A 57,671-nucleotide genomic window follows, 5' to 3' on the forward strand; every position below is an offset into this window, starting at 1 on the left:
GAATCCCCTAGGGGACGCCATTTTCTTTGTTATCTTTCAGCTATTCTTGCTAATTTTATCCCCTTTGCTAACTTTAAATTTATTATTGCAGTGCGCAATTGACTCTCGTGCTTAATGACTTTGATTGGTATTGTGTATTTCCTTTCTTTTCATGTTCAATTAAGATTTGGTTGATGAATAAATTTAAATTTTCAATTATCTCCATAAGCTTGATTTAGAACAATTTTTGGTCATTTTTGTCATGCTCGCATTAGCGTAATCACTTACTATTGCTTTTTAATTTAGAGTGAGTTGCTATGACTAAAGGAAGATCAACGGTAACCAACCGCGAATACGACTATCCCAGTTCTTATAATTTGCTATCAACAACCAACACCAAAGGGCAGATTAAATATGCTAATCGTCAGTTTTGTGAAGTAGCTGGCTTTGAACTACATGAACTAGAAGGTAAGCCGCACAATATTGTGCGCCACCCAAGCATGCCAAAACCCGCATTTCAAAACATGTGGAACTACATTGAGTCTGGCAAGCCTTGGATGGGGATGGTAAAAAACCGCTGTAAAAATGGTGATCACTACTGGGTTAATGCCTATGTGACACCGATTTCGAATAATAGCGGCCAAACTGTCGAATACCAATCGGTCAGAACAAAACCAGATCGTGCAGTGGTTAATCGGGCAGAAAAAATATATCAAAAACTTAATGATGGGGCAGCAGTAGAGAGCTTTACGAGAGCTTCTATGTCGTTGTCTGCGCAGATGATGTTGATTATTGGTGTATTTTACATACTAAGCATGGTTTTTGCGTCGCTGCCATCACCGTGGTCCTATATCTTAGAAACCATTCTGGTTGTTGTTGCTTTAGTTTTGACCTACCAGCGTTTGTCCCCAGTAAGGGAGTTAAGTCAAAAAGCACGAAAGGTCTATGACAACCCTCTGATGCAAAAGATTTATATTAACAAGGTCAATGATATTGCAGCGATCGAGCTGGCGTTACTAGCGAGAGAATCAGAGTTACGTGCGGTACTTGGTAGAGTAAAAGATGCCAGTGATACGGTACGAGGCCATGCCAAAGAAACCGTTGATGAGTGTGATAAAAGTGCGCAACTGCTTAATAATCAACAGGCCCAGACAGGGTCACTTGCAACTGCGATCAATCAAATGACGGCGACGATCCAAGAAATTGCGTCGAATACCAACAATGCCGCATCGCAGTCAGAAGCTGCGCTCAAGTCTGTAAAAGAGGGAAGTTTGGCGGTCAATGAAAATATGGAAAATAACTACACCTTGTCAGAAGAGTTGACTCAAACCCAATCCGATATTGAAGATCTCAATGCACAAACCGTTAATATTGGCGGTGTTGTGGATGTGATCCGTGGGATCTCCGAACAAACGAATTTGCTGGCGTTAAATGCGGCCATTGAAGCAGCGCGCGCAGGAGAGCAAGGCAGAGGCTTTGCTGTTGTGGCTGATGAAGTCAGGGCGCTGGCACAGCGTACTCAAGATTCGACCAAGGAAATCGATGATATTGTCGCGAACCTAAGACAACGTGCAGAGCGAGCAGTGCAAGCAATACAAAATGGGGTTGATAAGTCAGGCCAATGCGTGGAAAAAGCAGAGGGCACGAAAGCTTCTTTAGACAGTATCAACTCAATAGTAAACGATATCTCCAGCTTGAATTATCAAATCGCAACTTCAACGGAAGAAATGTCGGGAGTCAGTAACGAGCTCAATAATAATGCAGTGACGATTTCGCAGTTAGCGACTGATTCATTGCAAAGCTCTGATAGATCTCTTGAAACCATGGCAAACACCCAAAAAGCCCTAGCTGATCAAAAATCGTTAGTGGATCAGTTTATCGCTAAATTTCAAAGTTAATTATGACGAATGTGGCGTGTCACTACATGCCACACTTGTTGGCAGGTTATCTAAATAAAAATAGCCAGTTTATTCAATTAATTTATCTCTATTTCTCATAAGATTTTCAGTAGTCGCAATTAAGCGGATAGTTTTGTTGAGTTTACAGAGGTATATTATGAATAAAGTTCTAAAACTGGCCTATGAAAGGGAAATGTTTACTGCACAGACTTTGTATCTGCAAGGCGATTTTATTACTTGTTTTAAGTCTCTTGAAAGAGCGCATATTCTTGGTCAGCAGTCTGTACTCAGACACACCAAAAGCCATTGGTGGATGCTAAAGGTAGGAATTAAACTGGCGGATAAAAAAGAAGTATTGGCACAAATATTAAGAGTGTTTGCAGCGATTATTTTCTCACGCCTTTGGGTGCCTAAAGGCAATACGGGGGGTGCCAATGTCAGTGCATTTAAGTCTATGCCTATACCATATGATCTTAAAGTATTTTTTAATGAATAAAGAGAAAATTTAATTAGAGTTAATCCTAAAAGCACATCTACCAACGGCAAAGAGAGTGAAAAAGTTTTGCAGCAAAACGTCTGGATAAAGACTGGGTATATATTACTCTATGGCGCTAGTATAGATGCGATTGCACACCAGCATGTCGCTATGCAAGTTGTTTGTCCAGATAGGGACAGTACTTGCATTCTAGCTGGTAAGACACTTCATAATGCGGTGATCATTGACTCAAATACGCCACATTGCTTGAAGATGGAAAGCGGGTGGGTGTTATTAGTTGAGCCACACAGCGTATTAGGGGCGTGCTTAAAGGCGCAATTAAGTGGTCAGCCTCTGAAAGTGCTCAGCATCTCGGCGACCCTGCAGCCCCTTCTATCTCAAAGTGACGCGATCACTGTTTTTTTCAAAGCATTTTCTGAGTTAATACAGGGAGCGCAGATGTTCGATAACCAGCTAAATACAATTACAGATCCTCGGATTAGTCGTTTGTTGTCTGAGCTGAATTCGTGTTTTGATGGGCAGTGTATTAAGCCTTTGCAATGGCGTGCAAAAGAGGTTGCACACAAATATCATTTGTCAGAAAGTCGGTTTTTACACCTTTTCTCTGAGCAAGTAGGCATTGCTTGGCGGCCTTATTTATTATGGAGAAGAATGTTATGTGCATTGCTGACAATGCAAAAAGGCGCGAGTGCAACCGAAGCCGCTTTTAGTGCAGGCTTTTCTGATAGTGCCCATTTGAGTCGTACTTTTAAAAATACATTTGGTATGACAATTAGACAGGCTATCAGTTTATTTAAGTAACAGGTGTAATAAGTTAAAGCACGTAATACATATCTTAGCCTTTCAAGTACACCGCTTAGGTGCAAATTTCCTTTTAATACCACAGTAAAATTTTTTGAGAACTCAAATCGTTATTAACAGATTAAAAAGTATAGATATAATCAAAATTAGTAACAAGTGGTTATTTTTTGTAACATTTCAAGGGTATCTATAACGTTGCGCTTATGCCAATTTATCCAACACTGTGAAGTATGAAATTTAACCGTTCTGTTTGTGTATGATTATCTGTTTGAACGGTTATGAAAGCATGCACATGAATACAAAAGGAGGCGTAATGCTTACGGTGCATATTATAGCTGGTTCATTTTTACTGTTGTTTGGTATTGGCGCTTTGAGCTTTGCAAAAGGAAAGCTTCGGCATAGATGGTCAGGTAACCTATTTTTCCTTGCGATGTTAATAATGACAGGGACCGCTGCTTTTTTTAATGGCGGTGCAACCATGTCCTTGATGACATTTTATTATGGTGCGACTGCTTGGGCGATTGTGCTCAGAAAAGAGCAAACAACCGGTATTTTTGAAATATTGGCTATGTGCTTAATACTCTATGTCAGCATATCATTATTTTATTTTGTATATACCACAGTGGATTTGGATCCGACCTTCAAAGCTATTTTCACGATTCATGCCTCTGTGGCCTTATTGGCAGCAGGTATGGATCTTAGGATGATCCTAAAGGGTGGCCTTTCGGGTAAGCATCGTATCGCTAGGCACACGTGGCGGTCGTGTTTTGCTATGCTGGGGGCTGTGATGTCGTTTTCAGCAAATACATCAGATAGGTGGCCTGATTTTATTAACAGTAATGCGTTAATTTATCTGATGATAGGCGTACTATTTTACTGGGTAATTAGAGTGCTATTCACTGGTTGGTCAAAACAGTTAAACCGTATTATCGGTGACAGCTTACTCCTCAAGAGGTTGCCAGTATTTAAGCGAGATATTAAAGAGTAACAGCGCGCTATTTTATATCAATTGTGATGGGCGAGAGCGCGCCCATCACTGAGCCCCTAAAAATGACAATGGAAGAGCCTGTATATTATGACTATTTAAACCGCCCCAGATTACATAGGTTTATGAGGTCAATTGTTGTTTACGGTACTGCCCAGGAGTGCAGCCTGTAAACTCTTTAAACGCACGACTAAATGGGGCCGCAGACGCAAAGCCACTTTCAATACCAACGACAAGCACCGGCCAATCGCGTTTCTCAGGTGCACTTAATATTGATTTTGCGTACTCTATACGCATCTGGTTCACATAGTGATTAAAGTTCTTCGCATCGAAGTAATCGAGCATAATAGCGCGGATACGATACTCGGGAAGGTCTAGCTCACGAGCAATATCGGCAACACGTAAATTTGCGTCCAAAAAGCGTTTTTCTTCAACCAACAGATGTTGAATTTTCTGAGCGAGTGGGCGCTCACTTTGGCGAGCATCCTCTTTTTTGTCATCCTGTTTCACGAATTGTTGCTGACGAAATCGTATCAACCAATGTGAACTGAAAAAGATTAAAATATATGCGAACACGACCAACCATTTTCGTCCTTCGCCCATCGCTAATTCTTTGGGCAGAGCGACAGCAATCAGCATAACGCTGATGATGCTCACCAAAAATGAAGACAGGTAGATCATCGCGATTTTACGTTGAATCATAGCTGCGCTTTGTAATACCCGATAGCCCTCCCAAAACGCAAGAATGAGCATACCTGATGATAATATTGCAATTGCTTCGGATAACACCGTTATTGAAGTTGATAGCCAATCGCTTTGGAGCTGCCACATCTTTTCTATAAATCGGAATAGGTGCCTTAATATCAGGCATATTCCTAGTACACCTGCAAACTGGAGGTGGTGGTGATTAATGGGATTGGTTTTTCGAAAAAATGCACGTGAAAAAAGCCAGTACCCACTACAGGTCGCAAACCCGAATATCCCTATCAGGTGATGATAAGGGGTAAAGTAAGTGCTTGTTAGTTGATAGGCAAGATACATCGACGAGGAAGCACAAAAACCTGCAAAAGCTAAATGTAAAATGTGCTTTTGTCGAAGGCGATAATGATTGAAAGCTAATACCAAACTTAGCAAGACGGTAAGTGACTGCGCAATTTTTAGTGGATCCAATTTTGATTCCCTCCCACTTTTATACCGATTCTACATTAATCTCGTTTCTTTTCGATAATCTTCTGATTTATCCGCTTTTATTAGTATCGATTTTGAAATTCGATGCGCTTTAGAGCTTTCATATTGGCAGTATTGACGTGAAATTTAGAAGACAAGGTACAGTTATGAAAAATAAATCTGTCATTGATAACGAAAGTGTCTGTGAGAAAAATAAGCCAGCTAACGAGTACGACTCAATACAACATTGTGCACCAGCAGTCGCATTGTGGAAAACATGGGGGCTTAGACTTATATTTGCTGCAATGGTAATTGTTCTGGGCTCTAAGCAGTTAAATTATATCTTAGAAGGCGCCTCTGAATGGGATCGCTGGAGAGGCCTTGGGCATTCAATGTTGTTTGCGCTGGCTTTATTTGCAATAGGCGGTGTTTTTCGTCCTTTAACTTTTTTACCTATTATGCTCTATGAAATCGTTTGGAAACTGGTTTGGCTGACTGTCGTTGCATTGCCTCCATTTCTGTCAGGTCAAGATGTGCCAAACATTGTAAACGCAAAAGCATCGATAATTGGCATTGCTGTATTAATGGTTCTGATCCCGTGGCGTTATGTTTGGTGGAAGTATTTTACTCAGACGATTGAACCATGGAGACGAAAGAAAGCCGATGGGAATAAATAAGCTGTAATTTTGATGAAGGCTGCTAGGCAATAATTGCTAGCAGCTTTACATTAGCAAAACGCTTGCCTTCAATATAAAGGTATTTAAAGCAGCAGTTTATCTTTTATTGAATAACCAATTTAGCGCAAAGAACAGCTTGTCCATGACAGGATTGAACTTTAAATTGCCAATTTAGACATCTGTTTTTTCTTTAAATTCGCACAAGTCTTCAATAATACAGCTGCCGCATTTTGGTTTACGTGCAGTACATACATAGCGACCATGCAAAATAAGCCAATGGTGCACATCCACTTTAAACTCTTTTGGCACGACTTTTTCAAGCTTCTCTTCTACCGCGACGACATCTTTGCCCATAGCAAATTTAGTGCGGTTAGAGACTCTAAAAATATGGGTATCGACTGCAATGGTCGGCCAACCAAATGCACAATTTAATACAACGTTTGCGGTTTTACGACCAACTCCAGGTAAGGCTTCTAACGCTTTACGGTCTTGGGGGACTTCTGAGCCATGTTTTTCGATTAAAATTTGGCACAGTTTAAACACATTGTTAGCTTTTGAATTATATAAGCCAATGGTTTTTATGTACTCCTTTAAGCCTTCAACACCTAAATCTACAATTGCTTCTGGCGTATTGGCGACGGGAAACAATTTGCGAGTTGCCTTGTTAACGCCCACATCTGTCGCCTGTGCTGACAAGGTGACTGCAACCAATAATTCAAACGGGGTGGTGTACTCCAAGTCGGACTCTGGGTTTGGATTGTCTTCTCGCAGTCGAGTTAAAATCTCTAAACGTTTTGCTTTATTCATGACGGTTTTTAAGTAGTTAGCTAAGAGGGGCTAAGTGTGATTGCATCTTATTTGCCCCTGCAATCACACTTAGGGTTTACGCAGACTAAGTGACGGCTTAGGCTGCGTTTAATTGTATTAAGTTAGGCTAGTAACCCTTGCTCTTTCTGCTTTTTCAGCTGGTGCTGCTGGCTGAGCTTGTGCTTTTTGGCGCTCATCAAAGTAGTTTTTAGCAGCAATGATAAGGCCCAACCCCAAGAAAGCGCCAGGAGGTAAAATAGCCACTAGGAATTGGCTATCAAAGCTCAGTACTTCAATTCGCAATGCCGTGGCCCAGTCTCCAAGTAATAGCTCTGCGCCATCAAATAAGGTACCTTGCCCGATAAGTTCACGCATTGCGCCTAAGATGACCAACACGGCAGCAAAGCCCAGACCCATCATCACACCATCCCACGCTGATAATATGGGGGTGTTTTTTGATGCATAAGCTTCTGCCCGGCCAATAATGGCGCAGTTGGTCACAATTAAGGGAATGAAGATCCCCAGAGATTGATAGAGCCCAAATGTATATGCATTCATCAACAATTGAATGATGGTGACAAACGCGGCAATGATCATCACAAATACAGGGATACGAATATCTTTGGGTACCCAATTTCTGACGATAGACACGGTGACGTTAGAACCAACTAATACAAGCAAGGTTGCGATCCCAAGGCCTAAGGCATTGGTAACTGTGCTGGTGACAGCAAGCAGGGGACATAAGCCAAGCAGCTGTACCAAGGCGGCATTGTTTTTCCAAAGTCCCTCATGGGCTAGTGTTTTGTACTCGCTCATAACTGCTCCTCTTGGCAAACATTGCTTTGTGCAAATAGGCTATCAAAGTTTTGATGGGCAAACCAAGTAGCCGTATTCACAGAGTGGACAACCGCTCTAGGTGTGATGGTTGCCCCTGTAAATTGATCGAACATACCGCCTTCTTTTTTAACATTAAAGGCTTGGTCTTCTGCTGATTGTACTGTCATACCTGCAAAAGAGTGTACCCAGTCTGACTTTTTAACTTCGACTTTATCGCCCAAGCCAGGTGTTTCTTTATGCTGGGTAATACGCACGCCTGCGATTTCTGCATTGGCATATACTGCGGTTAAGATGTCGATATTACCGCTATAACCTTCAGGGGTAATATGCTGCACTAATAAAGCGACAGGCTGACCATTTTGCTTAGCACGATAGATTCGATGCGGTCCATTAGGACCAAGCTCTGGTGCATCGCTTTCGATGCAATCTAAATACAGTTCATTGTTGTATTTGTCAGCGGGCAGTACCTGTGTCAAGGTGCGCATCAGGTGTTTCTTTTCTTGCGCTTCGATACGAGGTGCTGTGAGCTGCTGCACGAGCGCAACGCTGCCTGTTGTGGCAAGGGCAAAGGCGGTGAGGATCGCGCCATTTTTTTTCATTGATGCGAGGATCATTTCTTTGCTCCATGTCCATAAGTACGTGGCTGGGTGTAATGGTCTATCAAAGGTACTGCCATATTGAGTAGCAGTACAGAAAATGCCACGGCATCTGGGTATCCGCCAAATTGCCTGATCAGATAGACAAGCAGGCCAATAAGGGCACCATAGATAAGTCTGCCTTTATTGGTGGTCGATGCTGAGACAGGATCCGTTGCGATGAAAAATGCCCCGATCATGGTTGCACCGCTCAGTAAATGGAATGCAACGCCAGCTTGACCATCTAAAAGGTAGCCAAATAAGCTGCAAACAGCCAAAGAGGCGATCATGGCGACTGGGATATGCCAATTTATGACTTTTGCTTTAAGCAAATACAGTCCACCAAGGAGATAAGCTAAATTCACCCATTGCCAGCCCTCACCAGCAAATCGATTAAATGCGCTATTATCCATAGCTTCTTGCACTGTAAGGCTTTGTCCCATGGCTGTTTTGACGTGATCCAAAGGCGTCGCACCAGTCGCGCCATCAATGACTTGTCTTGCTTGCTCTAGTGATAAGCCTGAATAAGTTGCTTCTGTAAAAATTAATGCGATTTGATCAAATAGGGTGATAGGCGCATTCAGCAGAGATTGAACTGGTAACCATGCAGTCATTTGCACAGGAAATGAAATGAGTAGCAGGACGTATGCTGCCATAGCAGGATTGAATAGGTTAAAACCAAGCCCACCATAAAGTTGTTTTACAATCACAATCGCAAAACATGCACCAATCACGACCACCCACCAAGGTGCCAAGGGTGGCACACTGACGGCGATTAAAACGCCTGTGAGCCATGCGCTTCCGTCACTGAGCGTTGGCCAAATTGGACGGCCTCGAAGTTTTAGCATTGCAGCTTCCGCAAGACTCACCGTCGTGAGTGCCAATGCCAGTTGAATAAATACGCCGATACCAAAAAAATAGCTTTGTACCAAGATCCCAGGTATACAAGCTAACATCACGCAAATCATGAGTTTGTTAACCGATTTAAGGCTGTGGTTATGGGGCGATGAAGCCATGGTTAATTTCATGACAGATCATTTCCTTCTTGTTCTTGGGCTTTCTTTTTAGCTTTGGCACGCTCAACGGCGGCACGTATGGCAGCTTTGCGCTTATCTTCTGGACTGAGTGCTTCAGTTTGTGTGTCATCATCTAATGACACATCCTCTTCTGTTTTGTCATCAACGACAGGCTCTTCCTCTTGCTCAGCTTCTTTGGCGGCTTTTTTCGCTTTAGCACGGGCAATTGCAGCAGCAACAGCGGCTTTGCGCGGATCTTCAGGCTCGTCATCAACGACCGGCTCTTCCTCTTGCTCAGCTTCTTTGGCGGCTTTTTTCGCTTTAGCATGGGCGATGGCGGCAGCAACAGCAGCTTTACGGGGATCTTCCGGCTCGTCATCAACGACAGGCTCTTCCACTTGCTCAGCTTCTTTGGCGGCTTTTTTCGCTTTAGCACGGGCGATGGCGGCAGCGACAGCAGCTTGGCGCGGATCTTCCGGCTCGTCATCAACGACAGGCTCTTCCACTTGCTCAGCTTCTTTGGCTGCTTTTTTCGCTTTCGCACGGGCGATGGCGGCAGCAACAGCAGCTTTACGCGGATCTTCAGGCTCGTCATCAACGACAGGCTCTTCCACTTGCTCAGCTTCTTTGGCTGCTTTTTTCGCTTTAGCACGGGCGATGGCGGCAGCGACAGCAGCTTTGCGCGGATCTTCCGGCTCGTCATCAACGACAGGCTCTTCCACTTGCTCAGCTTCTTTGGCGGCTTTTTTCGCTTTAGCACGGGCGATGGCGGCAGCGACAGCAGCTTTGCGCGGATCTTCCGGCTCGTCATCAACGACAGGCTCTTCCACTTGCTCAGCTTCTTTGGCCGCTTTTTTCGCTTTCGCACGCGCAATGGCTGCTGCCACAGCTGCTTTTCTCGGGTCATCCGTTTTCACGTCATCTGAAGCACTTGCGCTGTTATGCTCAGGATCTTGCTCTGCTTTTTTTGCTTTAGCTCGGGCAATCGCAGCAGCGACAGCAGCTTTTCGAGGATCATCTTCTGATCCTTGTTTTGGCTCGTCACCTGACTTTTTCGCTTTGGCGCGCGCAATGGCAGCGGCGACGGCTGCTTTGCGTGGATCTTGCTCTTGCGATTCTACTGTGTCAGCTGCTTGGACTGCTTTTTTCGCTTTGGCACGTGCAATGGCCGCAGCAACCGCATCTTTTGGTGCACTGCCTGTATCTGAGCCAGCTTTTTCTTCTTTGTACTTCCTAGCTTGTTCTTTTCTTTTTGCTCGCTCTAACGCTACTGCGCTGTTATCAGGCTCAAGCGCCGAGGTATCGCCCTCCGCTTTTTTCGCTTTAGCACGCTCAATGGCGGCCTGTACCGCTGACTGTTCAGGGCGTTTTTGCTTAACTCGCTCAAGTGCCTCAGACACTTTAGCTTTATCTTTGGCTGGCGCACTACGAGCGGGTCGCTTATGACGGTTTTGTCTTTCTTCTTGTTCTCTTTCAAGGCGAGCTTTACGTGCTTCAAAGCGCTCTTTAGCACGTTCAGCTTTTACTTTTTCAAGTTTTTGTTCGCGGATCTCCGCTTTAGCAACACGATAATATTGCACTAACGGGATTTCACTTGGGCAAACATAAGAACAGGCGCCGCACTCAATACAGTCAAACAGATTGTACTCTTCGAGCTTGTCGTACTCCTGACCCTTGGCAAACCATTGCAGTTGTTGCGGCAACAAGGTTTGTGGACAGGCATCAGCACAGGCACTGCAACGAATACAAGCTTGTTCTTGCCCAGCGACTGCCAGTTCTTGATTATCAGGCGCTAAAATGCAGTTTGTGGTTTTAACAACGGGTATTCTCACTGTGGGCAACGTGAAGCCCATCATAGGACCGCCCATGATCACGCGCTGATCTTCAACAGGTGTAAACCCTTGGCTATAAACGAGGTGCTTGACTTCAGTGCCGAGTAAAGCCCACACGTTTTGTGGTTTGTGTATTGTATTACCGGTTACGGTGACAACTCGTTCTATCAGAGGTTTGCCTTCATAAACGGCTTCGCTGACAGCAAACAGTGTCCCTACGTTTTGCACTAAGACACCAACATCTGCCGGGATCCCGCCGCTGGGTACTTCTTTTGAAGTCAGCACTTTAATCAGCTGCTTTTCACCGCCAGAAGGATATTTAGTTGGAATTGAGCGAACTAATATCTTGTTATTGTGCTTGGCAGCTTGTTGCATCGCAGCCAACGCTTCTGGTTTGTTGTCTTCTATGCCAACCAGCGCGCATTGCGGTGATAAAATAGACATCATCACTTCCATACCGCGGATAATGTCTTGGGCACGCTCTCTCATGAGCATGTCGTCAGCAGTGATATAAGGTTCACATTCAACACCATTGACGACTAAATATTCAATGGTTTTTGCGCTATCCGCTTTGACATAGGTGGGGAAGCCTGCACCGCCCATACCTGCAATGCCGGCATGGTGAATAATATCAATGAGTGCTTTGTTATCTAAGCCATCAAGGGATGCGCGAGTTTCTAACTCACACCAAGCATCATTGCCATCTGGCGTTAAGACGATGCTCAATTCTGGCATCGCAGATGGATGCGCTGAAGGCATTGGCTTGATATCAGTAATAGTGCCTGAAGTCGGCGCATGAATTGGCAGCGACCAGTTTGTACCTGGTTGTGTTAATACTTGCCCTTTTAAAACATGATCGCCCTTATTCACAAGGAGCTGGCCATTTGCGCCAATATGTTGTTTTAATGGTAAGACTAAATACTCTGGCAGCGGAAGTGAGCCAATAGCAGCCTGATTTGACAAAGACTTTTGCTCTGGTGGGTGAATACCACCAGGAAATTGCCACAGTTTGCCGCTTTCAATTTGTTCAAGTAATGTTTCCACTTAAACCTCTCAGTCTAATTGTTTCACTGGAATTGCATCAATTTGCCACTTCCAAGATTGTTTTGTTTCAGCGACAGGGATCATATCTATACAGTCAACAGGGCAGGGCTCTACACATAGGTCACAGCCAGTACATTCATCTGCAATGACAGTGTGCATTTGACGTGTTGCGCCGACAATGGCATCGACAGGACAGGCTTGGATACATTTAGTACAACCAATACATTCATCCTCTCGGATATAGGCCACTTTTTTGATGGGCTCAGCTTCTTCACCACCGGCAAGAGGCTTGGCTTCAATCCCCATTAGATCTGCAAGCTTTTTAACCGTGGCTTCGCCGCCAGGAGGACATTTATTTACTTCATCGCCATTGGCAATAGCTTCAGCATAGGGGCGACAACCAGGGTAGCCACATTGACCACATTGCGTTTGTGGAAGAATAGCATCCACTTGATCAACAATAGGATTACTTTCAACGCGATATTTAATGGCTGCGTAGCCTAAGATCAAACCGAATACGAGTGCCAGGGCACCGATCGCTATCAGAGCATACAGTAATGTCATATTACAACTTCACCAATCCAGAGAAACCCATAAATGCAAGCGACATTAGGCCTGCGGTGATCATGGCAATCGAAGCACCTTTAAATGGGGTAGGGACGTCAGCTACCGCTAAGCGCTCTCGAAGCGCAGCAAATAATACTAGCACCATGGAAAAGCCCACCGCTGCACCAAAACCATATACGGCTGAGCTGATGAAAGTGTGCTCTTTGGTAATATTTAATAATGCGACACCGAGTACGGCACAGTTAGTGGTGATCAGAGGTAAGAAAATACCGAGTAGACGATATAAAGTTGGGCTGGTTTTTCTCACCACCATCTCGGTAAACTGTACAACAACAGCAATAACGAGGATAAAGCTCATAGTGCGCAGGAAAGTCAGCTCTAATGGCAATAAGATATACTGATTAACCAAATAACTGGTGACAGAAGCGAGTGTTAAAACAAAGGTGGTGGCCAGTGACATCCCGATGGCCGTTTCAAGTTTGCTTGAAACTCCCATAAACGGACAAAGTCCGAGGAATTGCACCAACACAAAGTTGTTTACCAGCACCGTGCCGATAAGCAACAACATATACTCTGTCATTCATGCCCCTTAACTATCTATCTTCGTTTCGCAACGTGTCATAAGACTGGAAATTCTAACAATTTTCCACGCTGAGATCACAACATTTAGCAGACTTTATTTGCATTGAAATCAAAAATTGGTAGGGAATGTTGACAATTATAGGAGGGATATAAAACCCCTCCAAATTACAGGGATTTAGACTTCTTTTGGCTTTTCGATGTAGTAGCCTTGTACGCCGTCTAAACAAAGTGTTTCGACGATGTGTTTTTCTTCTTGGCTTTCAACACCTTCAGCAAATACACTGACGCCGATACGGTGTGCTAAATCAACCATCAAGCGCATAAAGTACTGGTTGTTTTTATCTTCTTCTAAGCCTCGAGTGTAACTTGCATCCATTTTTATGAAATCGGGTTTTAGATCTCTAAAAAACTTAAATGAAGTTAAACCCACACCAAAACGCTCAACGGTAATACGGGCGCCGACACGATGGACCATATCAATAAAACGCTTACTGGCTTTAATATTTTGCTGCAAGCCAAATTCACTGACTTCGAAAATCAGCTTTGAGGCAAGGTTACCATCTTTTAATAAGCGTCTTTCAAGCCAAATAACAAACTGGTCGCTATGTGCGCTGGATGCTGTGACATTAATGCCAAAAAACTTTTCATTGAAGTTTCTGGTTTTAATTAGCTCCAGAGAACTGTCAATAATAAGCTGGTCAATTTCAATGGCCATCTCAAGCTTTTCAGCCATCGCCAAGAATGACGCCGTTGGCAGCATCTGATTGTCTTCGGTTTTAAAGCGAGATTGGATCTCAGCATATGCTTTGACATTTTTACCGATGGGCATGATGTTTTGCATCATCAAGTTCACGCGGCGGCTGTCGATAACTTCTCGAATAACGCGGCGCCAGTTTTGGTTACCAAATCCTGCACCAACATTATTGACGATGTCACTTTCTCGCTGTAAATGCCAGGCATTGGCCTGTTTGCTTTGCGCCATACTCATTGCATTATCAACGACGGATAATAACTCACCTAATGGCTTGCCTGACTCGTAAGAAACAATACCGGCATTAGCAACGGATGAGAGTTCTTGATTTTGCTGATATTGGGTAAATCTGGCTTGTAGCGTTTCACCAAATTGTTCCGCCTCTTTTGAGGGAACATTGGGTAAAATGACAGCAAAGTCGGAGCTATTTAACCTAAATACTTGGCTTCCAGTGTAAGTACCGCTGACATGCTTGACGATATCAGATACGGCACGGATATATTCATCGCCCTTTTGGTAGCCTCGTGTTTGGTTGATCATTTGCAATTCACTACATCTGATCATGGCAAGTGTGCCAAAGCTTTTATTATTCGCTTGCTCAATTTGATGTTCGTAATATTCTACAAACATATTACGGTTTCCAAGCCCGGTTACCACATCTTTATATGCTTCTTGTTTGATTGAGTGTGCGGCTGATTTGATGTCTTCCTGCTTACTCTTTAAAAAGTGCGCTAAGCGGTTAAATGAAGGGGCAAGTTCAGCGCCTAATTCAGTGACTTTACCTGTATTAAAGTCTTCTTCAATGCTTTCTGTAACTTGGTTTTGCGTAATGTATACATCAACGGCGTTAGCTACCGTCATACTGACATTGCGGTTTAGCTTCTTATATATGGTTTGCATATAAAATATTGGAATAAATGCAACTAAACCAGAGATGATGAGCATCAACAGGAGAGACTGTTGCAATAGCGATGCTTGGCTTTGCGCATTAATCACAAATTCTATTTTAATGTCTTTGGTTTTATTAACTGCAAATTGCGGACGGATAGAGTTAAAACTACTCGCAATAATATCCGCTAAAAAGGGCAGTTGAGCAGGAGTGCCTAATTGCAGTACAGCTTGGCCAGAAAAATCTCTTACTATAAAAGTAGAAAATACGTTGCCGTTGCTGAGTGACAAACGTATATGATCCGGGTTCATATCATTGACGGTTTTTTCTTGAATGTAGTTACTGACCATTTGTTGTGCACTTACTTGTGCACGGCTCACGGCGCTATCGAAGCTTGAAGCAACAAAAAAGATGCCAGCCGCTGAAAAAAGTAACCAAGATACGAATTGTAAAAAAATGAGTTTTTTAAAGCCTGCCATTATTTATCTTCTGCCTGAAAATGGAAGAAATACCTTTTAGCATTAGTACATGAATATAATGCTGCCAATCACAAATATGGAATACTAGGAATTACAAACACAGAAAATTGCTTGATTCATTTTCCATTATGGTAAGTAGTCCTAATTATATAGCAAAAATTCACCAGTGAAGGTGCTTGTAGAGTAGAGCATAGAAGGGAAAAAGTCTAACATATTCTGAGAATTGGCTCCCCCTCCCCGACTCGAACGGGGGACCTGCGGATTAACAGTCCGTCGCTCTAACCAACTGAGCTAAGGGGGAGCAATAAATATGTGTAAGAGTAGTTGGCTCCCCCTCCCCGACTCGAACGGGGGACCTGCGGATTAACAGTCCGTCGCTCTAACCAACTGAGCTAAGGGGGAACTACACTTTATAACGATTTGGCTCCCCCTCCCCGACTCGAACGGGGGACCTGCGGATTAACAGTCCGTCGCTCTAACCAACTGAGCTAAGGGGGAATCGTTATATGTTTAGAAACTTGGCTCCCCCTCCCCGACTCGAACGGGGGACCTGCGGATTAACAGTCCGTCGCTCTAACCAACTGAGCTAAGGGGGAAGCATGTCTCTCAACGGGGCGAAATATTAATGACGACACGGCGAAGTGTCAACAATAAAAATCACAGTTATGCAAAAAAACTGTCTTTTCGCTGGATTAATCAACAATTAAGCTTTTTTTTAATCACCCACATCGACAAAAAACCGAAATATACAAGTTTACACACGCTTAGATTCGGCTTTTGAAAAGGATCTTTATCACATATATAAGACGCTTTTCGTTTACTGATGGTGGGATTGTGTATTCTATAATCACAGGTATTCAGTGTTTTTTATCGTTTATGGCTCAAAAATGTTCGAAAGGTCTGTTTTTTGCACTTTTTCTGAGATCGCAATTTGTGGTTGTCGAGATCTTTTGGCGGATCTTAACACTAGGTTAGTTTGCAGTTCTTTTACAGTCGATTTGGTAAATATTTTACTCAAATATTAAGGTAGAACTGCATAGGTTAGTTATGCATGTTATTTTAGTAATTAATAAACAATGACTTATCTTATTTTTGGGTAGTTTTTTAAAAGTTGTATATTTATTAAATTAGGCTAAAAAGCAGATAAAAGACACATTTCAAGTGCCAGATCATCTAGTGCAATTGGAATGATCATATTGAGAAAATAAATAGCGTGAGAAGATCCCCGTCTAGGCCTTTATTTTTAAAGGCTCTACAAACTTATCCACGGAATCTGTGGATAACATTGTTTATTAATCTTTAAGAACTCTATGAAAGCTAAGCAAACCGTGGCATTAGCGCGAAGCAATAGTTTTTTTATCTTTTTTAAAGTTTATATATATCAACAATATAGGTGTTTTGGTGAGTTTTGTATGCAGATGTGAGTATTTTGACAGATTTATTTCAACATTGTTTGGCATATGTGCAAAAAGTGAGCCGAAGAATCATAATATTTGAAATAAAATTGACATTTTTTGTGCAGAGCGGAAATTATCAAAGAATAAGGTAAAAACAGCTACTTTTATAATATAAAACCATAACACGCTTCTATCGTATAACTGACAATAATAGCGTGGCATCATCTAGAATGATGATTTAGAATGATGGGCTGTTAAAAGAGGTATCATATTTTATGTCCGCAGTACGTCAATCTAGTTCTAATAGTGATATTTTGAATGGATCAATTCCAGCGACTTTGAAGCGTATGACTGTGCCAATGATATTTGGCATGATAATGTTAATGAGCTTCAATTTAGTTGATACATTCTTTATCAGTTTATTGGGGACTGAGCCGCTCGCTGCGGTCAGTTTCACTTTTCCTGTCACCTTCACCATCATTAGCTTAGCGATTGGCTTGGGCATAGGTACATCAGCGGTGATCGCAAAAGCGTTAGGTAGTAAAGAAATAGAAGAAGCCAAGTTCGATGCTTTTATTTCCTTGATACTGGCCGCAGTATTAGTCGCGCTACTTGCCGCATTGGGCTATGTATTCATGGATCCTATATTTATGTTATTAGGAGCCGATGCTACAACGCTCCCTTATATTCATGATTATATGAATGTGTGGTTCTTAGGGGCAGTATTCTTAATTACACCTATGATAGGCAACTCGGTGTTGCGTGCATCTGGAGATACAAAAACACCGAGTATGATAATGGGCTTAGGTGGTTTAATTAATGCGGTTTTAGATCCTATCCTCATTTTTGGCTGGGGACCGGTGCCAGAGCTGGGTGTGCAAGGTGCCGCCATTGCTTCAGTGATTGCTTGGGCAGTCGGTGTTGTGGTTATTATATATTTATTAGCAATAAAGAAGCGCCTTTTAAGCTGTTCGAGCGCTAAACAGAGTAGTTGGGAAGCAGTGTCTAAAATTATGAAAATAGGCTTGCCTGCCGCAGGCGCGAATATGCTTACCCCAATTGCCATGGCAGTGATGACTGCGATTGTCGCAACGTATGGTGCGCAGGCTGTGGCTGCATTCGGAGTTGGAAGTCGAATTGAGTCAATTGCATGCTTGGTTATTTTAGCGCTCTCAATGACGTTACCGCCTTTTGTCAGCCAAAACTATGGCGCAGGCAATTTTGCCCGAGTTAAAGAAGCCTATACTAAAACGCTAAAGTTTGTGCTTATGTGGCAGTTTGGTATTTACTTATTACTCATCCTAACAGCACATTGGGTAAGTCAAGCATTTGGCAATGAGCCTGAGGTTATTGCGATCATCAAGCTGTTCATTTATACGCTACCGCTGAGTTATGGTTTACAGGGCATTATCATTTTAACCAACTCTTCGTTTAATGCGCTGCATAAACCAATGAATGCGTTGATCTTAAGTATCGTGCGTTTATTTGTTTTTTATATACCCTGTGCTTATATAGGATCTCACATTGCAGGCCTTACCGGGTTATTTGTAGGGGCGGCGATAGGTAATCTATTTACCGCTATTTCAGCGTATATTTGGTTTAGTAAAACACTTAATGGCATGCAACAAGAAGGTATTGAGGTGCACTCTTAATGAATGAGTCTTTTGATTTAGTATCTGAATTTTCTCCAAATGGTGACCAGCCAACAGCCATTGCTCAGCTTTGTGATGGACTGGAAGCGGGTCTTGCCCATCAAACTTTGCTTGGCGCGACGGGCACAGGCAAAACGTTTACGATGGCCAATATTATTCATCAGCTGAATCGCCCGACCATCATTATGGCCCACAATAAGACACTTGCGGCGCAGTTATATGGTGAAATGAAAGAGTTCTTTCCTCATAACGCTGTGGAATATTTTGTTTCTTACTATGATTACTATCAACCTGAAGCGTATGTCGTCGCCAGCGATACATTTATTGAAAAAGATGCTTCAATTAATGACCATATCGAACAAATGCGTCTATCTGCTACCAAAGCGCTATTAGAAAGAAGAGACACGATCATTGTTGCATCTGTGTCAGCGATATATGGTTTGGGCGATCCTGACTCGTATATGAAGATGATGCTGTTATTAAAGGTGGGTGAGACGATGGAGCAAAGAGCCATGCTCAGACGCCTTGCCGAGCTACAGTACACCCGCAATGATATGGATTTTTCACGTGGTACTTATCGGGTCCGCGGTGAAGTCATTGATATATTCCCTGCTGAATCTGAGACTCAAGCTGTTCGCGTGGAGATGTTCGATGATGAAATTGAGCGGATAAGTTTGTTTGATCCCTTAACAGGTGCAATTGACAAGCATTTGGTGAGAGCGACTATCTACCCTAAGACGCACTATGTTACGCCTAGAGAAAAAATATTGGATGCCATTGAGAAGATCAAAGTGGAGCTTAAGGAGCGCCGCGCCTATTTGATGGATACAAATAAACTAGTTGAAGAGCAACGGGTTGCGCAGCGTACCCAATATGATATTGAAATGATGCAAGAACTTGGCTTTTGCTCAGGCATTGAGAATTATAGCCGATACCTGTCAGGCCGTGCACCTGGCGAGCCGCCTCCAACATTGCTAGATTATTTGCCTGATGACGCCTTGATGATCATTGATGAGTCTCATGTAACTGTCTCTCAAATAGGCGCTATGTATAAAGGTGATAGAAGCCGAAAAGAAAATTTGGTTGAGTATGGATTTAGATTGCCTTCAGCAATGGATAACCGTCCATTAAAGTTTGAGGAGTTTGAGTCTATCGCGCCGCAAACTATTTATGTTTCAGCAACACCTGGTGACTATGAACTCGAACGTTCAAGTGGAGAAGTTGCAGAACAGGTGATCCGACCAACAGGCTTACTAGACCCTATTTTGGAGGTGCGCCCTGTAACCACACAGGTAGATGATTTACTCTCAGAAATCTATCAAAGAGTTGCACTTAAAGAGCGTGTACTGGTTACAACATTGACTAAACGCATGGCGGAAGATCTCACCGATTATTTAAATGATCACGATGTGAAAGTACGTTATCTGCATTCAGATATCGATACGGTAGAGCGGATGGAGATAATTCGAGATCTGAGAAAAGGGGTTTTTGACGTGCTGGTCGGGATCAACTTATTAAGAGAAGGCCTCGATATGCCGGAGGTTTCCCTGGTAGCGATTTTAGATGCGGATAAAGAAGGCTTTCTACGTTCTACGCGTTCATTGATCCAGACTATTGGTCGTGCGGCACGTCACCTTAATGGTAAAGCCATACTCTATGGGGATAAAGTGACGCGTTCGATGCGTGCTGCCATTGATGAAACAGAACGCCGGCGTGAAAAGCAGCAAGCTTATAATGAAAAGCACGGTATTACTCCGCAAGCGCTAAACAAAAAAATTACCGATGTCATGGATTTAGGTGAAGAAGTCGCAGGCTCTGATGCTACAGCTGATACAAGCCAAGATAGCAAAGCTGCAACTGTCTCTGTTGCTGGCAAGTCAACGGCACAATTGACTGAGCAGATCGCCCAGCTTGAGAATCAGATGATGACACACGCTCGTGAACTAGAGTTTGAGAAGGCTGCAAAGGTGCGAGATCAAATTCAATTGTTACAACAGCAGTTATTAAATACTTAGCCGCTGTAGGGCAGTTTATAAAGCAGTGTGAGGTTTTCTTACTGCTTTTTCCCCTTTACTTATAAACATTAGATGCTAAGTTGGCGAAAAACAGTTAAATTATCTAGTGTAAAAGATGAGCTAGGCACAGTATCACTAATGTTTCGATGAGTGTTTAGCGATTTTATTCTTTGAAATGTTATTTGAGAGAGTCGCTCTATACCGTGTTGTTTGCTCGCAAAGTTAATTTACTGCTGATTATTTTATTGTGGATACCGCTTTGCCATGCAAATGAAAGGCTGGTACAAACATCCTTATCACAACTTTCTTCATCTCTAGAACAAAACCCAAAGCAAACCTTAGTAAAAGTTGAAGAGCTAAATCAACTATTCTTACATCCACAGCCCAGCTCTCGATTTTGGTTTGAACTTAAGGTGATAGAAGCAAAAGCGAAAACAAGGCTAGGTCACTTTGATCAAGCCAAGCAGCATTTATATGAATTAGAGTCGTATTTGCCTGTAATGGGAGTATTTCAGGATGCACCAGCACAAATAAAGTTATTACAAGCGCAGTTAGCTTTAAAGCAAAATGATATTAGTGTGGGCTTACTCTTATTGGATCAAGCTCGTGATCTGGTGCCAAAAGAGCATGTAGCACTGCGCAGTGATATTTTACATTCCTTAGCTTGGGCCTTGCGTTATCAAGCTAAATATAGTGAAGCTGAGCAAGTGATTAAAGATGCCATTTCTTTAGTCGCGCCAATAGAAGATAATGCGCGCTTAGCAACATATTATAACCAGCTCGGTGTGATTTATGATTATATGGGAAGCTTACAGTTGGCGCTGCGCTTTCATGAAAGATCCCTCAATATTCAAAGGCAGTTACAAAATCAACAAGGAATTTCTAATTCGCTTTATAACATAGGTGAAATCTATCGAGATTTAGAAAAGTACCCGCAGGCTTTACAGCACTTCAAGCAAGCGTTAGAAGTCGATAAGGCGCTCGGTGATCCAATCCATATTGCCAATAGCCATGGAAAAATGAGTCAAGTACATTTGCAGTTAGGAGAAATCCCAGAAGCATTGTCACATAGCCAAGAAGGCATTGAGCTTGCGCGCGCAAGCGGGGCTAACAGTGATCTAGCATGGCAGTTGAGTATATTGGCTAATATTTATGTTGCTCAAGAGGCATTAATGCAAGCTTTAGTCACAGCCAAAGAAGCATTAACCTTGGCGATAGAAGCAAAAGCAAAGCGCACAGAGCATACTGTTAGAATAGTGATGATAGAGATTTGGTTGGCACAATCTCAATATGAATCGGCTTTGTCAGAGATTGAGTGGGTACTGGAGTTACCTGACATTGGTACCTCTTATCGCGCAACTTTATATCGCTATCAGGCGCAAGCTTTACAAGCTTTAGGTCAGTATAAATATGCGGTGCAAAGCCTTGAGTCTTTTATTGAATCTCGAACTCAGTTGTATCATGACTTGGATAAACAACAGGCATTAACCATGCAGCAAAATGTGGAGTTTATTCGTCAAGAGCAAGCGCTTAAACTCATTCAAAATGAGCAAGCACTCGCACAGGCTACGTTGGAGAATTTAAAACTGCAACGTGGGATGGGGGCTTCTTTATTATTGTGTTTTATGGCGATAGGCATTTATATCTACAAGCGACAAAAGCAGAAGCAGCAGTTTGTTGAACTAGAAGCAGATATGATGGCGCAATCTTTGACCCAGAAGAATCGCTTATTAGCAGATGTATCTCATGAATTGCGTACGCCTTTAGCGGCGCTTAAGCTGACAGTAGAGGCGATGCAGCATAATATTGAGCCAGATCCGGTTAAAGGCTTTGTCAAAATACAGAAGAAGATTAGTCACTTAGATAATTTAATAAAAGATATTTATCAATCTGCGCAATTTGACAATGATGCCATGGTGTTAGATAAGCAGCCTGTTGATGTCAGTACTTTATTACAAGAAATCGTCGAAGAATTTCAGCCCATGTATGCCACCAAGCAACAATCGTTAGTTTTTTCAGAAGAAGTGGACAGCACGCTTTTTGAACTGGATGCAGCTCGAATTCGGCAAGTGATATTTAACTTACTACGAAATAGTCACTTTTATACCAGTGCTGATGGTCAAACTCGTGTGACGTTAACAATGAATAAAAAAGGACTAACCATTTCTACTGAGGATTCATTTCCAGGCGTTGCTAGTGATGATTTAGAAAAAATCTTTGAACGTTTATATCGCTGCGAGGGGTCTCGCAGCCGAGATCATGGTGGGTCTGGTTTGGGCTTGGCGATCTGTCAGCAGATCGTCCAAGCACATGGCGGTTCAATTAGTGCTGCGCATAGTGCTTTAGGCGGCGTCGCAATCACACTTCATATACCTCACCAGCCTCAAGATTAAAAGCGGTAGCTGATACCCAGGCCTAAACTTGAGACATCGAGGTCTCCCATATCTAGGTATTGATAGCTCACATTCATTGCCATGCCATTTTGCCAATCATATTGCCAGCCTAGCTCAGCAACAAAGCCAACACCATCCTCTTCTACTAGCGTTGCTTTGCCACGATTTATTTCGTAATCGTAGAAATTCGCCCCTAATTTACCATATAAAGAGTTTTGTTCTGTCAGCTGATATTGGCCTTTTGCGGCAACAATAAGGTTGCCATAATCAATGTCATTGGCACCGAGTCCAAATAAAGTTTTATTCAGCTGGGTACAGGTGAATTTTCTATTTTGAGTATCAGTACACTCCCAATCATCAGAGTCACTGCCGCCATTTAAGCCGACTTCTAATGCCCATGTTGGGTCAAATTGATAGTTGTAGTAAACATATAGCTGACCAACGCCGTCACCATCTTGGCTTGAGCTTTTATAAGATGCTGAACCACCTGAGAGCTGTGCACCAATTCTGTGTTGTTCATCCGTGATGTTTGCCATTGATGAAAATGACGCGGTTACAGCAAGGACTAGTGAGAGTAGAGATAAAGTTTTCATTACGCATATTCCATTTGGTTAACTTGTGACTCAGTTTAGGGGCAAGCCTTGTGAGAGTCTGTGCCGCCGTTGTCAAAAAGTGTAAGGCTTGGTGAGAATGTGCGTGAAGTAACATTTAGCACTGAAATTGGTACTGAAATTGTTGGCATAATTGTTCAAGTTGCACCTCAGAGATCACGGCATTCGTGCCAGTATTTTTAACTAATGCAATCTCTATATTTGGCAATAAAGGAAGTCTTGGATCATGTAACACAGCTAGATCGTTACGACTCAGGTTCGCCATAGCACTGAGTGCGAGGTCGTGTTTGACTAACCCTCGCAATGTGCTGGCACTGCCTGAACATGCGATGATATGAAAAGCTTTATTTTGTTTCATTAGCCCTTCTGTGGCCGCTTGGTGAAATCGGCACTCTTTTTGGAACACGGCAAGAGGTAAGCTTGTCTGTTCTAATAATTGAGTTTGCTCTGCACCAATCCAAACACCTTTATCCTGACAAAGTAAAAAGCCTTGTTCAGAATCCGCGCTGCGGGTAATGATGGCAATATCGATAAGCCCTTTATCTAATTGTGACTGTAGATTTGGGCTCGATGCACAGGTTACGTGTAATTCTAAATGCGCGATATGCTGATGTAACAATTGAATCAAAACCGGTAGGACCGACTCTGCATAATCATCAGGGCAGCCAAGGTGCAGTAGCTTTTTTGGTGTTGCGGAACGCAAATTAGTTAAAGCGTTTTGCTGTAACTGGATTATTTTTTTTGCGTATCCAGCTAGCGCGATACCTTCTGCTGTTAAATGTAAATTACGTCCTTCTTTGATAAATAACGTTTGCCCCACATCTTGCTGAAGCTTCTTCATTTGCATGCTGATTGCCGATTGGGTTTTATGCATTTGTATGGCTGTTCTACTAAAGCTACCTGTTTCTACAAAGGCGAGAAAACTTTTTAATGCGTCAATATCCATCTATCAATTATTTTGATGTGTTGTATTTAAATTATCCGTTAGTTTTAGTGTGAATTACAACTTAGGATGAATGTAATTACACAGATAAATTGAGATTAGGGAGATATGATGCAGTTATATATTGGCAATAAAAACTATTCTACATGGTCGTTGAGAGTATGGTTATTGCTGGAGAAATTTGGTTTAGAGTATGACGAAATAAAGTTGAACTTAGCGACTGAGTCATTTTATCAGGGGCTAGAAGGGGTAAGTCCTACACAAAAAGTCCCTGTGTTAGTTGATGACGATGTGACAGTTTGGGAGTCTCTTGCTATTTTAGAATACATCAATGAATCTTATCTATCAGGTGCAGCGCTACCAATAAGTGCGTCTGAAAGGGCGCGGGCACGTGCTTTATGTGCCGAGATGCACAGCAGTTTTAGGGCATTGAAAAATGCCATGCCGATGAATATTAGAGCCAAGCGTCATATTGAAGTTAACCCGCAAGTACTTAAAGATATCCAGCGAGTAGAGGCAATTTTTACTGAGCAAATGCAGCGCTATAAGCAAAAAGATGGCTGGCTATTTGGTGATTGGTCGATGGTGGATGCGATGTTTGCACCTGTATGTTTGCGATTCGATACTTATGGTGTTGAATTAAACGCCCGTGCACAAAAGTATGTGGAGCAGGTATTTACTTGCCCTGTACTCTCTCGCTGGCGAGATCAAGCGCTGTTAGAGGAAGATGTTGTTCGATGTAATGAAACTGGAGTGGATAGGTAGCTGATTCTAAGACTCCATAATCTTAACCTAATTTGACGTTAGACTAAGGCAAATGTAAGCGGTGGGGAGTGAGGAATGGAAATTGTTGCCATTGAAGAATGTAATCGAGCAATTTATTTAAATTTAGCACAGGCTTATGAGGCCGAGTTCTCTAAACTAACTGAGAAAAAGCCCTTAGCTGATGGGATGTTTGAATTAGATACTGATATAAGGGATAGCAATGTATCTGCTTTTATATGCTATGAGTCAGACGTGCCTGCGGGATTTGCTGCAATTTATAGTGAGTTTGCTGAAAGTTATGAAGTTGCTGAGTTTTACATTGTGCCTGTATTTAGAAAAGCGAAGTTAGGCACTCAGTTTGCCCATGCATTGTGGCAGCGTTTACCGGGTAATTGGACAATTAAACAAATTACAGGAGCGGACTATGCCACCGAGTTTTGGCGCAGTGCAATCACCATGTTACCGGGGTTGGATTTAATTGAAGACAAGTATGAAGATGAATACTGGGGAGAGGTTACCAGACAGCGCTTCAAATGCTAGCTAGTGTAAGTTGTCGGGGTGTTAAAATACGGTGCCAGCATAGTTATGTGGCACCATAGTTTTTCAGTGTTTAAACAACACCGCGAGGAAGACGACAATCGTGGTCTTTCTCAGCAAGCTCTACAATCCAAGCTTCTTCTGCTTTGTAGCCTTCTTCATTTGCAGTAACAACTGTAAATGCCGCAGCTTTTGTCTTTGCAGCTGGCGCAGGGGCAGCTTTTTTCGCAGCAGGTTTTTTAACTGGCTTTTCTTCACTTGCACCAGCTGTGCCTGAAGTTAGCTCTTCGGTTAGTGCAGCGACATCAGCTAGGCGCATATTTTTGCCACCATCAATGCTGTACCAGCCTGGTTTGATCGTGATTTCTGGCTTTTTGCCATTCACAGCTTCATAAGCAGCTTCAAACGCGCTTAGAACTTCAGTCTTATCAAGTTTACTCATCGTAGATTCCAGTCGTGTTGTACGTGGATACGCAGGTTAAGAATAAACGCCATTTATACCTATTTTTGAGCAATTTTTCAATTTTTTGCGTTTTTAAGCGCTGATTCAAGTTTCATTAGGTCTAACTTTATGCAATTTTTGCTTTTTTATTACATATTAAGCTACAGCGCTTTACTGTCCAGCATACGCCTTAAAGTGATCCACTGTTGTCCTATCCATTCGTGAGTATAGGCTGTTATTGCCTGTAATACATAACTTGATGCAATAAACTGACGGTAAAAAGGGGCTGAGCCGAACCCATATATTTCGACAGGTGAGGAATGTGTGTCTATACCTTGTGCTGAGAATAGATCTTGTGCTCGAGGCATGTGGCTGGCTGACGTAACAAGAACAACGGTACTGTCAACAAGCATTGGTGCTAATAGTTTAGCCTCATCAGCCGTGTCATAGGCATTGGGGTTTTGGTGAATACGATGAAAACTAATACCTAGTGCTTGAGCAGTTTTCGCCATTAATTCACTGCTGGTAGTATTGTTAAAACCGGCACCCGAAACAACCAATTTTGCCTGCGGGTATTTATGTGCAAGCCTTACCCCTTCGACTAATCGCGCTAATGCGGTACTAGATAGCTGTTGATTTGCAGTGAGTTTAGAATTTGGATGAAGTCCGCTACCAAGAACAACAACGGCATCCACGTTTTTATGTTGTTGTGGAGCAAACAAAGAGATTGACTGTTCTTTTGGCGTTATTATGAAATCCGCAACATATGGTGTACTTATAAGCCACAGCGTAACGACCGAGCTAAAACACAGCACATAACTCTTTTTATTTGTTTTGGATACGATTAACAGTAAAAAGAAGATAAAGATCAGTGAAGCCGGTAGCGGCATGAGCAAGCTACCGATGATTTTTTTTAGTTCAAACATAATTAGCTCTAACTGTCCCAGTTAGAGCTAGTTTAACCTGTCTACCAATTATCGGCTAATAGATTGCTTGCACGTATTTAAAAAGTGTCGATAAACAGGGTTGTCTTTCATACTCTTTTTCATCGCAAGATACATGGGACGACTCAAACCGAGCGCACCCAATGGGATTGATTTAATTAGTCCCTGACTTTCGTAAGGCGTTACGAGCCAATCGGGGAGCGCTGCGACACCCATACCAGCACTAACAAGTTGAAAAATTAATAAGCCTTGGTCGACTGATTTAAGCGTGCCATCAAAACGCGCATTTTGTATGAAGTGCTTAAAGATATCTTGACGCTCTTTAGGGATCGGGTAGGAAATGATTGTTTCATCTTTAAGATCTAGTGCAGTGACATACGCTTTTTTTGCCAGTTCATGATCTGGTGCCACAATGAGTTTGAGTTTAAAGTCAAAAACGTGGGCATATTCAAGTTGATCAGGCTCTCGAATATCCGACGTAAGGACAATATCTAACTCATCATTGAGTAGCTCGGGTATTGCGTCATAGCTAAACCCTTGCTCGTAATCGACGCGAATGTCTGGCCAAAAGTTATTGAACTCTTTAATTGTTGGTAATAACCAGTGAAAGCAAGCGTGGCACTCAACACTGAGTTTTAATTGAGAGATTGGTTGGTTCAAACTCTCTTTCAATCTGCATTTAGTCGCTTCTACTTTGGGTAACACTTCACCGGCAAGCTCTAGTAACAGCATGCCTTGTGGTGTGAACCTCACTGGTTGGGTTTTTCTTTCAAATAACTGGCAATCTAACTTATTTTCTAGGTCTTTAATTTGATGAGACAAAGCAGACTGAGTTAAAAATAACTCACGTGCAGTGTTCACCAGTGATCCAGTATCTTTCAGGGTAGCAATGGTTTTTAAGTGCTTAATGTCTATCATCATTAATAAATCTCATTCTAAACGTGAGTAAAACTCAGATTACATCCATATTACGCTGTACTATCCGGGTATTCAACGTCTAGACGTCTACAATTCCATCAGCGATTGTTCAAAATTTCACTAAATCACTATAACACTATTTTTGACAGCGTTGTCATTATTTATTTAACTTTTTTTAAAAAAAATACAAATTAATTTTGCTCATGTTGAATTTTAGAGTCGAACAGTTGAGAAAATTCGACTTTAACACTGTTTTTTTAGATTTCTAGATGTCTAGATGTAGTTGTTTGTTATGGTCATTATTCATAAATTAGGTTTTCTTTGCACTGGTAAGAAACGCGAATTTAAAGTTGTTATCGAGATGTTGCTGGTCTGGCGACATATCTCAGCAGGCGATATTAGCCTGAAAACGTGAGACTCGAGTGCATAATTGTGTCTTACAATCTAAGCAAGGTATTAGCTATTGTTTTGTCGGGCGAGTATGAGTTTACCCAGAAATATAAACGGGTGGGCTTAACCACAAGCAGGTCTGTACAATATGGTTAAAGTAGCAAAAGAATGACGAGCACAATAGAAGTAGTGGTGTTCTACCCAAACAAGCAGCTAAAGCTGCTTGTTTGGGTTTTCTTACCTTTATTTATCAACAGTTTGGGGTTGTTGAGCTTGCAGAAAAGCCATTGCTTTATCACCTGGCATAGGTTTAGATACTAAATAGCCTTGCCCTAATTGGCATCCTTTTCGTTTTAGTCTTGCCCATTGCTTTGGTGTTTCGATTCCCTCAGCAACGACTTGCAACTGTAGTGATTTAGCCAGCGATAAAATAGCATCAATTAGTGGACTGTCTTTTGTACACAGCTGCTCTACAAAGCTTTTATCTATTTTTAAAACATGAATAGGTAGCTGATGTAGATAGCCTAATGCAGAATACCCAGTACCAAAGTCATCTAAATAGAGTTGAACTCCTAACGGGGTGATCCCGTTAATTATCTTTGTCGCTAGGCTAAGGTTTTCAATTAATCCGGATTCAGTGATCTCTAAACATAAGCTGCCCTTTCTTAAATCATATTGTGTATACAGCTGTTCGATCAGTTCGATAAACTCTAGGCTCGCGAAATGTCTAGATGAGACATTAACGGTAATTTTTACCTCCTGCATGCCTTGCTCTCTCCACGATGATAGCTGTTTGGCTGCGAGGGTCAAAATATGCCGATCTAGCTCTATAATTTGGCCAGTACTTTCTGCGATAGGGATAAACTTATCCGGTGCAACTAACCCATTTTTTGGGTGATGCCACCTTACAAGAGACTCAAAGCTTACGACACGAGGTTGATTGAGTGTAAAAATAGGTTGGAAAAAAAGCTCAAATTCATTGTTAGAGATCCCATGCTGTAAATCATTTTCTATATCGGCTTGATGCTTTAACTTACTACGCATGGCATTATTAAAGTAGCGGATCTGGCTGCGGCCGGCTGATTTTGCTTCATACATGGCCGCATCGGCTTGTTGTAGCAATGTGATAGCGTTGTCTGAATCATGTTCGGTGAACGCTACACCAATACTGCTTGATGCCTGCAAAACATGAGTATCTATGACAAACGGATTGGCAATCGCTTGTGTCAGGCGCTGTAAAGCTTTAGTTACCTGATCCTCATCCTGGATATTTTCCATGAAGATGGCAAATTCATCCCCTCCTAATCTCGCAAAGGTATCCGTCTTACGAATGCATGTTTGCAAAGCATTGACAATTGCAATCAAAAAGCGGTCGCCTACATCATGGCCTAGGGAGTCATTGATACTTTTAAATCTATCTAAGTCTAGATATATAAGGCAGTGAATATTGGATTGTGACTGTCGTCCAAGTGATAAAATGGCATGTTTCATCCTCTCTATTAACAGGTAACGGTTGGCAAGCCCTGTTAGCTCATCATGTAATGCTCTGTGCTCCAGGGCTTGTTTCGCTAGGCGGCGATCAATAGCCATGCTGATCTGCCGACTTATATAAGTCAAAATGGTGTAATGCTGGCGGTTAAAAGTCTCTTGCTGTTTATAGCTTTGCAATACGATTACACCTTGGTATTGATCGTTAACAACAAAGGGCACCCCAAGCCAAGCCTCAGGGCAGCGGCCAATCATTTCAAAATGGCCTTGTTGAATGTGATCTTGAAACTGCAGTTGATCGCAAAGCAATGCTGATTGTGTCCTTATTACGTAGTAAGAAGCCGTGTGCTTAAGCTGAGATTTCGACACTTTTTGTTGGGCTAGGCATTTATTACCATCTTCAATCAAGTACTCAATCTCAAGCATATCTTGTTTTGTATCATAAATTCCTATAAAGCAATTACTTGCAGGAAGAACTGTGTTTATGATTTTGTATAACTCATCATAAAATGTATCTAGCTCTTGAGAGTGGTAAGTAATATTAGCAATTTTTAAAATACATTTTTCAATGAGCTGTGCTTCATTAAGTTGAGACACAGTTGCAGTTAAATGATCAACAGTTCGCACTTGATGTATTTTGGCGCTTAATAAATGGGCTACGGTAGATAAAATTTGTAAATGGCTGGAAGTAAAATAGTCTTGCTCAGGATGTTCACAGTCTATTACACCTATTAAGTGCTCCTTGTAAATTAAAGGGACACATAACTCAGATAAAGCTGGGCGTGAGTCCGCAATATATAAGGGCTCTGTAGAGAGATCGCCTGATATGAAAGGTCTTTTAGTTCGGGCGACGTGCCCGGTTATGCCAGCTTCAATAGGCATGGTTTTTTGTGCTACTTCATAGCGTTCACTTTGCTGGGCAATGCCCATACTGGCAACGACTTCTAAATAGGTATTGTCTTCATCTGTGAGATAAATTACACAGTCGACAAAACCAAGCCGTTTAACTACCTGTGAAGTGACGTATTCAAAGAGTTCTTCTAAGTGCGTTATTTGTAATAAAGAGGATGAAAACTGATTGATAATGCTCAACTGTTCTGTTTTTGATTCTAGTTTTTTTTCTGACAGCATAGGCAATACTCGGTTGGACATTGATCGTACGTTATCTTACATATCAATGTAATCACAAATTATGTTGTAAAAAAGTAGATGTCGCACTGTAAAAAAAAAAGCACAACATGTCCATTAATTAGGTACTTGTGTATAGGTTTAAAAAGAATTTAGTCTAAAGCAAAGGTTTGCTGTTAATTACTGGGTTGAATTTAATAAATTGTGGCGCTGAAAATAGCTGACTCTATCACTGATAATATGCGTGAATTGCTTTACTAAAGGCATGACAGCGCCTATGATCGGGCAAATTCAGCAGTGGAAATTAGCAATGACAAGTAATCAGACCCTAACCATTACTCGCCCAGACGATTGGCACGTGCATTTAAGAGACGGTGAAGTGCTTAAAGACACCGTTCGCGATATCAGCCGATATATGAGGCGCGCGATTATAATGCCTAATCTTGTACCTCCTGCGACTTGTACAGATGCTGCGCTCGCATACAGAGATCGTATTATGGCAGCAGGACCTAAAGCCGGTTTTGAGCCTTTAATGGTTTTGTATTTGACTGACAAAACAACACCAGATGAAATTCGTAAAGCAAAAGCAAGTGGACATATTTTTGCTGCAAAACTTTACCCTGCAGGCGCAACAACTAACTCTGATTCAGGTGTAACGGATATTGAAAACGTTTTTCCTGCACTTGAAGCAATGCAAGAAGTGGGTATGTTGTTATTGATCCATGGGGAAGTCACAGACTCATCAATTGATATTTTTGATAGGGAAAAAGTATTTATTGAAACCAAATTGGCAAAAATTGTTGATGCGTTTCCGAGTTTAAAAATTGTACTGGAACATATTACGACTAAAGATGCTGTTGAGTTTGTGCAATCTGCACCAGACAATGTAGCGGCGACGATTACGGCACACCACCTTTTATATAATCGTAATCACATGCTTGCTGGTGGAATTCGACCACATTATTACTGTCTACCAATTTTGAAGAGAAATATTCATCAACAAGCATTAATTGATGCTGCAACCAGTGGTAGCAAAAAGTTTTTCTTAGGCACAGACTCTGCTCCTCATGCTAAAGATAAAAAAGAAGCTGCGTGTGGGTGTGCTGGGGCATATACTGCGCATGCCGCTATTGAGTTATATGCTGAAGCATTTGAAGAAGCAGATGCTTTGGATAAGCTAGAAGGTTTTGCTAGTTTATTTGGGCCTGATTTTTATGGCTTAGAGCGCAATAAAGATACGATTACTTTAGAGAAAAAACCGTGGCAGGTGCCAGAGTCATACCCACTTGGAGATACTCATGTTGTGCCAATTAAGGCTGGTGGCACGATAGATTGGCGAGTCGCAGAATAACGATGAGTTAATCACTTTATAAACTTTTAGAGGCTGCAATTGCAGCCTTTTTTGTATTGTAAAAACTCTGCAAGTTGAATGATGCTACATATCAGTGTTTGAAAATGCTGAGAGAAGTAATTTATGCATGTAAATAAAATACATGATTTGATTTACTGCTCACGAATATCTACCAATTCATCATCCCTTTCAGTCGCTAAAAAAAGATATAAGGTTGCGGGATGCTACTCATATTTGAACATTTGATGCTATTTTTATGAGCTGGCTGCCAAGGGCGGAATTGCACTTAAATTGACACTAAATCCAATCACGTCAGGTCACTTTTTATATCAAATGGCTGTGTATCTGATATTTTTGACTTGAAAACGTATTAAAAAGTGGTCTGATAACTTTTGAATTTTAACTATCGTCTGCTTAAGAAAGTTGAAATTTTTATTAGGGTAATACCTGCTTTTAACTTAGCTGATTTAAATTAATTCTTTTTAAACATACACTTATTTCTTTTTTGCGTTCATCTAAATGAAAAAAATTAATGCTGATATTGCATGAAGTTAAAATGTACCTTTTTTAAATAAAACATATTCTTATTAAATAATGACTATTAATTTGAAATTATATAAATATAATATACTCTCAGTATTAGAGCTTTTTAATACTTCAATAAAATTGTAATCAACACTTTATGAGAGAAATCTAATGCGTGAAATAAAATCTTTTATTAAAAATGCTAGTTTCAGTGATCTGACTAAAGCACATGAACTACTTCAAGAAGCAATTGCTCAACAACAAGAGCAAGCACAAGCGAAAGAAGAAGTACTAGCTTTACTAAAAGAAAAGGGATTAACGCTAGATGACTTAGTTGGTTCTGGTGCTATGGACAAGCGCAGCAAAGTCAGTCCGAAATATCGAATCGAAATCGATGGTAAAGTACATGAGTGGACCGGGCGCGGTAAAACACCTAAAGCGTTCGCAAACGTAAATTTAGATGATTATAAGATATAATTATAAAATATTTTAAATCAATTTCTAAATTGAAAAGGACTATTCCTTTAGGTGGGTGAGGCATTTAATGTGCCTCACCTACTTTCAACATCACCGGGCCTCATTTGAAATCAATCGTATCTAACCTTTACTCTTTTAGTTTTTTATCTTTATTTTAAATTTTTATTTTTATTTTTTACTTTAAAGTAATTACCTATATTAATTACAAGTATATTGGCTGTACCTATAATGGTTATTTTAAATTTTGGTTTTTTAAGTGTATATATATGCCTGTGATGTTATGTCATGGCTCGTCTAATGTAATTGGTGATATACTTTTAACTATGATGACAGGTGACTAGAGGTGCGTTATTTACACGCTTAGGCCCTACCAAAAAGAAGCAGTAGAAAATACCATTATTCACTTTAGGAAAAGTAGCAAACCTGCAGTGATTGTCTTGCCTACAGGAGCCGGTAAAAGTCTTGTTATTGCAGAGCTTGCCAGAGTCGCAAAACGCAAGATTTTAGTGCTAACCCATGTTAAAGAGCTAGTTGAGCAAAATGCGCAAAAATATGAAAGCTATGGCTTAAAGGCGAGCATATTTTCTGCTGGTCTTAATAAAAAAGAGCTTGAACAGCAGGTTACTTTTGCATCAGTCCAGTCTTTGGCTCGAAATTTAGAACAACTAAATACATTTTATTCGCTAGTAATAATTGATGAATGTCATCGCGTGAGCGGCGAAGAAGATAGTCAATACATGCAAGTAATTAAACGTTTAAAAGCGTTTAATGAAAATCTTAAATTATTGGGCTTAACAGCGACCCCTTATCGACTTGGTTTAGGTTGGATTTATCACGAACACTATCATGGCTTCGTACGTGGAGATAAAGAGAGCCCATTTAATAAGTGTATATATGAATTACCATTACGTTATATGATCAATAATGAATATCTGACTCCACCCAAAAAAGTTGACCCAGCCGTAGAAAACTATGACTTCTCAGCTTTGAAACCAGATAGCTTTGGGCGGTTTAGTGAAAGTGATATGAATAGTTTACTGAACTCTCATACTCGTGCGACAAAAAGTATTATTGACCATGTATTAAGTGAATCCTGCTCCCGTAAAGGCGTTATGATATTTGCTGCTACGGTATTACATGCAAAGGAAATTGTCAGCTATTTGCCCAGTGACGAAACTGAGCTTGTTATAGGTGATACAGATAATAAACAGCGTGATGACATCATTACTAAATTTAAAAATAAAGAAATCAAGTTTTTGGTAAATGTGTCAGTACTGACTACTGGATTTGATGCTCCCCATGTCGATTTTATCGCCATATTAAGGCCTACAGAGTCAGTGAGTTTATATCAGCAAATTGTTGGCAGAGGCTTGCGTTTGGATACGGGGAAAAAAGACTGCTTAGTGATCGATTATGCAGGTAATGACTTTGATCTTTTTTATCCTGAAGTTGGCACGGTGAAACCTAACCCTGATAGTGAACCTGTTCAAGTATTGTGTCCTGGTTGCGGTTTTGCAAATACGTTCTGGGGTAAACTGGATGAGCAAGGCAAGGTGGTCGAACATTTCGGTAGAAGATGCCAAGGGATCTTGGAAAATGAAGCCGAAGGTGAGTCTCTGCAGTGTGACTATCGATTCAGATTCAAAGAATGTGATCACTGTGGTGCCGAGAATGACATTGCAGCTAGGCAATGCCATAGCTGTGGCGAAATTCTGGCTGATCCGGATGATAAATTACGTGATGCGTTGAATTTAAAGAATGCCTTAGTTTTGCGTTGCAGTGGTATGACAGCTGAAGTCATTAAATCGAATGTGCTAAAAGTATCCTACTTTGATGAGGATGGTGCTGAGGCAAGCGAAGTTTATGATTTTTCGAACAAAGGCAGTAAATTTTATTTCCATAAAAATTTTGCAAAGCGGCTTAAATCCGGTGAGCAAGCTAATAACTGGAAAAGTGCACATGACGTGGATATTACTTTACTGACTGCACCTGATTTTGTAATTGCTAAACAGCATAAGAAATACGGCTGGCAAATAGTTGAAAAAATCTTTGATTACAAAGGCGGGTTTAGGGTTGCAGATAAAAGCTAAGAGGCATAGATAAGTCGCAGCATAGTGTTACTGCGACTTACTGTAGCGTTTATTCTTCGCCGGCCATTAAGCCCCAGCCATCGCCATATCCTTCGTGACTGTTTGCGATAGACTCTAGATATTGTTCCGTTTGGCTTAATAACTCGTGTGCTGGCACCATAGTGACTGTGGTTAATACTTCCCAAACACCAGTATCAGGACATTTCCCCAATTGTGTTTTTGGTGCGAGTTCATCTTTGCCAATCGTCTCAATAAAGCGTTCCGCATTCTGCTTTTGCTCAAATAAGATGTAAAAATCAATATTTTGCATTTGCGACAGATCGACGCCTGCTGCGGCTATTTCAGATAACAGCTCACCATTGTCATCGTTAGGAAATTGCATATCATCACTCAATTAGTAAAATTACTTGTATTGTCCGTTATCCTAGGTGAAATAAAAAGCGTCAATGACAAATTTTTGTCGAGAATCTAGGGTGGCTTGTGGTAGTTTGAATCAACATGTGGTGCTGAGTGTGACCACAAAATATTGATTGATGAGTTAAAAGGGTTTGTGTGCCACGTCTTATTGTTTTTTTTATCGCCTTATTTGCCTATATCCCACTTCCTGTTGCGGCTGCACAAATGCTTATCAAGACCATTGAGGTGCATTCTGAGCGTGACTTAGCAGATGAGAATGTTGCACTTTATTTAGATAAATATCACGACACCGAGTTTTCACACCGACAAGAAAAGGCCATTCGAGCAGATATCCAATTGGCACTTCAAGCGGTCGGCTATTATGAATTTAACAGTGCTATTTCTTTTTCTGAGCAAGCCCAAACGTTAAGTGTTGATATTATGCTCTCTACAGTGTTTCACTGGCAAGATATAAATGTTCAGATACTCGGTGCAGGCAGTCAAGATCTGGTCTTGTCGAAATTACTAAACGCTTTGCCTATTAAACGGGGTGAAGATATTCGTCATGACGCTTATAGTGCGACAAAAAGTAAAATTGAGAGCGCCTTATTGGAGCGGGGGTACTTTGATTTTACGTGGCAGCAGAGTGCCTTGGAGATCAACCGTGCACAAAAATATGGGGCGGTAAAGTTAATCATTGATTCAGGACCGAGATATCAATTTGGTGAATTACAGCTCTCAGGGTTTTCAAAGGCGGCATATTTTATTTCTGAACTAGCACCGTTTGAGCAAGGTGATCACTATGATGCAAAACAATTGAGTGAGTTGAGTATTTCGTTAAATGAGACTCCTTACTTTTCGAATGTGACTGTTTACCCCTTATTAAAAGAGCGTAACGCAGGGCAAGTTCCAATTAGAGTCGATGTGACAGACAAGCCAGCGAATAGTTTTGAAGTAGGTGGTGGGTACAGTACGGAGCTTGGGGCGAAGTTTCGCTTTAAGTGGAAAAGGCCTTGGGTTAATCAAATGGGCCATTCGTTTGAAACGGATCTGAATGTATCAGAGCGAAAGCAAGATGTCACCAGCGCTTATACAATCCCTGCCGGGGACCCAAATGATGATTTGTGGCGCGTGCTCGGTGGTTATCAATTACAAGATGACTTAACAGAAGGCGTCAAGATGACTGCGTGGAATGTGCAGCTACAACGTCAGTGGGTGTTAGATAGTGGCTGGGTGAGAACTGCATTTTTGAAACGAGAGCATGAGAAAAGTGAGCAAACAGGCCTTATCTTGGATACTGAAATGCTCCTTCCTGGGGTGAGTTATGCGAGAAAAATGAGTAAGGGTGGCATGACTCCTTACTGGGGCAATGAGCAGTTAATCACCATTGAGGCTGCGCACGAAGATGTGATCTCATCTACGTCATTGACTAAAATCCACTGGAAGCAGGCTTGGCTGAGAACATACAAAGCGCGTCATCTGTTACTTCTTAAAGCCGAATTAGGTGCTGTGGTTGCAAAAGACTTTGATAAAACACCACTGAATCTGCGCTTTTTCGCGGGGGGCGATCAGAGTATACGTGGCTTTGCGTTTCAATCTATCTCGCCCAAGGGGGAACAAGGTGAGCTTTTAGGAGCCAAGTATCTGGTGACTGCAAGCACAGAATATAATTATGAATTTTTGCCCAACTGGCGAGCTGCCATTTTTATTGACGGCGGAACGGCAACCAATGATTTTGAGGAGAAGTGGTCAGTGGGAGCTGGTTTTGGTTTTCGTTATATCACACCATTTGGTCCGATCCGTGTTGACCATGCATGGGGGCTGAGTAAGCCAAGTCGTAGTACTCGACTCAGTGTTGTTATAGGGCCAGAAATATAATGCTGTACGCTAAAATCTTTGCTCTATTGAAACATCGATGGGTCGTCGTTTTACTCAGTTTGTTTGTCATGATTCTTTTGTTAGCAAAAACCCATGTCGGTAACCGAATGGTGGTGTCATTTGCAAGCAGTTGGGTGTCTGAATTAAATGTGTCGCTCAAATCAGGCCGCTTGCTCTCTGGTGGCCTTGTTGATTTCACGTATAAAACCTCAGATGTCTCAGTGTCAGCAAGAGATTTTCGTTTATCGCTTGATTGGTTTGATTGTGCCACTTTGTGTCTCAAAATAGCGGGTTCTGATATTAAGGTGATAGCGGCTGACTCAACCTCTACAAGTAAAGAGCAAAACTCAAAAGACCCAAAATCCGAGCCCAAATCCATTAATGAGTACATCGCCTTGCCTGTATCAATGGGTATACAGTCGTTTAATTTGGAGCAAGTAGAGCTAGAGCTAGCAGGCACGTCTATGAGGTTCAATGGCCTTGAACTAGAGGCGTATGCTCAGGACGAGAGGCTAAACGTCCCTTGTTTGATTGTCGAACAAGTTAGCATAATTAATACAGAGAGGGCGAAAGCTGAACCATTTAGCGTGCCTGCACACATAGCGCCGATCGCCATACCCTCGATATTTGTGCCATTGCACATCGAGGTTGACAAGGCTCAGCTGTCAAGGCTTACCATCCAATCACCGGAACAAGTACCTGTTGAAGTACAGGATATCAACTTCACACTGACACTTTCCCATCAGCAGGCTCGCATTGAACAATTTCGCTTTACGCATAAGCAAATGTTTTCCTATGCGGATTTAAGCTTTGATTTAATATCGCATGTTATCGATGGTGCTATTGGGGTCAGTACAAAGGAGGGCGCTGCTGTTCTTGCGCTCAAAGGCAGCGTGAATGATTTGGTGCTACATGGCGAAATGTCTGGGTTGTTCAATGCTCAATTAAATATACAGGCGTCCCCGACAACAACGAATTGGCCTTTTCAATTAAATGCAGAGGTATCAGATGTAGCACTGTCAGAAATTGGTGAGCTCTCCAAGCTAAAAGTATTCAGTCTTGGGGACTTGAACAATTACCGTGCTGAAATAGCAGGTTCGCTTAATGGATATAGGTTAGCGCAATTATCTGACGATGTACGGTTTGATATAGCAATCTTAGGTAGTTTGTCACAGCTAACAATCGATAAAAGTCGTATCTCTGTTGCAGATGCGTTCTCTGAATTATCAAGTCAAATATCATGGCAAAACGGTATAGTGGCCAGCGCACAAGGTAAGTTATTTGAGCTGCCACTGCCAGGGCTCGGTATTGAGGAAGTTGCCAAGTTAAGTGGTCATTACGAGTTGCAATTCACGTCTGTTGAAGATAGCTGGCAGGTTTATGTGGACTCACTTGATTTACAGGGAATGGTTGCAGATCTGCCGCTTGCGATTTCATTTAGCGGGCAGCTTAATGAGCAATACTTAGGGCAATTGGAGCGGGCTAAAGTGCAATATGGGGAAAGTATACTCAGGGCTTCTGGGAGCATAGGGGAGCAATTAGATTTAGCTGTTTTCGCAGATATTAAACATAACGCAAACCGATTATTACCACTCGATGCCATTTTGAAAAGTGATATTACACTAACAGGGAAACTCGAGGCGCCGATTGTGGCGATCAATACAGCAATCACAGAAGTTGTTTCTGATGAGTTCTCGTTACAAGAGGGCACAGTCAAGGTGCAGCTAGATGCAACAAACAATTATCAGGGCAGAGCTGAGTTAGATGTCGCTGATTTTAGTTTCTCTCAGTTCAAGCATGCTCAAGTGCAATTTTTAGTTGCCGGAAATCGCGCAGCGCATGAAGGGACCATTACCGTTAATAGCCCACGACTTTCTCTGTCGGCCAATCTATCAGGGGGAGTTGATGACCAGACTTGGCGAGGAACAATTGGCCAGAGTACATTTGAGGTGGATAACTTGTATGGCAAGTTATCCGCGCCCATTATTTTGGTTGCGAGTCCGTCACAGATTAATGTTACACATCACTGCTGGCAGTTAAACAAAGGAAAAGTATGTGCTAAAGCGGATGTATCACAAACCCAGAGTATTGCTAATTTTGAGATTGAGAATATCCCGCTAGCCTCATTGGGGCCAAAGGTGAGTGACCAGATAATACTTGGAGGGGAACTCAATGGCTATGGCAAAGTTGCAGTGCGACAAGGTGTGGTTGATAAAGTTGATAGCAAACTATGGATAAATGAAGGGCAGGTGACGTTAAATCCTGAAGTTCAATCAACCCAAGATGAGCGACTGCATAGTCACACCCTAGCAATTGAGGAATTAGAGGTTGTTGTTCAAGCAAGCAAGCAAGCGCTACAAGCGCAGTGGCATATTGAATTTAATAAGCTAGGGCTATTTAAAGGCGTGCTGTCTTTTGCGGACATATATAACAGCAAACAGGTCGCTGGGCAGGTTCAAATTGATGGTATACAGCTTGATGAGCTAACGGCGTATGCTCGCGCTTATGCATGGCCAGATATGACATTAAATGGAGACGTTAATGGTACAGTGAACTTCTCTGGTGATTTAGAGCAACCCAACATGTTAGGGCAAATACAGATTCAAAATGTGCGCATTGAGTCGAGCTATTTACCGATACAGTTGACTAAATTAGACCTTGTAGCTGATTTTGATGAGTATCATGTGAACTTAGCAGGCAATGTACAAACACCACAATCAGGTAATGCGAGGTTGAATGGGCAGATAGATTGGCAGGGTGATTTTCTGGTTGAGGGGGGAATAACTGGTGAGCAGTTATTTTTACGCCCTATGTCAGGCGTACAGCTTGCGATTTCTCCCGATTTGACAGTGAGATACGATGAGAAGTTGCTAGACTTACAAGGCGTGGTCGAAGTTCCGTTTGCCCGAGTACAGCTGGACACATTACCCGAAGACGCAATTTTAGTGAGTGATGATCAAGTATTTATTGACGACATTGCAGTGCAAGATCAAACGCCATACATAGATTATCAAGCAGATATAGATATAAAGCTACTTGATGATGTGCGAGTTATTGCGCTTGGTTTAGATGCCTACCTGACTGGTGCGTTAGATATTGAGCGCCAGGTAGGCAATGCGCTCTTGATGGGCGGAGAAGTATCCTTATTAGAGGGCAAATACACTGCATTTGGACAAGACCTAGTGATTGAAACTGGTCAGCTTGGTTTTAATGGTCCACCTGACATGCCGTATTTAAATATCCGAGCCATTCGCAATCCTGACACAACCGCGGATAATGTCATTGCTGGTGTTGCTGCGACAGGCAGCATAGCATCTCCTCAGTTAACTATTTTTGCAGAGCCTGCAATGGATCAGGCCAGAGCGCTAGAGTACGTGTTAAATGGCGCGCCATTTAGTCAGGGAGATAGCGGCAACAATACGTTTCTAGCGCAGCTATTACTTGCAAAAGGGATTGATAAAAGTAAAGGACTGTTTACAAAAGCTGGAAAAAAGTTAGGATTAAGAGATATAAATTTAGCTGCAAAAGGAAGTGGTGACGATACACAGGTGGAGCTTTCGGGTTACATTACACCGAGTGTGCAAGTGAGTTATCGAGTAGGCGTATTTGCCTCTTTAAGTGAAATTGCAGTACGTTATCGAGTATTTTCAAAGCTTTACCTAGAGGCAACGAGTGGCCTTTACGATAGCATTGACCTGTTGTACAAGTTTAATTGGGGTGATTAATGCGCTATTTGAGCTATTTGCTCGTTGCATTGTTTTGTTGCGCAACTTATGCAACAGACACGAAGTATGTAAGGGTTACAGCAGGTGCGCACCCTTACGTTATAGAATTAATTGAACTTGCTTTATCTTATCAAAAAGAGCCTTATAAACTTGAATATGTAAAAAATATTCCGACTCAAAGCCGAGCCATTAGGCTACTGGGGAAGGAAAATGGCATTGATATTTTCTGGTCTGTAACCAGTTTCGAGCGAGAAAATATGGCTCGTGCAGTTCGCTTTCCAATTGTGAGGGGGCTACTTGGTTATCGTATTTTACTTATCAATGCGTCGCATCAAGCACGTTTTTCAAAATTGAATCACATTTCTCAATTGCAGTCATTTCACTATGGACTTAGGCATGATTGGCCAGATCATGATATTTTTGTTGATAACAAGCTGTCGGTAAATGCGTTTCATACCTTTTCAGGTGCACTTAACATGCTGAGATCAAATCGTTTTGATGCTATTCCCATCAGTGTTTTGGAATTACCAGATGTTTTAAAGAGCTATAAAACCTATGCTGAACAAGATCTGTTATTTTACTATCCATCCGCAGTGTATTTTTTCGTGGATAAAGAAGATAGTCAGCTTCACAGCATATTGCAAAGTGGCTTGCATCAGGCCTTGTTAGATGGCAATTTTGAAAAATTATTTAGTCATCATTTTGCGCAATTGATCACGGATCTTTCTCTTGAAAAACGCACGATCATTGAATTGAAAAATCGTCGTTTACCGCCCAGTGCGCCCCTTGATAATTCTCAGTTATGGTATAAAAAATAAAATGATAAAAGCGACTTCTCTCCTTTTTATTTCTGTGGCTATGCTCTCAGGGTGTATGCAGCAGGCGGATGAGCCGATTACTGTGGTCCGTGCGCCGTCCGAAATTATTAATACAGCGCCAAGTACTGCATGGCAAATGGTTAACAATGACAATGTGATCCGTATCGAACTGGAAACCGGCTATGTATACGTAGAGCTCAATACGCAGTTAGCACCGAACCATTCAAAAAATATCAAAGCGCTAGCTCGAGAAGGGTTTTATGATGGTCTCAGTGTTTATCGCTTTGTTGAGGGGTTTGTCGCACAAGGGGGAGATCCTACTGATAGCAAAATACCGACTAATGGTCAGAAGCGCCTAAACGCTGAGTTGTCGTATAAAACAGATCGTAAGTTGGAGATTATGGCGTTGGATGGCTCTGACGGATATGCGATCCGTACTGGCTTTTTGAACGGCTTTGCTGTAGGTCAAAATCATGGTGGCACAAAAACATGGATGACACACTGTACGGGCACATTTGCCATGGCAAGAGGAAATGACATAAATAGTGGTGGTACAGAATTTTATATTACGCTTTCACCACAGCGTTATCTAGATAGAAATATTACCGTGTTTGGTCGTGTTTTAGAGGGAATGGGACATGTGCAGAAACTTCAGCGAACACCTGAAGAAGGCAAGCCGTATAATCCAATCATCGGGGTTGATGTCCTCAGCGATATAGCTGAGCAAGATCCCATCCATTTTGAATATTTAGATACTGACTCTTTGTCTTTTGAGGAGCTGGTGGCGGCGAGAACGAACAGGCCTGAACCGTGGTTCAAGTTTACGCCAAATTACGTTGATGTGTGTGCGATTGCAGTGCCAACGAGAAGAAAAAGTTAACGATGTAGACAGTGCCGCAAAGCGGCACTTTTATTATTGTCTATTGACGCGTACGTTAAACCCAGTGGTATTTTGCTCACTGGCGCGATACGGGTTGATATCCAAGCCACCGCGGCGCGTGTAACGCGCATATACTTCCAGTTTGCTTGGTTTTAATGCGCGTTGTATGTCGCAGTAGATACGTTCAACGCATTGCTCATGAAACTCATTGTGATCGCGGAATGAGATAAGGTATTTAAGCAAAGATGCTCTACAGATCTGCTGGCCTTCGTAGCGGATCACAATACTTGCCCAATCTGGCTGAGAAGTGATTAAGCAGTTTGACTTGAGCAAGTGACTATAGAGAGTTTCAGATACCTGAGCATTGTCTGTGTGTGTTAATATGCCCTCTTCTGGACTGTATGTATCAATGTCCACATCTAACTCATCAATGCATTCGCCTGGCAGCGGAGTAAATGGGATGCAGTTGTACTCATCTGGGCCAAATAGGGTTACTTTGACATCGCAACTTGCTGCATGAGACAGGTCATCTGTTAGATGTTTGTGCACGTCATCGATTGACTCGAATCGCGTTTGATTAAAGCTATTTAAATATAGTTTAAAAGACTTAGATTCGATGATATGAGAGCTTTGACATGGAAAAACAAAAGTTGCTACTGCAACTTGTGGTTTACCTTTATTGTTGAGCCAAGAAAGCTCGTATCCAGTCCAAGTATCCTCGCCTTTAAACGGCAATGCTTGCTCATCGACCGCAATTTGGTCACGGTTAAGTTTACGTGCAATCGGGTGCAATAATGATGCATCGTATGCAGATGCATACTCGGTGGTTTTACCAAGCACTGAGGCTTTCAGTTCAGGTGCGTTGTTGTAATCTGTCATGTTTCACCAATAGTGGTTACAATGGCCGGAATTATAGCGAATTAAAACGAGAATGGCAGTATGGCTTCATTGACAACTTTGATGGAAACACTACATCAGCGATATGCAGAGGCAATTGAGCAGCGAGATGGACATTTACCTACGATCCCCCACGATCCTGATTACCCAAGTAAATGCGAGGTAGGTGGGGCAGATGATGCAGGTAACATTCAGTGGCAAGCGGTGACAAGGGAGCCGAAGCAGGGGCTTGAAGATCTTGCAAAGGCGCTTGAGGTAACCTTTCCACCAGCATTACATGCCTTTTATGGCGCGGTCTTTGCTGGCAATATTCAGGCACAGTTTGATGGTAACGACATTGAGTTGCTTCAGGTTTGGAATGAAGATGATTTTGTGAATTTACAACAGAACATCACCGGTCATGTATTGATGAAGCGACGTTTAAAGCAAGATGACACTGTTTTTATCGGTTTGACAGACAGAGATGACCTGCTGATCTCGGTGAAGCTAAATAGCGGTGAGGTGTGTTTAGAGTATGTAGGTAAGCCAACACATCATGTATTGGCTAAAGATATTGAGTCGTTTTTAGCTAATTTGAGCTTTGATCACTGAAAATCCCAAGAGATATTTGAGACCAATTGACAGCTGTCACATTTAAAATCAAATAACCCAAACCAAGGTTCATCTAATGCCCAATCACCATCACAATTTGGGCATTTTCTTTGCTTTTCTGCTGCAAGACTCTCCCCACCGACACGATATAGGTAGTAGTACACAGGCTTTTGCGTGAGGTAACGAATGCGCTTTGATAAGTCGAGCCCTCTGCGGGATAAATCGCTAGATAAGCTGGTGATTTCCTCTAATGCTGCAAACTCGCAACGAGTTGCACCATTGATCTGAATTTGATCGCAAGCTTGCCAATCTTCTTGCCATTTTATGAGCGCTTTGTAATCGCCATTGGCGATGGCCGGAATGTTGTAAAGGGGCACTGGCTGAAAATCATCACCACAATAAAGCGGGCTGCATGTATGTACATAGGTTGTATAAAGGATATAGCACGAAGGCGCTTGGCATTGATCTGCACCATTTGCATGAATATCCTGCCCAATCACTTTCACTTTTGGCGCCAATAAACCCGCTTGTTGCAGTTGTTCAACAGCGTGTTTTACAAAAGGACTGTGATGAAGTGGGTGAAGCGAGTCTTCAAGTGGACACATAACACGTGTAATAAAAAAACCGTCTTTGAGTACTGTCGGAAATTCATCACCGATGATTTGGCCATTGAAGCGCAGCGCATTGACGAGGCGGTTGATAGCTTGCTCTGCTTTTTCTAGCGTGGTGTCTTGATAGCAATCAAAAGTTAAATCGACAACGAACATGTTATTGCTTCTCTTCTAACAGTGCTAAAAGCTTATCTAACTTGGCTTCAATCCTGTCTAATTGACTTTGTGGTTCAGCAGGAGTTGGTTGGCTTTGTTGTGCAACATGTGTAATTGCTTCGGGGTTATTTTTGTAACTGGCCAGCGCGGCGATAATAACAGGCATTGGGAGTGGCTCAGTCAGTTTGGCTTTAACTGTTGCCACGCTTGGAGTTTTACCTTCAGCAAGCAATGTGCTGATGGCTTGTTGAGCTGCTGGGTGCATATTAAACGACCGAAAAATAAAGTCTAGTTTATCACTTTTATACAATGAGCCCAACGATCTGTCGATTTAACGCAGCAGGGCATCGAGTGTATCTATCACTTCACTCCAGTCTGCATCAGCGTTTAACGACTCTTCGATAAAATGCTTTTGCCCTTGATTCCAAAATGGCGCGTCAACAATTAATACATTACTTGGCAGTTTATTATTATCTATAAATTGTGAAATATGCTCGTCACTATTATCCAGACCAAGCTGTGCGAATAATGCATTTAACGAATGATAGCTATTATCCATGTAACCCCCATTGAACAAGAAAATCTCTACAACTATAGTAAAGATGCCGATGTTTTTTTCAGCAAATAAAAACAATACCCAAACGAGTTTTGTTTTTACTTAACAGTATGTGTGAATAAACAAGGGAAGATTATGTCTAATACAGAAGAGCAAACACAGACCCCTCTAATTGCAGTCAAATTTATTGAACCTGAAGACATTCATGTCGCTGCAAGTTTATTATTTCAAGCTTATCGAGATGATCCATTACTTGTGCGCATTCTTAATGAACCAAACCAAAGCAAATACGATGCAAAATTGAGGGCATTGGTTAGGCAGGAGCTGACACGCTTTGGAAAATCAGGACAGCCTATTCTGGGGATATATATTGATGAAAACTTGGTTGCAGTGGCATGTGCTTTTGCTTCTCACTGTGAAATTGATAAAAGTTTTGGCTGGCACTGGCGGTTTACGTTAATGATGGGGGCAGGTGTATTACAGACTCAGCAAATCATAGAAAAGGAGCGCGCCATCAAAGGCCAGTTACGGGATTTAGGGGAGTACTACTTTTTATCGTTTATCGCTGTGGATCCACATTATCAGGGGTTGGGGTATGGACACTATTTATTAAGTGCGCTGGACTCATTAGTCAGTGAAAATGACTTTATGTCAGGGATGGCGGTATTTGTCACACAAGGGAATCAAGTCAACTTTTTTGAAGCACATGGCTATCAACTGGTCAAAGAAATTACGTTTAAATCAGTGTCTGGTGATTTGCTCTTTAAATCACGAACTGACGATTTGGAAAAAACACTGTGAGACTTTTCCTACATGGTTGTGCGTATTCATAGTTACTATCACAGGTTTATAGCCCTGGAATTAGCTTAAGTGTTTGTTTTTAATGTTTTTTTGTTTTTGTTGCAAAGATTTTTAAGATATTTAATTGAGAATATCTCCTATTTATTAGCGCGGATTCGCTTAAACTTATTCGTGTTGAAGGATAAAAGGATACGGCAGCAAATATTGCTACTAGGAAGGTATCGGATTTTTACACGGGAAGTTCGGAGCGCTTAAGGAACTAAGTGAAGGGGAGCCAAGAGGCTAGGACGTAGCACAGGACGTGCAGACATAGGAAATGTCAAAAAAGGATAGGAGCGCCGAGGATTAGGCGAAGAGGAGCCAAGGTGGCAGAGGATAGCGCACAGGATGTGCAGACATAGGAAATGTCAAAAAAGGATAGGAGCGCCGAGGATTAGGCGAAGAGGAGCCAAGGTGGCAGAGGATAGCGCACAGGACGTGCAGACATAGGAAATGTCAAAAAAGGATAGGAGCGCCGAGGATTAGGCGAAGAGGAGCCAAGGTGGCAGAGGATAGCGCACAGGACGTGCAGACATAGGAAATGTCATAAAGGATAGGAGCGCCGAGGATTAGGCGAAGAGGAGCCAAGGTGGCAGAGGATAGCGCACAGGACGTGCAGACATAGGAAATGTCAAAAAAGGATAGGAGCGCCGAGGATTAGGCGAAGAGGAGCCAAGGTGGCATAGGATAGCGTACAGGAAGTGCAGACATAGGATATGTTAAAAACGGATAGGACAGCCTAAGGAAAAGGTATTTGAGGACATTTCAGTACTAATACATAGGATGTACGGGCATAGGAAGTGCCAAGGGACTAGGTTGGAGCGCACAAGGACAATGCGTAAGTGGAACGAGTGTAGGATACACGTTGGATGAAGGCATGGATGAGGATCGGGTGTGATTGGATGTATACCCGTTCAGGGGATGATGAAAGTTGGCGGCTTGCTTGTATGTTGTAGGCAGAGGTAGCGGATACCTCACAGGGATATCGTCGGATTGGGGCGTGACAAACAGGGTTGCGCCTTAGTTTCTTTTCTGTTTTCTATTCTTAATTTATTCTTTCTTTAATCACTTAATCACTTAATCACTTAATCACTTAATCACTTAATCTATGATTCTATGTGGTGGCACATCAATTTTGACCAATGTTTGATTTTCTAAATAAAGTGTCGCTTTGTATGCGTTATCCCTGTCTGAGCTAAACTCAAACAGGAATTCACTTTTGATACCTAACTGGCCATTTTTCAACACACCTAAGCGGCGTTTTTGACAGGCAACACTGAGCAGTTGCACATTGAGCTTTTCACTCTGCTGCGTTGCGTGCTCACGTGCTGATTCAGCGATTTTCCTGCTGAACCAAAAAAAGCTACATGATGAAAAAATCAGTATAAATATCCAAAGTGTGATCATTTATGAAAAAAGCCTTCCAATTGCCCGTGATAGGGTTTCGCTGCGATTTTGCGCTCTCAGTAAACCTAATACATGAGGACGAAGCATTGGAATTGCAACTAAGTCAGCAAAAATACTTTCAAATAGTCCTTCTACTTGGTTGTTTTGAGCTGCTTTATCCATGAATGTGTAAAGCCTATCTGGATCGGTCAAGGTTTCCCAGCCTCGCCCGGCAATGGTCAATAAAATATCAGCTTCTAAACTTTGCTCTGATGCCAATAGCTGATCAACAGATTGTGCGATCAGCCCTAATCCGTGACTGCCAGACATGGCTCTAAAGCTATTAATAGCGCCAGCTAAGTTATCCCTTGTTAGATGTGTATGTAATTGCGTTTTCAAAAATTCAGTAAGTTCTGTTGAGATACTGACATGCTCAAGCATGGCAGCAAGCGGGCTTTGTACTTGCGCTGGTAAAGTAGGCCACAATGCCACCAGATTTGCTTGGTTTTGACCATGTGCTAAACGCAAGGCGTAGTCAGCGAGGCCTTGCAGCGCGAGGTTTTGCCAATCAGTTTGACCATGGGAAGTAAAATATTGCTCTACTGTTTCATAGTACTTTGATGCTGGGCGTTTTAGCTCGCATTTCATCAACGCGTTGAATGCAGCTAACTTGTTGGCGTTAGGCGTATATACATAAGGGTTATTGTCTAGCTTCCCTTGTGCGGCTTCGCCGGTCAGCTGTGTGCCAAGTGCTTCAATGACCATGGATGCAAAATGATCTCTGCTGGCAATGTTTAATTTACTTTGCTCATCAAGCGGAAATTTTAAGAACCAGACATAGGGGTCCAATGTCGCTTGATTATCCCAAAACTGAATCGCCATAAGTGCATGCCCGCCTAAAGGGTATGGATAAGGCACTTGCGTGTTTTCGATTTGATCAAATTGTTTTTTGTCTATTTTCGTGATGCGACGACCAATATCATACACGCGCCACTGCGTGCCAGCTGATGTTAAAAGTTCACCTAAAGTAGAAATATGTGTCGTCATTGTTTGCTCACGAAAAATTACAGTGGGTGCAAGTATAACGGTATTTGCAGTGGGGGGTAAGAGTCGCAAGCTACATAGGTCTCTAATATCTGTTTTGAAAATGTGCTTAATTGACACAAGTGGTATACTGCCACTTTGATAATAAATTAGAGGCGTGACAGTGAGCCAAGTGGTTTTACAGCATCTTGCTGTATTAGAAGTACAATTAAAACAATCTCAACTTTGGCAAGCTGAGCCAGTTGACGAGCAAGCTTTGGCATCTGTGCAGCCATTCTGCTGTGATACGTTACGATTTGAGCAATGGCTACAATTTGTATTTATCCCTAAAATAACCGCGATGATTGAAAGCGCTGTGCCATTACCGACCAACATTGCTATTGCGCCTATGTGTGATGTGGCATTTGCACAACATCCTGATCAGCAAGTTCTATTCAAGTGTTTAAGTGAGATAGATACGCTCATTTCAAATGGGGCACAGTAATTTATGCTAGAAATAATTTATCAAGATGAACACTATGTGGCCATTAATAAACCATCAGGCTTACTCGTTCACCGCTCCTTTTTAGACAAGCGAGAAACGCAATTTGCGATGCAGATGCTCAGAGATCAATTGGGACAGCATGTATTCCCTGTGCATCGTCTAGACAGACCAACCAGTGGGGTCTTATTGTTTGCTTTAAGCTCAGAAGCGGCCAGAGATATGAACCAGGTGTTCATTGAAGGAGACATTCAAAAGCGCTACCTTGCTTTGGTTCGTGGACACAGTAAAGACAAAGTGTTTGTAGATAAGCCGCTTAAAGAGCAATTGGATAAAATAGCGGATAAGTTCGCTGATCAAGACAAAGCACCTCAGGAGGCGCAGACGTTAGTGAGATGTCTGCATAAAGCAAGTCTCGATATTCCGTTTGGTAAATACCCAAGCATTCGTTATTCCTTGGTTGAGTGCTTTCCAAAAACCGGCAGAAAGCATCAGATCCGTAGGCATTTAAATCACTTATCAACACCAATAATAGGTGATGTAAATCATGGAGATAATAAACATAATCATTTTTTCCGTGATCATTTTGGCCTGCAAAGGCTGATGTTATTTGCAACTGAGCTAAAGTTTCTCCATCCTTATACTAAACAACCCATATTAATTCGCGCCAAGTTAGGTGAGGAAATGTTGGACATTTGCCGTCAGCTAGGTTGGCCGTCGACTCAGAAGGACTATCAGTAATGGCATCAATCACCTTGTTTGTAGGTAGTGTTTACGGTAATGCAGAGAATTTGGCTGAGCAGATACAGACTCATTTGAATGAGCAAGGGCATGAAGCACACATTGCCGCGCCAGCAACCTTAGAGCATGTTAAATCGGCAGAGCATGCGCTGTTTGTTTCATCGACAACAGGACAAGGTGATATTCCAGATAATTTATACCCATTGTTTATTCAAATGCAGGCGCAAATGCCTAGGCTGACCGACAAAAGTGTAGGTGTTGTTGCGCTGGGTGATAGCAGCTATGGTGATACGTATTGTGGTGCTGGGCGTCAAATTGATGCGCTGATTCAACAATTGAATGCCAACATTATCCAGCCGCGATTGGATGTGGATGCAGGAGAGTACTTTGAGCCTTGGGAAGCGGTAGAGCCCTGGTTAATAAAGTGGGTGGCAGCGTTATAAATATCAATAAAAAGGCCTCAATTGAGGCCTTTTTATTTAGGTGCGTTTCACATCGACTTTAAGTTTTAGATTTTGTCCCGGCTGTAAGTACTTTTGCCCCGCGATGTTATTCCATTTTATGATGTCTTTGATGGTGACATTAAATTTGGATGCGATCCGTGCCAATGAATCACCTTTGCGCACTTTGTAAGTGATGGAGCGCTCGGTTGTTTTAAGACCCGGAGTTGTTGTCTTTGGCTGCGACTTATAAATAGTCAGTTTTTGACCAAGCTTTAGCACAGCACTGGTCTTGAGTTTATTCCAAGCCGCCAATTGTTTAATGGTGACATCGTGCTCTCGGCTAATATCCCATAATGTATCACCACTTTTCACCGTATGTGTGTGTTTACTTTGTTGGGTTTTATTCGCAACTTTTCGTACTGATGCAGGTAGATGTTCGCTTTTAAGCTCGCCTTCACTCAAAGGAACCAGCAGTTTTTGGCCCACACGAATAATGTGGCTATCCAGCTTATTAAGCGTTTGAATGGCCGATGGACTGGTATCAAACTTACTCGCGATCACTGACAGACTGTCTCCACGGTTAACCGTGTAGTATTGCCAACGCAGTCGCTCTTGCATCGGAGTGCCTGCCAGCTTAGTTTTAAACTGCTCAATTTTATCAGTGGGTAATAATAGACTATGCGGACCTTTGGGATCGGTTGCCCAGCGATTGAATCCCGGGTTTAATCGATATAACTCGGTTAATGAGATCCCCGCCATATCAGCAGCCAATGCCAAATCTATCTGCGTACCGACTTCTACGGTATCAACAACTTGTGCGTTGATAATTTTATTCCATGTTACTTTGAATTCATTTTGGCGCATGAGTAGATCAGATAAAGCCAGTAGCTTAGGTACATAGGCAGTGGTTTCTCTGGGTAAATCCAAAGACCAAAAATCCGTTGGAAGGTGCTTTTTGCGATTTTTCCTGATCGCACGCATGACTCGGCCTTCACCTGAATTATACGCAGCAATGGCATTTAGCCAGTCTCCGTCGAGTGTTTTGTGTAAATAGGTTAAATAATCCAGTGCTGCACGCGTTGATTGAACAATGTCACGTCTGCCGTCATACCACCAGTTTTGTTTGAGGTCGAAGCGCTCACCCGTTTGAGGCATAAATTGCCAAATGCCTGATGCACTGCGATGAGAGTAGCCAAATGGGTCAAATGCGCTTTCAACAATCGGCAGTAAAGCGATTTCAATAGGCATTTGGCGTTTTTCTACTTCTTCAACAATAAAATATAAATACGGTTCAGCGCGTTTAGAAATCCGATCTAGATAAGATTGATGGCGTTGATAATAGTTTCTTTCTGCTACGACAGGGCGATTCTGCGGCACGGGAATTGATAGCTGATAACGGATCCTTTCCCATACATCATCAAATACAGGTGGCGGCTCGTCAGCCTCAATGGGCTCTTGGATCGCGTGAGCAAGCACATCACTTATTTGTGCTGGACTGGCATGGTCACGCGTTTCGATTTGTTCGGATTGCGTTGTTTGAGTTTGTGTTAATTCACAGCCTGTGATTAAACTTAAAATCGCAATTATCAGCAGTGGCTTTTTCATAAATCTCTTTTTGTCGGGCAAAAACCCGACAATTTTACCCTTATCTCGAGGAATTGGAAAGGTACGGTCGCGCAGTACTGTACAGCGTTTAGAATTTATCAATGGTATTGACTCAACAGGTGCCGGAACGTGAATTTTTTTTAAGACCAGCACCTAAATGTAACCTCGTTGTCTGTCTACTAGGGGGCGATGGTACTAAAAGTTATCTTTCCACTGCCTTAACAGGGCAAACCTTTGCCAAAGGATATCAGGTGTGCTTTGTAAAAAAGCTGGTAGATGCGCCAATATATCTGCTTGATCTGAGCGTAAAAAGGGGTTGACGGCTCGCTCATTGCCCATATTTGTCGGTAATGTGGGCAAGTCTTTTGCTCGCTGTAGCTGGCACCATTTGATGTAGTCAGAGAGCGCTTTATTTTCAGGCTCTACGGCGTGCGCAAATGCGAGGTTTGCTAGCGTGTATTCATGTGTACAGTATATTTGGCAAGTATCAGGCAATTGTTTGAGAGACTCTAACGAGTACCACATTTGTTCAGCTGTTCCCTCAAAAAGGCGACCACAACCACCACTAAATAAAGTATCCCCGGTTAATGCCAAGTCATCGTTGATATAACAGATGTGATCCAAGGTGTGTCCTGGTGTTTGCACAACTTTAAATGGAATGCCTGCTATAGTTATTTTGTCATCTTGTGTTAGAGGGTGTGTTATGCCGTCATATTTGGAATCTTTTGGGCCATAGACTGGTATATTAGGGAACTGTAAAAGTAACTCAGCGACACCGTCAGTATGATCCCAATGGTGATGCGTAATAAGGACCCCTGATAATGTGCGGTTATTTTTGTTTAAAAAAGTTAATACAGGCTGACTTTGGCCTGGATCGACTACCCAAGTTGCATTGTCATGTTGGTTGCATATTGCCCAGATATAGTTGTCGGTAAATGCCTTTATCGGTTCAACTTGCGCCATAACTCTTTGCTCTATAAAGTGAAGGTGTCAACAAGTATAACGAGCGAACGGGATGAAACCAGCATTAAGTTTTCAGCAAGGGCCTAAACCACAGTCATGGCAAGACTTTCCTCATGGGGAATACCTCAAAGCGGGGATTGAGCGGCGCATGGCACGCTGGCTGCCACGCATGTTTGGTTATCATATGCTAAAGCTAGGCTGCTTAAGTGGTCAGCTGGATACGTCTGAAAGCCCAATTGATCATCAAGTCTGTATTTCTTCTGGTGGGCCTCATGCTGGGGTGATAGCTGAAATTGATGAGCTTCCTTTTTATGAACACAGTGTTGATGCCTGTATCTTATCTCAAGGTTTGGAATATCATTCAGATCCCCATCATATTTTACGTGAGGCGCACCGAACTTTAATTCCCGGTGGATATATTGTCATTACTGGGTTTAACCCATTTAGTTTGTGTGGGCTTGCACATATGTTGCCGTTCAGCGGTGAAAAATTACCTTGGTCTGGGCGTTTCTTTACGCCCTCTAGGGTGAAAGATTGGTTAAACTTACTCGGGTTCGAGATCATTGCCGATGAACGTTTTATTCATGCATCACTTGCCAGAGGTTCTCGGTTATCTCGATTTGCCCCATGGCGTCGCTTTTGTCGACATTATTTAAAACCGATGGGCAGTGTATACATGTTGGTTGCGCGTAAACGGGTTGCGCCTTTGACGCCGATTAAACCAAAGTGGCATGCTCGCCCGAAATGGACGCCAGCTGTCAAAGGGGCGAGGTTAAAGCACAGTCGCAGCCGGCATGAAGTGAGTAGAAACGATTAAGGGTTGTACCCCTTATCCTCGAGTAAATCATCTTGCGAAGCTGCATCCCTTGCTAGGTCATCGACAAGCTCATTGTATTTATTGCCTGCGTGACCTTTAACCCAGCGCCACTGGATATCATGTCGTTGGCAGGCTTCATCTAATCGTTGCCATAAATCAACATTTTTCACAGGTTGTTTAGCTGCCGTCTGCCAGTTACGCTTTTTCCAGTTGGCCAGCCAAGATTCAATACCTTGTTTAACATATTGGCTATCTGTATAGAGTACAACTTGGCAAGGACGCTTTAGCGTCTCAAGTGCGATAATGGCTGCCAACATTTCCATTCGGTTATTAGTGGTCAGTTGATAGCCTTGGCTCAGTTGCTTTTCATGGCCTTGGTAGCTTAAATAAACGCCATAACCACCAGGCCCTGGATTGCCAAGACATGAACCATCGGTATAAATTTCTACTGTTTTTTGCACGAATTCGCCTGTTTTATGTAGAATGGGCATATAGACGCTAACCATAGCAAAGTTAGGCAGCCAACGGTATGCATAAAAGACAAGTAGTACTCGATACAGAAACCACCGGCATAGATCCAAAAGCCGGTCACAGGATCATTGAAATAGGGTGCGTGGAGCTCGTTAATAGACGCCTCACTGGAAACAATTTTCATGTGTATATAAATCCACAGCGAGATATTGAAGAAGAAGCCATTGATGTACACGGTATTACCAATGAGTTTTTGCGCGGTAAACCGTATTTTCACCAAGTCGCTCAAGAGTTTTTAGATTATATTAAAGGAGCCGAGCTGGTTATTCATAATGCGCCGTTCGATGTCGGCTTCATGGATCACGAATTCGCAATGCTTAATCAAGGGTTTCCAACCACCAATGATGTTTGTGAAGTTCTGGATACATTAGTCATGGCCCGTGACTTGCATCCAGGACAGAAGAACAGCCTTGATGCTTTGTGTCGACGTTATGACATCGACAATTCTAAACGTACGCTGCACGGCGCATTACTGGATTCTGAGATCTTATCTGACGTTTACTTGGGCATGACCGGCGGTCAAAAAAAGTTGAATCTAGCTCAGCAATTAGAAGGTCAACAACAAGGCGACTCAGGAGGCATTAGGCGTTTAGCCGCAGATAGGCCAAAGCTGCGAGTGATCCATGCCAGTGAAGATGAAGAAATAGCACATAGAGAAAGAATGGAACTAGTCAACAAGGCATGTGGCCAAAGCCTATGGCAACAATAACGAGGTAAAAATCAATGCGCATCTGCTTAGCTGTGTTGTTTATGTTTTCAAGCTTGTTGGCTTATAGTGAAACGCCAGACATCACGATGTTAGAACGTGATGGAGTTTCGAATGAAATTCCGCTGCTAGACAATCGATTCCGCATTGATCATAACGTCGATAAAATCACTTTACTTTTTTTCCGAGCTCCAGGTGCACCCGCTGTGGTGCTCGTCAGGCCCGATGGAAGCAAAATTTACACTATTCATTCCGTGAAAGATGAAAGCTTAGAATGGTTTGATGAAATCAGTTATGATCTTATTATCATCGATAAACCAATGCCGGGCCCTTGGCAGGTTTTGGGACAGATCTTAAGGGATAGTCGGATAATGGTGCTGGGAGAAATTGAACTCGCCGTGGATCCATTACCGCCTTTACTGTTTCGTGGTGAAATGCTTAAGGTAAACGGTCGAGTAACCAATGATGGCAAGCCTATTGATGTGGGCTACTTCAGAGACGTGGTTACTTTGTATGTGGAGTTTGTCAGTACCAATAATGAGCAGTATGCGAATTTTGGTGCGGGCACACAAAGTGTGACCGAGTTTAAAGATGATGGTCGAGATTTTGACGAAAGGCCATTAGATGGGATCTTTACCGGAGAATTTAAGCTTGTTTTTCCAGCGGGTGAGTGGCAGCCCGAGTTTTATATTGAAACACCGATTTTAAAACGGCGGGTTGTTAAAGATCCGATAGTAATAGCCGAACCGCCATTTAGCTTTGAGCTGCAATTGGCTGACGATGAGGAGTTTGAACATGAGTTAGTCATTAAACTCAATCGTGAAATCGTCAAACCAGAAACCGTGATTTTACAGGGTAAGATTTTATACCCGAATGGCGAAGAGCAGCTATTTACACTCAATGAAGCGGCGCGCTTTTATCGCCAATTGCAAATTAAGAATTATGACTGGGGACGCTACAGTGTCCAGTTATCTGCATTTGGTGAAAACATTAATGGTCGTGAGTTTATGGCCACGATTCCTGATTATAACTTTGAAATAGAGCGCCCTATAGAAAAAGTGCCTGAATTGATAAAGCCAATCTCACCTGAAGAGCTATTACAGGAATCTGAGCCTGTTGAACCAGAAACAAGTCCTGTTTTATTAATTTCCATTGTTGTTGTGGGTAATCTGGTGATTTTATTATTAGGTTGGTTGCTTTATCGGGTATTTGTCCAAAACAAGCCAATTAAATTTGCTATTCCTCTGCCCACCTCATTGCCATTTTTGAAGAAAAAATCGCAAACAGATGATGACGAGCTGGTGGTAGGCGATGAAAATGTAACGGATGAAAGCGATACTGATGCAGGGGATGTATTAAATTTATCCATGTCGGATGATAAGCGGTAAACTTTCAAATCAAATGTAGCCTTGTTGAAGTCAGGCATTTTAGTTAAATACATATTTTTTTGATTGAGTTCTATACAAGCTGCTTTAATTTTCATCGTGTAACTGCATTAATCGCTAAAAATGCAGTTTTTTTCAAAAAAATAGTTGACTCTGAAAGGGGTCATTCGTATTATTCACGCCGCTGTCAGGGAGCACACCTTGTCAGTGAGATACAAAGTTATCGCGGAGTGGTAGTTCAGTTGGTTAGAATACCGGCCTGTCACGCCGGGGGTCGCGGGTTCGAGTCCCGTCCACTCCGCCACTTAATTTTGTATTGCGATGTAAGCTGGAGTGGTAGTTCAGTTGGTTAGAATACCGGCCTGTCACGCCGGGGGTCGCGGGTTCGAGTCCCGTCCACTCCGCCAACCGCTTACATATGTGCATTGCTTCTTTGGAGTGGTAGTTCAGTTGGTTAGAATACCGGCCTGTCACGCCGGGGGTCGCGGGTTCGAGTCCCGTCCACTCCGCCATTTAAATAAAGAAGCAAGCTAAATCACTTGGAGTGGTAGTTCAGTTGGTTAGAATACCGGCCTGTCACGCCGGGGGTCGCGGGTTCGAGTCCCGTCCACTCCGCCATTTGGCTTTTTAGTGTTTTAGCAAAAAAATATGACAATACGCTTACTGCGGAGTGGTAGTTCAGTTGGTTAGAATACCGGCCTGTCACGCCGGGG

General features: G+C 42.3%; 50 protein-coding genes and 9 tRNA genes (1 of these 59 running past the window's edge). 30 read left to right on the forward strand and 29 right to left on the reverse strand.

Going from position 1 to position 57,671, the window contains the following annotated elements; all coding sequences use genetic code 11:
- The first annotated feature begins 296 nt into the window (after positions 1-296).
- The 4 genes from L1077_RS20815 to L1077_RS20830 all read left to right on the forward strand — a co-directional run bounded on the left by L1077_RS20815 (position 297) and on the right by L1077_RS20830 (position 4,162).
- Positions 297-1,877: a methyl-accepting chemotaxis protein gene (locus L1077_RS20815; protein WP_237138829.1), complete on the forward strand. Its 1,581-nt coding sequence runs from the start codon at positions 297-299 to the stop codon at positions 1,875-1,877.
- Positions 1,878-2,034: 157 nt separating this feature from the next.
- Positions 2,035-2,373, forward strand: a complete 339-nt coding sequence (locus L1077_RS20820; RefSeq protein WP_237138830.1) for a DUF3703 domain-containing protein — start codon at positions 2,035-2,037, stop codon at positions 2,371-2,373.
- A gap of 66 nt (positions 2,374-2,439) precedes the next feature.
- Entirely contained in the window at positions 2,440-3,174 is a 735-nt protein-coding gene (locus L1077_RS20825; RefSeq protein ID WP_237138831.1) for a helix-turn-helix transcriptional regulator, read from the forward strand.
- Between the two features lie 313 nt (positions 3,175-3,487).
- Positions 3,488-4,162, forward strand: a complete 675-nt coding sequence (locus L1077_RS20830; RefSeq protein WP_237138832.1) for a hypothetical protein — start codon at positions 3,488-3,490, stop codon at positions 4,160-4,162.
- Positions 4,163-4,282: 120 nt separating this feature from the next.
- Here the strand turns inward: L1077_RS20830 and L1077_RS20835 are convergent, their stop codons facing one another.
- Positions 4,283-5,329: a helix-turn-helix domain-containing protein gene (locus L1077_RS20835; RefSeq protein ID WP_237138833.1), complete on the reverse strand. Its 1,047-nt coding sequence runs from the start codon at positions 5,327-5,329 to the stop codon at positions 4,283-4,285.
- Between the two features lie 164 nt (positions 5,330-5,493).
- Here L1077_RS20835 and L1077_RS20840 point away from each other — a divergent pair, with 164 nt between their 5' ends.
- Positions 5,494-6,003, forward strand: coding sequence for a hypothetical protein (locus L1077_RS20840; RefSeq protein ID WP_237138834.1), 510 nt, complete (start codon positions 5,494-5,496; stop codon positions 6,001-6,003).
- A 171-nt stretch (positions 6,004-6,174) separates the two neighbouring features.
- Here the strand turns inward: L1077_RS20840 and nth are convergent, their stop codons facing one another.
- The 12 genes from nth to L1077_RS20900 all read right to left on the reverse strand — a co-directional run bounded on the left by nth (position 6,175) and on the right by L1077_RS20900 (position 16,038).
- Entirely contained in the window at positions 6,175-6,810 is a 636-nt protein-coding gene (gene nth, locus L1077_RS20845; RefSeq protein ID WP_237138835.1) for an endonuclease III, read from the reverse strand.
- 117 nt (positions 6,811-6,927) lie between these two features.
- The gene (locus L1077_RS20850) at positions 6,928-7,626 is read right to left on the reverse strand and encodes an electron transport complex subunit E (RefSeq protein WP_063362248.1); all 699 of its coding nucleotides are present in this window, start codon (positions 7,624-7,626) and stop codon (positions 6,928-6,930) included.
- On the reverse strand, positions 7,623-8,261 hold the full coding sequence (gene rsxG / locus L1077_RS20855; RefSeq protein WP_237138836.1) for an electron transport complex subunit RsxG: 639 nt from the start codon (positions 8,259-8,261) through the stop codon (positions 7,623-7,625). Before rsxG ends, L1077_RS20850 begins: the two co-directional genes overlap by 4 nt.
- Positions 8,258-9,310, reverse strand: coding sequence for an electron transport complex subunit RsxD (gene rsxD, locus L1077_RS20860; RefSeq protein WP_237138837.1), 1,053 nt, complete (start codon positions 9,308-9,310; stop codon positions 8,258-8,260). The genes rsxG and rsxD overlap by 4 nt, the downstream gene beginning before the upstream one ends.
- On the reverse strand, positions 9,307-12,174 hold the full coding sequence (rsxC, locus tag L1077_RS20865) for an electron transport complex subunit RsxC (protein ID WP_237138838.1): 2,868 nt from the start codon (positions 12,172-12,174) through the stop codon (positions 9,307-9,309). The genes rsxD and rsxC overlap by 4 nt, the downstream gene beginning before the upstream one ends.
- Before the next feature lie 9 nt (positions 12,175-12,183).
- Complete coding sequence (rsxB, locus tag L1077_RS20870; protein ID WP_237138839.1) at positions 12,184-12,738, reverse strand: electron transport complex subunit RsxB; 555 nt, start codon at positions 12,736-12,738, stop codon at positions 12,184-12,186.
- A 1-nt stretch (position 12,739) separates the two neighbouring features.
- The gene (rsxA, locus tag L1077_RS20875; protein ID WP_039608430.1) at positions 12,740-13,321 is read right to left on the reverse strand and encodes an electron transport complex subunit RsxA; all 582 of its coding nucleotides are present in this window, start codon (positions 13,319-13,321) and stop codon (positions 12,740-12,742) included.
- Between the two features lie 177 nt (positions 13,322-13,498).
- Positions 13,499-15,442: an EAL domain-containing protein gene (locus L1077_RS20880; RefSeq protein ID WP_063362252.1), complete on the reverse strand. Its 1,944-nt coding sequence runs from the start codon at positions 15,440-15,442 to the stop codon at positions 13,499-13,501.
- A gap of 224 nt (positions 15,443-15,666) precedes the next feature.
- Positions 15,667-15,743, reverse strand: a tRNA-Asn gene (locus L1077_RS20885).
- Positions 15,744-15,767: 24 nt separating this feature from the next.
- Positions 15,768-15,844 (reverse strand) — tRNA-Asn (locus L1077_RS20890).
- Positions 15,845-15,863: 19 nt separating this feature from the next.
- A tRNA-Asn gene (locus tag L1077_RS20895) sits at positions 15,864-15,940 on the reverse strand.
- Positions 15,941-15,961: 21 nt separating this feature from the next.
- Positions 15,962-16,038: transfer RNA gene (locus tag L1077_RS20900), tRNA-Asn, on the reverse strand.
- 1,076 nt (positions 16,039-17,114) lie between these two features.
- On the opposite strand from L1077_RS20900, the gene L1077_RS20905 reads away from it, so the two are divergent.
- The 3 genes from L1077_RS20905 to L1077_RS20915 all read left to right on the forward strand — a co-directional run bounded on the left by L1077_RS20905 (position 17,115) and on the right by L1077_RS20915 (position 22,899).
- Positions 17,115-18,491, forward strand: coding sequence for an MATE family efflux transporter (locus L1077_RS20905; RefSeq protein WP_237138840.1), 1,377 nt, complete (start codon positions 17,115-17,117; stop codon positions 18,489-18,491).
- Entirely contained in the window at positions 18,491-20,506 is a 2,016-nt protein-coding gene (gene uvrB, locus L1077_RS20910) for an excinuclease ABC subunit UvrB (RefSeq protein WP_237138841.1), read from the forward strand. Before L1077_RS20905 ends, uvrB begins: the two co-directional genes overlap by 1 nt.
- A gap of 182 nt (positions 20,507-20,688) precedes the next feature.
- The gene (locus tag L1077_RS20915) at positions 20,689-22,899 is read left to right on the forward strand and encodes an ATP-binding protein (protein WP_237138842.1); all 2,211 of its coding nucleotides are present in this window, start codon (positions 20,689-20,691) and stop codon (positions 22,897-22,899) included.
- Here the strand turns inward: L1077_RS20915 and L1077_RS20920 are convergent.
- Together L1077_RS20920 and L1077_RS20925 are read right to left on the reverse strand one after the other, a co-directional pair.
- Positions 22,896-23,492, reverse strand: coding sequence for a porin family protein (locus tag L1077_RS20920; protein WP_063362256.1), 597 nt, complete (start codon positions 23,490-23,492; stop codon positions 22,896-22,898). The two genes, L1077_RS20915 and L1077_RS20920, sit on opposite strands and share 4 nt — an antisense overlap.
- Positions 23,493-23,607: 115 nt before the next feature.
- Positions 23,608-24,456 carry a LysR family transcriptional regulator gene (locus L1077_RS20925; RefSeq protein ID WP_237138843.1) on the reverse strand — a complete coding sequence of 283 codons (849 nt, stop codon included), beginning with the start codon at positions 24,454-24,456 and terminating at the stop codon, positions 23,608-23,610.
- Between the two features lie 108 nt (positions 24,457-24,564).
- On the opposite strand from L1077_RS20925, the gene L1077_RS20930 reads away from it, so the two are divergent.
- A complete protein-coding gene (locus tag L1077_RS20930) occupies positions 24,565-25,218 on the forward strand; it encodes a glutathione S-transferase family protein (protein WP_237138876.1) in 654 nt (217 codons plus the stop codon).
- A 75-nt stretch (positions 25,219-25,293) separates the two neighbouring features.
- Positions 25,294-25,758, forward strand: coding sequence for a GNAT family N-acetyltransferase (locus L1077_RS20935; protein WP_237138844.1), 465 nt, complete (start codon positions 25,294-25,296; stop codon positions 25,756-25,758).
- A gap of 70 nt (positions 25,759-25,828) precedes the next feature.
- Here the strand turns inward: L1077_RS20935 and L1077_RS20940 are convergent, their stop codons facing one another.
- The 4 genes from L1077_RS20940 to L1077_RS20955 form a co-directional block, all read right to left on the reverse strand.
- On the reverse strand, positions 25,829-26,197 hold the full coding sequence (locus L1077_RS20940) for a hypothetical protein (protein WP_063362260.1): 369 nt from the start codon (positions 26,195-26,197) through the stop codon (positions 25,829-25,831).
- A gap of 161 nt (positions 26,198-26,358) precedes the next feature.
- The gene (locus L1077_RS20945) at positions 26,359-27,123 is read right to left on the reverse strand and encodes a YdcF family protein (RefSeq protein ID WP_237138845.1); all 765 of its coding nucleotides are present in this window, start codon (positions 27,121-27,123) and stop codon (positions 26,359-26,361) included.
- Between the two features lie 48 nt (positions 27,124-27,171).
- Positions 27,172-28,059: a LysR substrate-binding domain-containing protein gene (locus L1077_RS20950; protein WP_237138877.1), complete on the reverse strand. Its 888-nt coding sequence runs from the start codon at positions 28,057-28,059 to the stop codon at positions 27,172-27,174.
- 633 nt (positions 28,060-28,692) lie between these two features.
- On the reverse strand, positions 28,693-31,068 hold the full coding sequence (locus tag L1077_RS20955; protein ID WP_440589557.1) for a bifunctional diguanylate cyclase/phosphodiesterase: 2,376 nt from the start codon (positions 31,066-31,068) through the stop codon (positions 28,693-28,695).
- A 307-nt stretch (positions 31,069-31,375) separates the two neighbouring features.
- On the opposite strand from L1077_RS20955, the gene pyrC reads away from it, so the two are divergent.
- From pyrC to L1077_RS20970, 3 genes are all read left to right on the forward strand, one after another.
- Positions 31,376-32,416 carry a dihydroorotase gene (gene pyrC, locus L1077_RS20960; protein WP_237138847.1) on the forward strand — a complete coding sequence of 347 codons (1,041 nt, stop codon included), beginning with the start codon at positions 31,376-31,378 and terminating at the stop codon, positions 32,414-32,416.
- A gap of 696 nt (positions 32,417-33,112) precedes the next feature.
- Complete coding sequence (locus L1077_RS20965) at positions 33,113-33,418, forward strand: H-NS histone family protein (protein WP_237138848.1); 306 nt, start codon at positions 33,113-33,115, stop codon at positions 33,416-33,418.
- Between the two features lie 350 nt (positions 33,419-33,768).
- Positions 33,769-35,508 (forward strand): DEAD/DEAH box helicase, encoded by a 1,740-nt coding sequence (locus L1077_RS20970; RefSeq protein WP_237138878.1) that lies wholly within the window; start codon positions 33,769-33,771, stop codon positions 35,506-35,508.
- A 49-nt stretch (positions 35,509-35,557) separates the two neighbouring features.
- On the opposite strand, the gene L1077_RS20975 is transcribed toward L1077_RS20970, so the two are convergent.
- Positions 35,558-35,890, reverse strand: coding sequence for a ribonuclease E inhibitor RraB (locus L1077_RS20975; protein WP_063362265.1), 333 nt, complete (start codon positions 35,888-35,890; stop codon positions 35,558-35,560).
- A 170-nt stretch (positions 35,891-36,060) separates the two neighbouring features.
- Between L1077_RS20975 and L1077_RS20980 the strand changes: the two genes are divergently transcribed.
- From L1077_RS20980 to L1077_RS20995, 4 genes are read left to right on the forward strand one after another with little or no spacing between them, the layout of a single operon-like run.
- A complete protein-coding gene (locus tag L1077_RS20980) occupies positions 36,061-37,782 on the forward strand; it encodes an autotransporter assembly complex protein TamA (RefSeq protein WP_237138849.1) in 1,722 nt (573 codons plus the stop codon).
- Positions 37,782-41,507 carry a translocation/assembly module TamB domain-containing protein gene (locus L1077_RS20985; RefSeq protein WP_237138850.1) on the forward strand — a complete coding sequence of 1,242 codons (3,726 nt, stop codon included), beginning with the start codon at positions 37,782-37,784 and terminating at the stop codon, positions 41,505-41,507. Before L1077_RS20980 ends, L1077_RS20985 begins: the two co-directional genes overlap by 1 nt.
- Positions 41,507-42,325 (forward strand): transporter substrate-binding domain-containing protein, encoded by an 819-nt coding sequence (locus L1077_RS20990; protein WP_237138851.1) that lies wholly within the window; start codon positions 41,507-41,509, stop codon positions 42,323-42,325. The genes L1077_RS20985 and L1077_RS20990 overlap by 1 nt, the downstream gene beginning before the upstream one ends.
- 4 nt (positions 42,326-42,329) lie before the next feature.
- Positions 42,330-43,205 carry a peptidylprolyl isomerase gene (locus tag L1077_RS20995; RefSeq protein ID WP_440589558.1) on the forward strand — a complete coding sequence of 292 codons (876 nt, stop codon included), beginning with the start codon at positions 42,330-42,332 and terminating at the stop codon, positions 43,203-43,205.
- 33 nt (positions 43,206-43,238) lie between these two features.
- Here the strand turns inward: L1077_RS20995 and queF are convergent, their stop codons facing one another.
- Positions 43,239-44,084, reverse strand: a complete 846-nt coding sequence (queF, locus tag L1077_RS21000; RefSeq protein WP_237138853.1) for an NADPH-dependent 7-cyano-7-deazaguanine reductase QueF — start codon at positions 44,082-44,084, stop codon at positions 43,239-43,241.
- A gap of 60 nt (positions 44,085-44,144) precedes the next feature.
- Between queF and syd the strand changes: the two genes are divergently transcribed.
- A complete protein-coding gene (gene syd, locus L1077_RS21005) occupies positions 44,145-44,693 on the forward strand; it encodes a SecY-interacting protein (protein ID WP_237138854.1) in 549 nt (182 codons plus the stop codon).
- Here syd and L1077_RS21010 read toward each other — a convergent pair.
- The 3 genes from L1077_RS21010 to L1077_RS21020 form a co-directional block, all read right to left on the reverse strand.
- A complete protein-coding gene (locus L1077_RS21010; RefSeq protein ID WP_237138855.1) occupies positions 44,687-45,460 on the reverse strand; it encodes a Zn-ribbon-containing protein in 774 nt (257 codons plus the stop codon). The two genes, syd and L1077_RS21010, sit on opposite strands and share 7 nt — an antisense overlap.
- A gap of 1 nt (position 45,461) precedes the next feature.
- Entirely contained in the window at positions 45,462-45,725 is a 264-nt protein-coding gene (locus tag L1077_RS21015) for a hypothetical protein (protein ID WP_237138856.1), read from the reverse strand.
- 66 nt (positions 45,726-45,791) lie between these two features.
- Complete coding sequence (locus L1077_RS21020; RefSeq protein ID WP_063362274.1) at positions 45,792-46,019, reverse strand: DUF2789 domain-containing protein; 228 nt, start codon at positions 46,017-46,019, stop codon at positions 45,792-45,794.
- A 132-nt stretch (positions 46,020-46,151) separates the two neighbouring features.
- Between L1077_RS21020 and L1077_RS21025 the strand changes: the two genes are divergently transcribed.
- Positions 46,152-46,817: a GNAT family N-acetyltransferase gene (locus L1077_RS21025; protein ID WP_237138857.1), complete on the forward strand. Its 666-nt coding sequence runs from the start codon at positions 46,152-46,154 to the stop codon at positions 46,815-46,817.
- A gap of 1,140 nt (positions 46,818-47,957) precedes the next feature.
- Here the strand turns inward: L1077_RS21025 and L1077_RS21030 are convergent.
- Positions 47,958-48,263 carry a DUF3301 domain-containing protein gene (locus L1077_RS21030; protein WP_237138858.1) on the reverse strand — a complete coding sequence of 102 codons (306 nt, stop codon included), beginning with the start codon at positions 48,261-48,263 and terminating at the stop codon, positions 47,958-47,960.
- Positions 48,264-49,289, reverse strand: coding sequence for a DUF3549 family protein (locus L1077_RS21035; RefSeq protein WP_237138859.1), 1,026 nt, complete (start codon positions 49,287-49,289; stop codon positions 48,264-48,266).
- Positions 49,290-49,449: 160 nt separating this feature from the next.
- Here L1077_RS21035 and L1077_RS21040 point away from each other — a divergent pair, with 160 nt between their 5' ends.
- From L1077_RS21040 to L1077_RS21050, 3 genes are read left to right on the forward strand one after another with little or no spacing between them, the layout of a single operon-like run.
- The gene (locus L1077_RS21040; RefSeq protein ID WP_237138860.1) at positions 49,450-49,770 is read left to right on the forward strand and encodes a YqcC family protein; all 321 of its coding nucleotides are present in this window, start codon (positions 49,450-49,452) and stop codon (positions 49,768-49,770) included.
- A 3-nt stretch (positions 49,771-49,773) separates the two neighbouring features.
- Positions 49,774-50,508, forward strand: coding sequence for a tRNA pseudouridine(65) synthase TruC (gene truC, locus L1077_RS21045; protein WP_237138861.1), 735 nt, complete (start codon positions 49,774-49,776; stop codon positions 50,506-50,508).
- Entirely contained in the window at positions 50,508-50,951 is a 444-nt protein-coding gene (locus L1077_RS21050; protein ID WP_237138862.1) for a flavodoxin domain-containing protein, read from the forward strand. Before truC ends, L1077_RS21050 begins: the two co-directional genes overlap by 1 nt.
- A 36-nt stretch (positions 50,952-50,987) precedes the next feature.
- Here L1077_RS21050 and L1077_RS21055 read toward each other — a convergent pair whose 3' ends face one another.
- Both L1077_RS21055 and gloB read right to left on the reverse strand, forming a co-directional pair.
- Entirely contained in the window at positions 50,988-52,556 is a 1,569-nt protein-coding gene (locus tag L1077_RS21055; protein ID WP_237138863.1) for a LysM peptidoglycan-binding domain-containing protein, read from the reverse strand.
- A gap of 195 nt (positions 52,557-52,751) precedes the next feature.
- Positions 52,752-53,519 carry a hydroxyacylglutathione hydrolase gene (gloB, locus tag L1077_RS21060; RefSeq protein WP_237138864.1) on the reverse strand — a complete coding sequence of 256 codons (768 nt, stop codon included), beginning with the start codon at positions 53,517-53,519 and terminating at the stop codon, positions 52,752-52,754.
- A gap of 52 nt (positions 53,520-53,571) precedes the next feature.
- On the opposite strand from gloB, the gene L1077_RS21065 reads away from it, so the two are divergent.
- A complete protein-coding gene (locus L1077_RS21065) occupies positions 53,572-54,336 on the forward strand; it encodes a class I SAM-dependent methyltransferase (protein ID WP_237138865.1) in 765 nt (254 codons plus the stop codon).
- On the opposite strand, the gene rnhA is transcribed toward L1077_RS21065, so the two are convergent.
- Positions 54,333-54,797, reverse strand: coding sequence for a ribonuclease HI (gene rnhA, locus L1077_RS21070; protein WP_237138866.1), 465 nt, complete (start codon positions 54,795-54,797; stop codon positions 54,333-54,335). The two genes, L1077_RS21065 and rnhA, sit on opposite strands and share 4 nt — an antisense overlap.
- 68 nt (positions 54,798-54,865) lie before the next feature.
- Between rnhA and dnaQ the strand changes: the two genes are divergently transcribed.
- The 7 genes from dnaQ to L1077_RS21105 all read left to right on the forward strand — a co-directional run.
- Entirely contained in the window at positions 54,866-55,576 is a 711-nt protein-coding gene (gene dnaQ, locus L1077_RS21075; RefSeq protein ID WP_237138867.1) for a DNA polymerase III subunit epsilon, read from the forward strand.
- 14 nt (positions 55,577-55,590) lie between these two features.
- The gene (locus L1077_RS21080; protein WP_440589556.1) at positions 55,591-56,961 is read left to right on the forward strand and encodes a TIGR03503 family protein; all 1,371 of its coding nucleotides are present in this window, start codon (positions 55,591-55,593) and stop codon (positions 56,959-56,961) included.
- Positions 56,962-57,185: 224 nt separating this feature from the next.
- A tRNA-Asp gene (locus L1077_RS21085) sits at positions 57,186-57,262 on the forward strand.
- Positions 57,263-57,288: 26 nt separating this feature from the next.
- Positions 57,289-57,365 (forward strand) — tRNA-Asp (locus L1077_RS21090).
- A gap of 28 nt (positions 57,366-57,393) precedes the next feature.
- A tRNA-Asp gene (locus tag L1077_RS21095) sits at positions 57,394-57,470 on the forward strand.
- Positions 57,471-57,499: 29 nt separating this feature from the next.
- A tRNA-Asp gene (locus L1077_RS21100) sits at positions 57,500-57,576 on the forward strand.
- A gap of 49 nt (positions 57,577-57,625) precedes the next feature.
- Positions 57,626-57,671, forward strand: a tRNA-Asp gene (locus L1077_RS21105) (it continues 31 nt past the right edge of the window).

The organism is Pseudoalteromonas luteoviolacea (genome assembly GCF_021654285.1).
Classification (GTDB): Bacteria; Pseudomonadota; Gammaproteobacteria; order Enterobacterales; family Alteromonadaceae; genus Pseudoalteromonas; species Pseudoalteromonas luteoviolacea_J.

Bases quoted from the DNA above. Each gene is read 5' to 3' on its own strand.
- L1077_RS20815 (WP_237138829.1), top strand. From the start codon at position 297: ATGACTAAAGGAAGATCAACGGTAACCAACCGCGAATACGACTATCCC.
- L1077_RS20820 (WP_237138830.1), top strand. From the start codon at position 2,035: ATGAATAAAGTTCTAAAACTGGCCTATGAAAGGGAAATGTTTACTGCA.
- L1077_RS20830 (WP_237138832.1), top strand. From the start codon at position 3,488: ATGCTTACGGTGCATATTATAGCTGGTTCATTTTTACTGTTGTTTGGT.
- L1077_RS20840 (WP_237138834.1), top strand. From the start codon at position 5,494: ATGAAAAATAAATCTGTCATTGATAACGAAAGTGTCTGTGAGAAAAAT.
- nth (WP_237138835.1), bottom strand. From the start codon at position 6,810: ATGAATAAAGCAAAACGTTTAGAGATTTTAACTCGACTGCGAGAAGAC.
- L1077_RS20850 (WP_063362248.1), bottom strand. From the start codon at position 7,626: ATGAGCGAGTACAAAACACTAGCCCATGAGGGACTTTGGAAAAACAAT.
- rsxG (WP_237138836.1), bottom strand. From the start codon at position 8,261: ATGATCCTCGCATCAATGAAAAAAAATGGCGCGATCCTCACCGCCTTT.
- rsxD (WP_237138837.1), bottom strand. From the start codon at position 9,310: ATGAAATTAACCATGGCTTCATCGCCCCATAACCACAGCCTTAAATCG.
- rsxB (WP_237138839.1), bottom strand. From the start codon at position 12,738: ATGACATTACTGTATGCTCTGATAGCGATCGGTGCCCTGGCACTCGTA.
- rsxA (WP_039608430.1), bottom strand. From the start codon at position 13,321: ATGACAGAGTATATGTTGTTGCTTATCGGCACGGTGCTGGTAAACAAC.
- L1077_RS20880 (WP_063362252.1), bottom strand. From the start codon at position 15,442: ATGGCAGGCTTTAAAAAACTCATTTTTTTACAATTCGTATCTTGGTTA.
- L1077_RS20905 (WP_237138840.1), top strand. From the start codon at position 17,115: ATGTCCGCAGTACGTCAATCTAGTTCTAATAGTGATATTTTGAATGGA.
- uvrB (WP_237138841.1), top strand. From the start codon at position 18,491: ATGAATGAGTCTTTTGATTTAGTATCTGAATTTTCTCCAAATGGTGAC.
- L1077_RS20920 (WP_063362256.1), bottom strand. From the start codon at position 23,492: ATGAAAACTTTATCTCTACTCTCACTAGTCCTTGCTGTAACCGCGTCA.
- L1077_RS20925 (WP_237138843.1), bottom strand. From the start codon at position 24,456: ATGGATATTGACGCATTAAAAAGTTTTCTCGCCTTTGTAGAAACAGGT.
- L1077_RS20930 (WP_237138876.1), top strand. From the start codon at position 24,565: ATGCAGTTATATATTGGCAATAAAAACTATTCTACATGGTCGTTGAGA.
- L1077_RS20935 (WP_237138844.1), top strand. From the start codon at position 25,294: ATGGAAATTGTTGCCATTGAAGAATGTAATCGAGCAATTTATTTAAAT.
- L1077_RS20940 (WP_063362260.1), bottom strand. From the start codon at position 26,197: ATGAGTAAACTTGATAAGACTGAAGTTCTAAGCGCGTTTGAAGCTGCT.
- L1077_RS20945 (WP_237138845.1), bottom strand. From the start codon at position 27,123: ATGTTTGAACTAAAAAAAATCATCGGTAGCTTGCTCATGCCGCTACCG.
- L1077_RS20950 (WP_237138877.1), bottom strand. From the start codon at position 28,059: ATGATAGACATTAAGCACTTAAAAACCATTGCTACCCTGAAAGATACT.
- L1077_RS20955 (WP_440589557.1), bottom strand. From the start codon at position 31,068: ATGCTGTCAGAAAAAAAACTAGAATCAAAAACAGAACAGTTGAGCATT.
- pyrC (WP_237138847.1), top strand. From the start codon at position 31,376: ATGACAAGTAATCAGACCCTAACCATTACTCGCCCAGACGATTGGCAC.
- L1077_RS20965 (WP_237138848.1), top strand. From the start codon at position 33,113: ATGCGTGAAATAAAATCTTTTATTAAAAATGCTAGTTTCAGTGATCTG.
- L1077_RS20975 (WP_063362265.1), bottom strand. From the start codon at position 35,890: ATGCAATTTCCTAACGATGACAATGGTGAGCTGTTATCTGAAATAGCC.
- L1077_RS20985 (WP_237138850.1), top strand. From the start codon at position 37,782: ATGCTGTACGCTAAAATCTTTGCTCTATTGAAACATCGATGGGTCGTC.
- L1077_RS20990 (WP_237138851.1), top strand. From the start codon at position 41,507: ATGCGCTATTTGAGCTATTTGCTCGTTGCATTGTTTTGTTGCGCAACT.
- queF (WP_237138853.1), bottom strand. From the start codon at position 44,084: ATGACAGATTACAACAACGCACCTGAACTGAAAGCCTCAGTGCTTGGT.
- syd (WP_237138854.1), top strand. From the start codon at position 44,145: ATGGCTTCATTGACAACTTTGATGGAAACACTACATCAGCGATATGCA.
- L1077_RS21010 (WP_237138855.1), bottom strand. From the start codon at position 45,460: ATGTTCGTTGTCGATTTAACTTTTGATTGCTATCAAGACACCACGCTA.
- L1077_RS21015 (WP_237138856.1), bottom strand. From the start codon at position 45,725: ATGCACCCAGCAGCTCAACAAGCCATCAGCACATTGCTTGCTGAAGGT.
- L1077_RS21020 (WP_063362274.1), bottom strand. From the start codon at position 46,019: ATGGATAATAGCTATCATTCGTTAAATGCATTATTCGCACAGCTTGGT.
- L1077_RS21025 (WP_237138857.1), top strand. From the start codon at position 46,152: ATGTCTAATACAGAAGAGCAAACACAGACCCCTCTAATTGCAGTCAAA.
- L1077_RS21030 (WP_237138858.1), bottom strand. From the start codon at position 48,263: ATGATCACACTTTGGATATTTATACTGATTTTTTCATCATGTAGCTTT.
- L1077_RS21035 (WP_237138859.1), bottom strand. From the start codon at position 49,289: ATGACGACACATATTTCTACTTTAGGTGAACTTTTAACATCAGCTGGC.
- truC (WP_237138861.1), top strand. From the start codon at position 49,774: ATGCTAGAAATAATTTATCAAGATGAACACTATGTGGCCATTAATAAA.
- L1077_RS21050 (WP_237138862.1), top strand. From the start codon at position 50,508: ATGGCATCAATCACCTTGTTTGTAGGTAGTGTTTACGGTAATGCAGAG.
- L1077_RS21055 (WP_237138863.1), bottom strand. From the start codon at position 52,556: ATGAAAAAGCCACTGCTGATAATTGCGATTTTAAGTTTAATCACAGGC.
- gloB (WP_237138864.1), bottom strand. From the start codon at position 53,519: ATGGCGCAAGTTGAACCGATAAAGGCATTTACCGACAACTATATCTGG.
- L1077_RS21065 (WP_237138865.1), top strand. From the start codon at position 53,572: ATGAAACCAGCATTAAGTTTTCAGCAAGGGCCTAAACCACAGTCATGG.
- dnaQ (WP_237138867.1), top strand. From the start codon at position 54,866: ATGCATAAAAGACAAGTAGTACTCGATACAGAAACCACCGGCATAGAT.
- L1077_RS21080 (WP_440589556.1), top strand. From the start codon at position 55,591: ATGCGCATCTGCTTAGCTGTGTTGTTTATGTTTTCAAGCTTGTTGGCT.